We start from the raw sequence: 57,671 nt of genomic DNA, 5'->3' as shown, positions 1-57,671 counted from the left end.
AGAATGCGTCCTTCTTGGCGCAGCGGCTCGAAGGCTTGCATTTGATTCACGCCCGGAAAACCCGCATCGAACACGGCAATGTGCATGCCCTCGCCGCGGTAGCCGGCGTTGTGCATGGCTATAGCGCCGATCATATCCGCTTGCCAGTAAGCCTGGCCGTAGGAAGCATTACGAGCCGCGGTGGGCGCGCTTGGTGTGCTGATGCGCGGTGGTACAACTGGCTGGGGCCGCGTGGCGGCTGCACGGTTTAGCGTAGCTGCCGAGCGCACAAATGGCAGAGCCTGCAAGCGGCCGAGCGCGGCCGAGTCACACTCTACCACGGCAGCATTAAACCAGCGCGAAGTGTATACCAGCTGCACCCCGGTAGTATTGCGCACCTGGGTGGTGTAAGTTGGCGACACCGGCAAATCCCTGCCCGAAACGGCAATTCCCTGCCGCTGCCTCCGCTGCACCGAGCGGGCCGAAAGAAAGGCCTGAGGCTGAGTGGCGGTGTAAGGCGTACCGGCTTTGTCGCGGAAGTACACCAGGTGCCGCCGCACCGTGGCCGTCGGGCGCTGCGGTGGCGTGGCAGCCTCGGCTTCCGAACCGACCATCAAACCCAGCAAAAAACACAGGGAAGAAACGCGCATGGGGCAGAATAATGTTAACCCGGACAAGATACTGAATTGTACTTAGCCCTCAAGAGAGTAAACCCCGAGTACTAGTAACATACAGCAGGCTCCTTTGTCTGGGTTCCTTTTTCCGACGCGCATGCTGCACTTGCCTTCTACGCACAACGCCCTCCGGCAGCCAAGGCTACCGGAGGGCGTTGCATAGTGATTTACTGCGTCAGAAGATTATTGCACCAGCGTTTCGCGGCGCTCAGTACCCGTTTGGATGTAGCTGGTACCCACAGAACAGATGTTGGGATTCTGGCAGTAGTTCAGCTTGCGCCACTCCCGGTACACCGGTCCCACTCCCTTGGCGTACACCTGCCGCTGCACATCCAGGTAGATGGCATTGTTCTGGGCTTCATCCAGCGTGGAGGCGGTCGTCGGGTAAGTGCGGTTGCCGACTTCAAACGGCTCCCCCACGGTTTCGTAGCGCCGATTTACGGCCACAATGGTATCCCGGTCGTTGAAGGCGTTCTTGTTCCACTCCTCGCCGCTGCGCACCGGAAACACCAGTTCCACCGTACGCAGGTTGCTGCGGGTGAGCAGCAGGTTGCGCTCGTTCACGGTCAGGGTCTGGATGCTGTCGACGCGCCAGGACGCGGAGGCGTTGTCGCGCACGGAGCGCTCCACTTTATAGGTGAGCTTGCCGGCCGCGTCGCGATACGTTTCCGTCATTCGCTCGCGCAGCTGCGAGGTGGCAGTGGCCGTCACGCGGTTGTCGCGCCAGGTTTTCACCTCCACATTATAGATGCGCTCGGCACCCACCTTCAAGGGGTAGTAATCCTTGCCCATCTCCATGGGAGCTTCGGAAGTGTTTTCACATCCCATCAGCCCCAAGCCCATGGCCAGGCTTGCAGCTACTAATACGCGACGCAGCATAGAATAAAAATTGTTAAACCGTAGCCTGGGCCCCGATAACCGGCAGCGAAATGGGCGCGGCCAGATTACTCGGGCTTCGCTCAATCCAACCGCCCCCTATCACGTCCAGACCTTCGTAAAATACAGCGGCCTGGCCGGGTGCAATGGCGTGAACGGGCTCGGGGAAGTAAACGTACATCTTTCCGTCCTTCTCCTCCAAAAACGACGCCGCGCCCGGGTGATTGTACCGCACTTTCGTAACGGCCGGCACCAGCCCACGGCCTTCCAGCGACGGGTACTTGGCCATGTTCAGCCGCCCCACCACGGTAGCGGTGCGCGCCAGCTCATCGAAGTTGCCGAGTACCACTTCATTGGTTTCGGGTCGAATTTCGACCACGTACGCTGGGTAGCCTAGCGTCACGCCCAGGCCCTTGCGTTGCCCGATGGTGTAAAACGGGTAGCCCTCGTGGGTGCCCACGGCGGTGCCGTCGGTCAGCACGAACTTGCCGCCTTTCACGCGCTCTTCCAGGCCTTCCACGCGGCGCTTCAGGAAGCCGCGGTAGTCATTGTCGGGAATAAAGCAGATTTCGTAGCTCTCCGGCTTGTTCACCAGCTCCATGAAACCGCGGTCAGTGGCCATCTGCCGGATTTCCGATTTGCGCAGCTTGCCCAACGGGAAAATGGTGCGGGCCAGGCTTTCCTGTGACACGCCCCACAAGGCGTATGACTGGTCCTTGCTCTCGTCGAGGCCTTTGCTGATGACGTAGCGCCCATTTTCGTGGCGCACGTTGGCGTAGTGGCCTGTGGCTATGTACTGGCAACCAAGTTGGTCAGCACGGCGCAGCAGAGCATCCCACTTGATGTGGGTGTTGCAAAGCACGCAGGGGTTGGGCGTACGACCGGCCAGGTACTCGTTGGTAAAATCGTCGATGACGTGGTCCCCGAACTCGTTCCGGATATCGATAATGAAGTGCGGGAAGCCGAGTTGCACGGCCACGTCGCGGGCGTCGTTGATGGAATCAAGCGAGCAGCAGCCGGTTTCTTTTTTGGAACCGCCAGCGGTGGCGTAGTCCCAGGTTTTCATGGTCATGCCGACCACTTCGTAGCCCTGCTCGTGCAGCATCACGGCTGCCACGGAGGAATCGATGCCGCCGCTCATGGCGACGAGTACGCGGCCTTTAGCCGGCGCTGAGTTGGTATCTGTATTCATAAGGTAGCGCCCGCGAGGTCAAAGTTCGCGGCCGAAGTGGCAAAGGTAACACACGAAGGCCCGTCCGGGTTTCCTACCTTTGTTTTGGTTAGAGGTGACAGGTAACAAGTGACAGGCGCCCCGTACGCCCTGCTAGCGGTTGGTTACGTGTTACCTACTTCCTGTCACCTGTTACCTTCCTGCCTTGGCACTACTCACCTCCGTAATCGTTCGCGGCGTAAATAATCTTTCCGATGCGCGCTACTGCGCCGGCATGGGCGCCGACTACCTCACCTTCCGTCTCGACCCTACCCTGCCCGGCGCCGTCACGCCCGAACTGGTGCAGGAGCTCAGTAGCTGGGTGGCCGGCGTGCAGATCGTAGGGGAGTTCGACTCCCTGCCCGCTGAGCAAATTAACAGCCTTGCCCAACAGTGCGGCCTGCATGCCGTGCTGCTGCACAGCCTGCGTAGCCCCGAGGAAATGGCGGCCCTGATGCTACCAGCCATGGTGCTCGTCAAGTGGATTCCGGACATGCTGCCCGAAGACGTGGACAATCGGTTTCGTTCCATGGCACCGCATGCCGCGGGCCTGGTGCTAGCCGATTTGCCGCCCCAGCCACTCAGCAATATGCAGCTCGCTCACCTTACCGAACAGGCCCGCACCTACCCCATCTGGTTGGCGCCTGGCTTCGCCACGGCTTCCGTGCGCGAGTTGATAACGATGGTGAGCCCGAAAGGCTTGGTCCTAGAAGGCGGCGACGAAATCCGGCCTGGCCTGCGCGACTTCAGCGAGATGGAAGCCGTATTTGAAGAACTAGAAATAGAATAAGCTCTGCTGGCGGCTCAGGCCATTACGGCCGTCAGCTGCAGGATTTTCTCACCGAACCGCTGTTCACCGTGCACTTGCACGCGTTGGGCAGCGGTTTCGGCGTCTAGCTCCTTGCTAAGCAAGCGCCAGGCCACGGCGCCATCAATGGTGACGGTGGTCGTAGGCATTTCGGAGGGCGCATCTTCCTGCAGAACCCAGTGCTGGCCTTCTTGTCGTAGCCACCAGTGGTAATCGTGCTCCGCTTTTATCACTACTTGCAAGAGCGTACCCTCGGGCGCTGTTACGGCGCGGTAGTGGTGCGGCAGGGCCCGCATGGAAGTACGCAGGTACGGCTCGTACAGGTGGTGTTGCAGCAGTTCGGCCTCGCCGCGCCCCACTGCCTGCCTAATCTGTTGCTGGTGGTGCCACTTTTCGGTGTATTCTCGCGCCACGTGAAACCAGTTCTGGGATTGGCTTTCGCCCGCCCAAGCCACCGAAAACGCTGCCGGTGCCCACGGGTCCAGTGTTTCCAGGAAAGCGGTGTATTCTTTTCCCCACTGCTCCAGCAGTCCTATTACCACTGCCGGGCTTAGCCGGCGCGTGGCCGTAATCCAATCGGCGTTGAGCTGATTCAGAGAAGCCACCAGCCCGTTGTAGTTCGATAAGTCTCCCGAGGGCTGAATGCCTACGTAGCCGTCGCGCAGCATGGAAAGGGTACGCAGGTTGCCATCGAGCAGGTGCAGGGCCACGTCCATCACCTTCCAGCGCGGGGCCAGCGTCTGCCGCTCCCATTCAACGGCGCTCAGACTGCGCAAATAAGTGAGCAGTTGCTCATCAAGTTCCGGAAACAACGCCAGGGTATCGATGGGCAGCTGCTCACTCATGGCTTAGGATTTGGGCTCGAAGGAAAAATGCAGGTATTTGATGGGCACGCCTAGTTCGCGGTATTTCCGCTCGTAGGTGGTTTGAATATCGTAGGCGTGCGGCAATAACCCTGTGGTCTGATACAGATCTTTCGTGTACACCAGATTAGGGGCCTGCCGCTCCTGCAGCAGTTCCAGGCTGTAATCGAAAAGCAGTTCCGAATCAGTCTTGAGGTGTACCAAGCCGCCGGGCCGCAAGAGCTGTTGGTATAGTTCCTGAAAGCGCGGGGCGGTGAGGCGGCGTTTGGTGTCGCCGAGGCGCGGGCGCGGATCGGGAAAAGTAATCCAGATTTCGTCCAGCTCGCCGGGCGCGAAGTGTTCCAGCAGGGTTTCGGCCTGGGTACGCAGAAACCCGACATTCGTGAGGCCTTGCTCTTCGGCCAACTTACTGCCGCGGTGCATCCGCTCCCCTTTGATGTCCAGTCCCAGGAAATTGCGTTCGGGGTAGCGCGCAGCCAGCCCCACGGTGTATTCGCCTTTGCCGCAGCCTACTTCCAGGGTAATGGGATGATCGTTGCGAAAGAAGTCGCTGTGCCACCTGCCGCGCAGGGCGCCGAAGGTTTCTTTACCCGGCTCGATGATGTCGGCGCGTTGCGCATTTTCGGCAAAGCGCTTGAGTTTGATTCGACCCATGAAGGGAAATGTGTACCGGAGTACTAAGTAAGAAGAAGTGAGAAGTCGGTTTTAGGCCTGCAGCCGGAAGTAGTATCAAGCCTGGCCTGGGTACAGGTCGGGCACTTCCGCCACCACGAAGGTGCTTCCCCCCACGTAAATGACGTCCTGCGCAGAGGCCTGCTGCCGGGCCGCTGCCAGGGCTGCGGCTACCGAGCCCCAAGCCTGCCCTGCCAGCCCATGAGCAGCCGCTTGCACTGCCAGCTCGGTGGGCGGCAGCGCGCGAGGAATATTGGCGGCGCAAAAGTAATAAGTCGCGTCGGTTGGTAGTAGTTGGAGCACCTTGCCCAGCTCCTTGTCATTGACCATGCCCAACACCACGTGCAGCCGTTGGTAAGTCAGCCGGTTCAGTTGCTGCACTACCAGCCGAATGCCCGCCTCGTTGTGGGCCGTGTCGCACACCGTCAGTGGCGCCTGCCCAATTACCTGCCAGCGGCCACGCAGCCCCGTCAGCGCCTGCACATCGCGTAGGCCCGTCAAGATATGCTCGTCGCTAATGGCGAAGCCCTGCCGCCGTAACTCTTCCACCACCGCCAATACTCCAGCCAAGTTCAGGCGTTGATAATCGCCCACCAAGCCTAGTTCGGCATCGTGAAACCAGACTTCTCTACCACGCCACACGCGCAAATGTTGACTGGCCGCGGCGGGTTCATCGTGCAGCAGCTCGGCGCGGTATTGGGTATCGGCAAAGGTTAGCGGAGCGCCTTGCTGCTGCGCCACTTGTTGAAACACCGGGGCGGTTTCGGGTTGCGTCTGGCTGATGACGGCCGGGACACCGGGCTTGATAATACCCGCCTTTTCGGCAGCAATCTGCGGCAGCGTATCGCCCAAAATAGCTTGGTGGTCGTAGCTGATGTTGGTAATCAGCGAAACCAGCGGCGTAATGATGTTGGTGGAATCCAAGCGGCCGCCCAGCCCTACTTCTATCACCGCAATATCCACCTGCTCGGCCGCGAAGTAATCGTAGCACAGCGCCACGCACATCTCGAAAAACGACGGCTGGTTTTGTTCAAACAGGTCGCGCCACTTTTCCACCCAAGCCACTAAGTAGTCAGGCGCCAGCTCTTGCCCGTTTAGCCGGATGCGCTCCGTGAACTCGCGCAGGTGCGGCGAGGTGTACAAGCCGGTCTTGTACCCGGCGCTTTGCAGGATGGCCGCCAGCAAGTGTGAGCTGCTTCCCTTGCCGTTGGTGCCGGCCACGTGCACGCTGCGAAAGCGGCGCTCCGGGTGACCTAGCACCTCGCTCAGCCGCTGGATTCCCTGCAGGCCGTTTTTGAACCCGGCCGCGCCCACCCGCTGAAACATGGGCAGCCGGGTGTACAGGTACTCGAGGGTTTCGGCGTAAGTCATGGCGAGGAAAAGAATCAGGGCGCAAAAAAACGCCGCCGGCCGGAGAAAACCGACCGACGGCGCTGAATTCCCTACGGAAGCAGGCTATTCTACCCGGAAACGGTAAGTGTAAAAGCCAGTAGCTCCGCCTGTACCGCCCTTCACCCGGCGGAAGGTGGCTTTGTTGCTCACGGCATCAATGCATGCCTGCACCTGCCGCGAAGACATGTTGCTGGCCACCTTGGTTACCGAAATAATTTCGCCGTCTTCGTCGATGCGAATTTTCAGGCGGACGTAACCGCCTTCGTTATCGAGGGGCTCCACGCGGGGCGTAGTTTCGAAAGCCCAGCCGCTGTTGCCGAAACCGTCGCCCATGCCGTCGCCGCCCCCGCTACCGCCACCGCTGCCGGGGGTGCCGTAAAGGGCGCGGCCGTCAAGGGTGCCGTCGGGGCTGCCCTGGTCGCCCACGCTGCCGGGCCGGTCGCCGTTGTTGTTGCCGGCGGCTTGGCTGCTCGTGCCGCTGGTGCCGTTGCCGCCAGTGTTGGCCGTGGCGCCGCGGGGCGTAAACAAGGCCCGCTGGTTGACTTTGGGTTGCTCCGGTTCTGGCTGCTTAGCGGGTTCTTCGCGGGGCTTTGCCGGTGGGGCTTTGTCTACTGGTGGCACCTTTACGTCGGTTTCCTCCACGTCGCTGGTCACGATCTTTTCCTGCGGCGACTCTTGCACCGGTGTTACCGGCTGCCGGGCCTGCTGCGGCTCGGGGTCGGGCTGCTGGGCAGGCGGGCGGCTGTCTTCACGGTTGGGCGAGTCGTTGGCGGGCGCGGTGGTCTGGTTATCGCCGTAGCCGGCCTCATCCAGTCCGTAGTTCAGTTCCACGCCGCCACCGCCGGTGAGCACCACATCGTCGGGCGGGTTCTTGAACACAATCAGCAGAAACAACGCAGCCAGCAGCCCGTGCAGCACCACGGTCCCGATGAGGGCCTCGCGGCGGTGCTCCTGGCGAAATTCAACGGCCATGGTATGTGCGGTTTGAAAAGTTCTTCTAAAACAACGCCCCGGTGCGTCTGAGGTTCCAGGTCACCGGGGCAAGTTACGGGCCAAGCCCTGTGGTATAGTTGGCTTGGCCTTACCCACCCGCCTGCTCGGCGGCCGTGGCCATTACCATTTTAATCTTGAGGCGGTTGCCAATCTCCAATACATCTACCAGCTTCTGCACGTTCAATGCTTTGTCGACGCGCAGCACGACGGTGGTCTGATCGGCTTCGGTGGTGCGGCGGCGCAGGGCATCTTCCAGCCCGCCGGCCGCTACCGGCGTGCGGTCTAGGAAGTACTGCCCATCGGCCGTTACCGATACGTTGATCGTCTGCTTCATTACGGCCTTGCCCGAGCGGGCGTTGGGCAGCAGCAGCTTAATCACGTTGGGATTGACCATCGTCGAGACGATCAGGAAGAACAACATCAGGAAGAACATGATGTCGTTCATCGCTCCGGTCTCGACGTGCGAGGCAAGCTTACGACGACGGCTTAAATCCATGGGTGAATGGTTGAAATATCAAATGGTTAAACGGTTGATTGTTCTGCCAGAACGACCAGCCATTTAACCACCCGACCATTTTATCAATTAGTTATCCTGAAGAATGTCCATGAACTCGATGGCCGAGTTTTCCATACGGAACACCAGGCGCTCTACCATGATAGTCAGCCAATGGTAGCCGGTGTGGGCAATGATGCCTACGATCAGACCAGCAGCCGACGTCACCATCTTAGTGTACAGACCGCCCGAAATCTGGGCAATACCGAAGTCACCGGTGGTGCTGATGGCGTAGAAGATTTTGATAACCCCGATGATAGTACCCACGAAGCCGAGCATCGGGGCAATACCGGCGATGATGCCGAGAATGCTGATGTTCTTCTCGAGGCGGGCAATTTCTACTTTGCCTACGTTCTCAACGCTGGTTTCAATCTCTTTCAGCGGCAGGCCGATGCGGCGAATGCCTTTCTCAATCATGCGCGCCAGCGGCGAAGCCGTTTGGGCGGTGAGCATCTTAGCGCCCTGCAGGTCGCCTTTTACCATCAGGTTCCGAATTTGGTTCATGAACCCTTCGGGCAGCGCCGCGGCTTTCCGAATGGTGATGTACCGCTCGATGATGATGTAAATGGAGATGAATGACAGCACAAAAATCGGCAGCATAACCCAGCCTCCTTGGAAGACCAGATCAATAACCGACAAGGAATCAGGTTGGGCTCCGGGAGCGGCAGCGGCGGCCGCATCCGGGTTGGCGGTGGAGTCGGCTGCAGCGGTGGTTATCTGCAGCAGGAAGGGTGAAAACATGTTAATAGTTAAGTACCATGATGTCTTTGCCGTACTGCTGACGCAGGGCGGGCAGGCTTTTGTAGGCCGATGCCTGATCGGTGTAATCGGCGACGGAAAGGCGGAAGTAGCGGCTGCCTTTCACAAGCTTCGTACCCCGGCGGGGCATCAATACCTGGGCCGTTTTGCCCTTGGCAGCCATGTTCTTGCGGGCCTTCTCCACCGAGTTCCAGGTGTTGAAGCTGCCCACCACTACGTAGAAACGATTGGTGCTGCCGGAAATTGTGGTATTGCCGCTGCTAGCCGCCGGTGCCGCTACTGACGCAGTTGCCTTAGCCGGGGTTGCAACCTTCACGGGCGCGGTGGGCTTGGCAGCCTCCGCCGGAGCTGCCACTTCGGCGCTGCTAGCGGCCGGTTCAGTTGCCGGCCATCCGATTTCCGGTTGGGCTTCGGGCGTACCATCCGGCACTGCTGTTTCCGCCCATACGGGCGCGGCCAAGTTAGCGGCCTGTACGACTTTGGCGGGCCCGGGCTCCGGCTTAAAGAAGCTCAGGCGCCACTCGTCCGGCAGGTTTCCCAGCGACAAAGCCGCCTGGTAATTAGCCGCAAACGCTAAGCCTAAAGACAATACCACTAGGCTGGACGTAACCCACCGGCGCACACCGCTCCGTCGTCCGGCCGCCAGTAGTGGCTGAGCAGGCTGGTGGCTTCGCTCGCGGGCCATCAGCGCATCGGTTGCGCGCACGGGGCGCGAAGTCAGCTCGGGCAGGCCGTAGCTGGCGGGTAGCAGGTTTTGCTGGCCAGTGTATTCAAAATCGAGGCCGCTGCCGGGCAGGCGGCGAAACACGCCAATTCCCGGTAGTTCGGTGCGCTGCTGCTCATCAAGCTCCTGTTGCATGCGGACCACGGCATCACGCACTTGCTGGCGGGCCTGCGCGGCCCCCACGGCATTGGTGCGACTGATGGCATCCACCAGCAGGCCGTCGTTGCGGGTCAGGGCCTGGTTGAAAGCCACCCGTTTGGTCGGGGGAGCCAGCGTGTGGCGGACCGGGTGAAGGCGCGCGGGCTCATAATCCGCAATTAGGCCGCCAAAATCCGGGATAATGACACAGTCATGGTCCCGGAGCAGGTGCTGGATGTGGTCAGTTAGCTGCAAAGTGTGGTCAGTTAGCTGCACGAATGCTGGTTGATACTCAATCAGGCTCCTCTATCTGCCACCCGAGCCGCCCAACTCCTTGCTTACACAAGCAGCCGGCGGCTCGGCAACACAGAGGCTATCAGCCGCTTAGAACTGGTAGCCCGCGCCGGCAAGTACGTTGATGCCCTTGGACGGATAGTTCAAGAAACGCTCGTACTTGCGGCCCAGTAGGTTGTTGCCCAAAACAAAGAAAGACAGATTTTCTGAAAAGCGGTAATCGGCGCGCAGGTTCAGGTCGATAACGGCGTCGGTCTGACGGCGTATTTCGTTGAATTGAACGGGCAACGTTGCCGTACGCCGCAGCACTGAACCGTAGCTGGAGCTGAGCACGTACAGCTCGCTGCCTAGCATGAGCTTATCGTTCGTGTTGTACGAAGCAAAGAATACCCCCTGGAAGTTGGGCCGGTGGAAAGGCTCCTGCAGCGTACGCACGTTGTAGCGGTTGTAATCCAGCTTGGCGCCCACGCGTACCCGCTCGGCGGCGTTGTAAATCAGCTCGCCGTGCACGTTCAGGAACTGGGTGGCTTTGCGGTCATACACCAAATCAAACTTCGTGGAGTCGCGGCGCGAGTTGTTATAGAAGTACAGGTTCCGGTCGTTAGCCATGGTCACCTTCACCGAAGCCTGCAAGGCCCGAGCTGGCGCGGCATTGAAGCCGAAGAATACCGTGGGGCCGCGGCGGGTGTCGGCCACGCGCTGCTGGGAGTTTAGCCAGGCGTTTTCCTGGCTTAGCTCATACAGCGACACGCGCTGCATGCCGCCGCCCAGGCCGCCGAACAGCACAAATTTGTCTTCCACCACGGCGTAGCCCACGCGCACGGCCGGAAACACGTTCACCTGCTTGGCCCGGTTGATGGTGTCGCCGGTGTAGCCCAGCGTGGCCCCCACCGATACATCCAGCCGACCGGCAATGTTCTGCTCATAGGCCGCCACCACCTGCACAAACGGCCGGCTCACCGACAGCGCCGAGTCTTTCTGCGAGATAAATGACAGGTCGCCATCCAGCCGTACGCGGCCCTTTTCGGTCACGTAGTAGGCCGTCCGGAGCTGCGCATACGGGTCCGATTCCTTGGCTTGGAAGCGGTCCTGCCAATAGCGGTAGCCCGCGCCGAGGTCGTACTGGAATTTGGCGTTGGTGTCGCGGTTGCGCAGAAACACCTGCGCATCCACGCGGTAGAATACCTGCCGGATGTCGTTTGGGTCGGGCTTGGGCTCTATGTTTGGGCTGTAGCCGTAAAAGTTGGCCCGGTCACGGCCGAAGTTCACCTTCGCCCCGAGCGTCATCGGCCCGTTGTAGGTTTCGCCACGCAGGCCCAGCCGGCTCTGACTCACGGCCGAGTTGCGTCCGTCTACCGGCCCGCGGGCCGACGATAGGTGCCGCAGATCAAGGCCGAACGCGTGGTCCTGGTTGCGGGTGGTGTGCAGGTGCGCTTCGCCAAACAGCGAGGCGTAGTTGCCCACGCCCAGTCGGGCGTAATTGCCCTGCAGCGGCTCCAACTCGTCCTGCTTGATGGTCAGTACCCGTACCGAGGGGTTCAGGTTCTGGCTGGGCAGGCGGAAGTCAGGGAAGGTGTAGCGCACCGTGCGGTCGGCCTGAGCCGGCGCGGCTATCTCCACCTTATCGTAGTTGCGGGAAGCTTCGGGCAATTGGTTTTCCCGCTCCTTTACGATTTCAATTTCCGCTTCTTCAATTCGGCCGGTACGCGGCTTGGGTTTGGTGGGCTGCTGGGCCAAAGTTGGCACGGCGGCGGCGGTCAGCAGGGCCGCTAGGGTAAGGCGTTGGGAAGAACTAACGCTCATGAAAAGCTTGGGCTTGGGAGCTGACGCAGCTTCAGGTATTACTATACCTTGGCCGCATCAGCTCATTCAAGTTCAACTGATTATTTTCTAAACGACACGATTATTCCTCCTCCGACGCCGGAGCATCCTGCGTCGGAGCCGCCGTATCGGTATTGGTGGTATCGGAAGCCGGCACCAACGACTGCCGGGCGTTCTTGCCTGCGGCCGCCTTGACCGGCGCTTTGGCCCCGGGCTTGGTAGTGGTAGGCTTGGTGGTGCCTTTGCCGCTGCCCGCGGGCTGCGTGCCTGCGCCTTCCAAGGCCGCCAAGCGCTGCTTAGCGGCTTCCACCACTTCCGCCACCGGGAATTTGTTGTCGATGATGGAGTTCAGCGTGGCGCGGGCCTGGAAGGTTTCGCCCTGGTCCTTGTAGATGTCGGCGATGAGCAGAAAGGCGCGGCCTAGCCAGAGGTCAAACTGGTTGAAGCTGGAGTTGACTCTAAAGGCTGCGTCCAGTGCCGGTTCGTACTTCTTCTGCTGGTACAGCGCGTCGGCCAGCAAGTATTGGGCTTCGGCCCCGCTTACGTCGGTAGCCTTGGCCGCTTCTGCCAGGCTGGTTACGGCTTGGTCAAGGTTGCCGGCCTTGTGGTCGGCCTTACCGATGTACAGGCGGGCGGCGCTGATGATGGTGGGCGTAGCACTGCCTTCGGCGATGATTTCGCCGGCTACCCGCTTAGTGCCGGCAAAGTCGCCGGCCTCGTAGTAGCTGCGCGTCAGGCCCAGGCCAGCCGTGGCCCGCTCCCGGGCTACACGGGTGCTCTGCCGCAGCCGCTCGTAGTACTTGGCCGCCTCGGGGTAATTTTTGTTTTCGAACTCCAGCTCGGCCACGCGGGCCACTGCGCGGTTCACGAATTCGCTTTTGCCTTCGTCAACCACAGCGCGCAGGCGCGGCAGTGCTTCCTGCTTCTTACCCGTTTTCAAGTACGAATCGGCCAGGAAGAAGCGCGCATCTGCTGACAAGGCGCTGGTGTTATACTGCTTCAGGTAAGCCTCCAGACGGGGCAAGGCCTGCGCGTACTTCTCGGCCAGGTACAGCGACTTTGCGGCCTCAAATTCCACGTTCTCCACCGACTTGTCGTCGGGGTTGGTGGCTTTGAACTGCGCCAGGGCCTGATCGAATTCCTCGGTGCGGCCCAGAGCCGTGAGACTTTCCTGCAGGCTGTAAATAGCGTTGGAAGCCGACTTCGTGCGCGGGAACTGCTGCAGCACCTGCTTGAAATCGGTCACCGCTTTGTCGTGCTGCTGCAGGTTCTGGTAGGCCGTGCCGCGCTTGAGCAGGGCCTGCGGAATCAGCGGGGAGTTCGGGCGGTTGTTGATCAGGCGGGTAAAGCCTTCCACAGCCGGCTGAAAGTTTCCGCCCTCGTAGTCGAGCTGCGCCTGCTGGTACACGGCGTCATCAGCGTAGCGCGAGCTGGGCGAGGTGCGGATCAGCGTCTGCAGGGTTTTGGCGGCCTCGTCGCGGCGGCCCGACTGGCTTTGGGCTAGGCTCTTCTGGTAGTAAGCAAAGTCCTTGTCGGCTGCATTGGCCTGAATGACTTTGTCGTACAGTTCAATGGCCTGATTGTAGTTTTTGGCCACGTAGTACGTGTCGGCCAGGCGCAGCGTCACGTCGTAGTAATTCGGGTCGTTGGCGGGCTTAGCGGCGCCGTCGGCCAGATACTGCTGGAAGTACGGCCGGGCTTGGTCGTACTTCTTCGTGTTGTAGTACGCGTAGCCGAGGCCGTAACGGGCTTTCTGGTCGTAGTCGGACTTGGCGGCGGCGCCCGAGCGCGTGGTGCGCAGCGCGGCGGTGTAGCTCTGAATGGCCGGGTTGTACTCCTGCCCGATGCTGTATACCTCGCCGCGCAGCACTTCGGCAGCGGCGCGCAGCGTTTCGTCCTGCGGGTACTTCAAGCTTTTGTCCAGCAACGGCAGGGCTTGCTGGTACTGGCCGTTGTTGTAAAGCGTGGCGGCCTGGTAGTAGGCCACGCGCTGGTAGGTGGCATTCAGCTTGGGTGTGCGCTCGTCGAGGCCGTCGAGGTAGCGCAGGGCGCGGGCGTAGTCGGTGCTACCCAAGTAGGCATCGGAGAGCAGGTCGTCGGCAATGGCGCGGTTCTTCGAGCGCGGGTACTTCTTGCCGAAGTCTTCCAGGGCCGTCACGGCTTCGGCCGTATTGCCCAGCTCGTAGCTTACCTGCGCGTACTTGAGTGCTGCACTCTCTGCTACCTGTTTGTCGAAGGTGGCCTTACGAGCCGCGTCAAAAGAGTTTAGGGCTTGCTGCTTGGCGTTGGTTTGCAGGTAGCTCAGGCCAAGGTGATAGGCCGCATTCTGGCCCAGCGAGTCTCGACCCGCTGCAATGTTCTTAAACGAGCCGATGGCGCCCTTAAAGTCGCCCTGCTTGAAGTTGGCGTAGCCGATTTTGTACTGCACCAGCGGGTCGATTTTCTTCCGGCCGGCAGCGTACTTATCGAAGTACTCCGCCGATTTGGCCCAGTCCCCTTTCTGGTAAAAGGCGTCGCCTACGAGCAGCTGAATCTCGTCGGCCGACTGCGGCGGGGGCGTCTGGGCCAGCACCTTGGTGCCGTACTCGATGAGCCCGTTGGTGTTACCTTCCTTGTAGTAAATCTGGCTCATGATGGCCGGCACTACGGGGCGGTAGGCGTCGTTTTGCTCGGCCACGCTCAGGTCCTGCCGGGCCGCAGCGTAGTTGCCGTCGCGATACGCCAGGTAGCCGGCGTAGTACGAGGAGGCGTAGCGGTACTGGTGGTTGCCCTGCTTGTTGCGGTCGAAGATGATCCTAGCCTTGTCGAATTCCTTCAGCGAAAAGTGGCTGTAGGCCTGTTTGAACTCCGTCTCAGCGCGCTGATCGGCCGTCAGGTTATCGGGCGCCACGCGAGCGAAGTACTCCACGGCCCGCTTGTGGTCCTTTTTGGCGAAGTAGAACTTGCCGAGCTCGAAGTACGCCGACGCGGCGCGCGGGTGGGCCGGGTTGTTGCCGGCGAAGGCCAGGATGCGGCTTTCCGAATCAGGATGCAGCAGGTACAGCCCGCTTACGGCGTAGTAGTACTCGGCGTCGGCGGTTCGGTCGCGCAGGTCGCCGGTGCGGCGGGGCGTGGCTTCGAGGTACTGCTGAAAGGCCGTTTGGGCAGCACCGTACTGGGCGCGGTCAAACAGCTCTAAGCCCTCAAAGTAGAAACGTTCTTCGTTGGTAAACTTCTGGGTGTGCTGGGCCTGCAAGGCCAGCGGCGTCGCGGCGCTGAGCGAAGCCGCCAGCGCCAGGCGGGGAAATAACTTCATTGGCGGAGCGTAGCGAGAAGGCGGGCGCACCGGCCCGATTAGCTCAAAAGTAGGGAAAAATGCCCGCGGGTTGCGGCCGGGCGGCGTCTTTCAACGCTGAATAGGCAGAAAGTGATACAAGCGGGCCCGCCGAACCTTTAATCCGAACCTCATCCGTTCGTACCAATGACGACATCAGCCTGCTCCCGGCACCACCCAGCTCCCCTGTCTCCGGTGTCAGTCCACCCTTACGCAGTTCCCGGGTCGCCGGCTTTGATACGGGCATCGAAGCCAAACTCCTCCCGCGCCACGATGCGGATGCGCTTGAAGTCGGGGTGGCGGCTGTGCAGGATGTAGTTACTCTCCTGCGATACGATGGACGACGGCACCCGCAGCACGGCCGAGCGCCGGGCCTCGTACCAGGCGCTGCCCAGGGGCTGACACACGGCGTAGCGGCTGGCCTTTTCCCAGCCAGCCGGCAGGTCGCTCAGCTTGATTTCCTCCACCAGCAGGTCGTCGGGTACATCGATGACGAGCACTCGAAACTGGTCGTTTAGACCTTCGCCGCTCCGGTGCACCACGTTTTCGAGGCAGGCCAGCGCCCGGCTAGCGGCCGTGTAGATGACGAATTGATCCTTATAATTCCACCGCGCCCGGTAGCCCGAGGCAAACAGATCATCGGCGTACTTGGCCAGGCAGATACGGTATACCAGCATGGGCGGCTACGACAAGTCGCCGTGGGCAATGCGCTGCAGCTCCTCGGCCACCAGATCGATGCCGCCACTGGTTTCGAGCAGACGCAGGGGCACCTCCTGGTCGAGGCCGTGAGCGGGCTTGTCGAGCCAGCGCAGAAAGGCGGCGGCTTCGCCGAACACCTCCACGCCGAGGTTATAGAGGGCAATGATTTTAAGTGTCTTCTCGCTGGAGGCGGCGCTGAGCGGCTTTTTCTCCTGCGAGTAGTTGCGAAGCGTTTTGGTCGACAGCTCGTAAATGGCTTCCAACTCGTGGGCTTGCAGTTGAAAAGCCTCGGCTACTTCGAAAGCCGTGGCAGCGGGCACACCCTTGCGGGCTTCCAATACCAAGGCAAAAGAATCGCGCCCGGCGAGGCCCCAGGCCGCCCATTTCTTGCGCAGCGCCACAGGCAGGGCCGCCGGGTCTTTGTGTTTGGTGCTAGTGGCTGTCATAGGTGTGGGTGTTAGCGGGTCGAACTTATGGAAATTTTTCCTTGTAACGAGGAAATTTTTCTTTTGGGTTCCAAGCGCCTCTTCACACCATTGCCTTGATGCCCTCTTAATGGCCCGAAAACCGGAATTCAGCTGGAGTCAGGCCCGTTTTGCTTTTGAATAAGCGGTTGAAATACTGCGGGTATTCGAAGCCCAGCTGAAAGGCCGTTTCGTTGATCGACAGCGAAGTGGTCAGCAGCAGGCGCTTGGCTTTTTCGATCAGGCAGAGGTGAATGTGCTGCTGCGTATTCTGCCCCGTGAGCGTGCGCAACAGGTCGCTCAGGTAAGCTGGCGACACGTGCAATTCGTCGGCGAAGTATTGCACCGTGGGCAAGGGCTGCTCGCCATCGTGAGTAAAATAAGCTGTCAGTAGCTCCTCGAAACGGCTCAGCAGGTCGTGCGTGGCCGGGCGGCGCGTGAGGAACTGCCGGTGGTAAAAGCGGTTGGCGTAGCTGAGCAGCAACTCTAGCTGCGACACCAGCACGTCGTGACTGAAGCCATCGATAGTTTGTTCATGCTCGCGGCGGATGCTGTCGACCAACGCGGCCAGTGTTTTTTCTTCACTGTCCGAGAGATGCAGCGCCTCGTTTACTTGGTACGAAAAGAATCCGTAGCCCGCTATTTTTTTGCCCAAGGGGTACTTGTTCAGCAAGTCGGGCGCAAAAACCAACATCCAGCCGCTTATCTCGGAAATATCAATCGGCTCACTGGCGTCGCAGCGCTGGCCAGGAGCGTAAAATGCCAGTACTCCTTGGCTGAAATCGTAGGACCGGTGCCCGTACCGCAGTAAGCCCTTCAAGTTTTTCTTCAGCGAAATAATGTACAGCTGCCGCAGCGTAGCGCCTGCCGGCGGGGTTAGCTCCCGGGCTTTCTCCAAGTCAATAACCGCAAGGAGCGGGTGTGCGGGCGGCGGGAATCCGAAATGTTGAGTGAAATCCGAAACCGTATTCAGCACCCGAAATTCTTGGGCAGGCTGTTTCATAACACAGAGCAACAAACTATTCAACGAAATAAACCGTCCGGAGCGGGCAGGCCATGCGGCGTTCCCGCTCCGGATATGGTCCTACGAACTGCCTACAAGCTTTCAGGGTAAGCGGCACCTGCGGTACTACCAACCGGCATGATGGCATCCAGTTCAGCCAGTTCCTCCGCCGACAGCGTCAGGTCGGCAGCAGCCACGTTCTGTTCCAGGTAGCTGCGGCGCTTGGTGCCGGGAATGGCTACTACGCCCTGCGCCAGCACCCAAGCCAGGGCCAGTTGCGCGGCTGTTACGCCCTTGGCGGTGGCCAACGCCTGCAGCTTCTCCACGAGAACGATGTTTTTGTAGAAATTCTCGCCTTGATAACGCGGGAAGAAGCGGCGCGAATCGTTGGGCTCGAAATCATCCGGCGTTTTGATATCGCCCGATAAAAAGCCGCGCCCCAACGGCGAGTAGGCGACAAAGCCAATGCCCAGTTGCTGTGCGGCCAGCAGAACTCCCTCTTCTTCCACGTGGCGGTCAAACAGTGAGTATTCCGTTTGTAGGGCCGTAATCGGGTGGACTGCGTGCCCACGGTGCAGCAGCTCAGCCGACACTTCCGATAGGCCTAGGCAACGCACCTTGCCTTCTTTCACCAGCTCGGCCATGGCACCCACGCTTTCCTCGATGGGCACATCCGGGTCGACGCGGTGCAGGTAGTAAAGGTCAACGTAATCGGTTTTCAGATTGCGCAGGGAGCGTTCAATCGACTTGCGCACATATTCGGGCCGGCCGTTATACTTGCCGGTCCAGTTCTCGTTATCGTCGATTTCGAAACCGAATTTGGTGGCGAGGATAACCTCCTGCCGACGGCCCTTAATGGCTTGGCCGACCAGTCGCTCGTTGAGCATGGGGCCGTACAGATCGGCCGTATCGAGCAAATTAATGCCTAGCTCCAGGGCCCGATGCAGAGTGGCCAGACTCTCAGCTTCGTCGGCCGCGCCGTACACGCTCATGCCGTTGATGCCACCGGTCATGCCCATGCAGCCCAGACCTTCTACGGGTACTTCCAGGCCTTGCTTGCCCAAGGCAATGCGTTTGATTGTGCTCATGCAGTGCTGTAAGGAAATGGTGTTGAAAATTTTTCCTTACAAAGGTCCAAGCACCTTGCCGGGCTGGCATTATACAAACCGGCGCTTCTGCAACACAAAACGCCGCTCCGACCTACCCCAGCACCGCCACCGGCACCTGCGGGTGCAGTATCATAAACACCAGTTCCTGCAGGATATCCGCCTCCGACATCGAACCCGACTCCACGCCCTTGCTCTGCAGATCGGCCCGACGAATCAGGCGAATGATGTCGCGCACGCGCTGGTACGGAAACACCTTAAGGGCCTGCTGGTACTCCTTCTGGGCGAAGCTGTTGGCCACCCCGATCTTCTTCCAGTCGGCCGGCGAAGGATTTGGGATAGTGTGCAGCTGCAACAGGCGCAGGAAGAAGTTGAAGAGTAGGGTCAGATTGGGGATAAGCGGGTTGTCCTTGGGGTTCAGCGCAAAGTGCTGAATGATGCGGTTGGCCTTGAGCACATCGCGCATAATCAGCGCCTTCTGCAGCTCGAAGATGTTGTAGTCCTTGCTGATGCCCACCATGCGCTGCACCGTGGCCGCGTCGATGGGCTGGCCCGGCTGCAGGTTCAGCTCGATCTTCTGAATTTCGCCCAGCAGACGGCCCAGGTCGGCGCCGATGTACTCGCTGAGCAGCTGCACGGCCTCGTCGTGAATGGGGCGCTGGCGGCTTTTCATCGTGGCCTGCAGCCACTGCGGCACCTGGTAGTCGCGCAGCTTATCGGAGGTGAGCAGCGTGGCGTGCTCGGTCATGAGTTTGCCGAGCTTTTTGCGGCCATCGAGGCACTTGTGCTTGTGCGCGAAGACGAGCACCGTGCTTGGCAGCGGATTTTTCAGGTAGGCTTCCAGCATGGTCTGGCCGGCCTCTCCTTCTAGCCCCGGCAGGTTCTGGGCTTCCTTCACAATAACGACGGTACGCTCGGCCATCATCGGAAAGCGCCGCGCCTGGCCTAGCACCGTCGGAATGTCGGAGTCCTTGCCGTAGAGCACCACTTGGTTGAAGCCCTTGTCAGCCTCGCTGAGCGCGTTTTTCTCTATAAAGTCCGACACCAGGTCGATATAGTACGGCTCCTCCCCTTGCAGAAAATACACCGGTGCAAACTGCCGCTTTTGCAGCTGCTGCATGATCTGATCGGCGCTAAGTGCGGGCATGAAAAGTTAGGCTAAAGGTTGAAGCAAGATGCTACCCCGCCGATGAGGCGGCAGCAACATTTGCAAAGGTAACGCAGGCCTGTACCTTTCGTGGCACATTTCACGCTGCGCTATGCTCGTTTCGGCCCCTGTTCTGACCACCCGCACCATGCGGGTAAGTCTCTGGCTTTTTGTGCTGGCTACCGGCAAGTTTCTGCTACAGTTGCTGCTCTCGGGCCGCTACGGCCTGCACCGCGACGAGTACCTCTACCTCGATATGGGCCACCACTTGGCTTGGGGCTACAAGGAAATTCCGCCGCTGCTGGCGCCCTTTGCGTGGCTAGCGCAGGCGGGACTGGGGCACAACGTATGGGCGGTAAAATTCTTCCCGGCTCTCTTCGGCGGGGTCACGGTGTTGCTGGCCGGCCTGATAGCCCGCGAAGCTGGCGGAGGCCGCTGGGCGCAGCTAGCCACTGGGCTGGCCGTGGCGCTGTCGCCGGTGTACTTGGCCATGCACGGGCTGTTTCAGCCCAACTTTCTGGATGTGTTTTTCTGGACGCTGTACGGCTTCCTGATTGTTCGCTTCGTGCGCCGCCACGAGCCGCTGCTGCTGCTCTGGCTGGGCTTGGCCGTTGGGTTGGGGCTGCTGGCGAAGTACACCACGGCGTTTTACGTAGCGGCCCTGTTGCTAGCCTTGCTGCTCACGCCGGCCGAACGTCCTTGGCTGGCTACGCGCTGGTTTTGGCTAGCCGTGGGCTTGGCCGGGTTAGTTTTTCTCCCGAACCTCATCTGGCAGGCCACGCACCACTGGCCGGTGCTGGGTCACATGAACAAGCTGCAGGAAACCCAGCTCACGCACGTTTCGCCGGTTGACTTTCTGGTCGAGCAGCTGCTCATGACACTGACCGGCGCGGTGCTGTGGCTGGCCGGGCTGTGGTTCGGCTTCACCCGTGCGGGCCGCCCTTACCGGCCGCTGGCTTTGGCCTATTTAGTTGTTATCGGCTTGCTCTTGCTTAGCCGGGGCAAAAACTACTACGCCGCCGCCGTGTACCCGCCGCTGATGGCGCTGGGTGCGGTGTCTCTCGAACAGAAAAGCCGCCCGGCGCTGGTCGGTGCATTGGTCGCAGGCGTGCTACTGTCGGCTCCCATCATACCGGCCATTTTGCCCGTGTTTTCCATTGAAGGCCTGAGCAACTATATAAACAAGGTATCATTTCTGCGGGCCCTTACCCGCTGGGAAGACGGACGGCAGCACAGCCTTCCGCAGGATGTGGCCGACATGCACGGCTGGAACGAATACGCGCCGCTGGTGCAGCAGGCGCTGCAGCGCCTTACGCCCGCAGAACGCGCCCACTGCATCATCTACGGCGACAACTACGGCCAGGCTGGCGCCATGAACTGGCACGGCCCAGCGCTGGGCTTGCCACGCTGCTACACCCTCAACGGCTCCAATTCTTACTGGATGCCCGCACCCGACAACGTTAGTGCCTTCATCTACCTCAACGAAGGAGACGGTCCCAAAGACCTGCAGCAAGCTTTCGGCAGGATGGAAATCGTTGGACGGGTGCAGAGCCCATACGCCCGCATTCGGGGCAGCGAAGTGCTGCTCTTCCGCCAGCCCAAGGACGACTTGCGGCCCTTCGTCAGAAAGCGCATACGTGAAGCTCAGCAAGGCTTTGAATGATGCAGCAGCGTTTAGCCCACGTTTGACCAAACACTTCCGACCAGCCATTTGCCTGCTACCCAGCCCCCGAATGCGGACTGAAGCCTACGTTACATGGCTCGGCCGTTTTGCTGCTTACCTTTGCAGCATCTTGAGACTTTTCGTTTGTGGTTCGCCGCTAGCAGCTACTCGCAGCAGCACAGCTAGCCGAGAATGGACCTAAAAAACGAGAAGCCGACAACGAAAACGACTAACCTAATGTCCTTGATTGAAGAACTGCGCTGGCGCGGCATGTTTCACGACATGATGCCAGGCACCGACGAGCACCTGCAGAACAACGCGCCCATCACCGGCTACATCGGCTTCGACCCCACGGCGTCTTCCCTGCACATCGGTAACCTGGCCACCATCATGCTGCTGGTGCACCTGCAGCGCGCCGGCCACCGCCCCGTAGCCCTGGTAGGTGGCGCCACCGGCATGATCGGCGACCCCTCAGGCAAGTCGGCCGAGCGCAACCTGCTCGATGAAGACGCGCTGCGCCGCAACCAGGCCGGCATCAAGGCCCAGTTGGAGAAGTTTCTGGACTTCTCGGAAGGCCCCACCGGTGCCTTGGTGGTCAACAACTACGAATGGTTCAAGGACTTCGGCTTTCTGCAGTTCCTGCGCGAGGTGGGCAAGCACCTTACCGTCAATTACATGATGGCCAAGGACTCGGTAAAGCGCCGTATCAGCGGCAACGAGGAAAGTGGCGCCGAAGGCCTGAGCTACACTGAATTCACCTACCAGCTGCTGCAGGGCTACGACTTCTACCACCTCTACAAAACCCTCGGCATTACGCTGCAGATGGGTGCTTCTGACCAGTGGGGCAACATCACCACCGGCACCGAGCTTATCCGTCGCATGAGCGGCGGCGAGGGCAAGGCCTACGCCCTCACCGGTCAGCTCATCACCAAAGCCGACGGCACGAAATACGGCAAGAGCGAAACCGGCACCGTGTGGCTTGATGCCTCCATGACCTCGCCCTACCAGTTCTACCAGTTCTTCCTGAACGCCGCCGATGCCGACGTGCCGCGCCTCATCCGCGTGTTCACGCTGCTCAGCCAAGAAGAAATCGAAGCCCTGGAAGCCGAGCACGCCCAGGCCCCGCACCTGCGCACTCTGCAGAAAGCCTTGGCCAAGGACGTAACCATACGCGTGCACGGCGAGGCAGCCTTCGAAGGCGCCCTGGCAGCCTCGCAGGTGCTTTTCGGGGGCGGCGACCTGGCCAGCCTCGACGAAGCCACTTTGCTCGATGTGTTTGCCGGCGTTCCTCATGTTGAGGTGCCGCGCACGGCACTGGCCGAGCAAGGTGTCATCAGCTTGCTGAGCGAAACCACCGGCAACGTCATCTTCCCCTCCAAAGGCGAAGCCCGCAAGATGATTCAGGGCGGCGGCGTGAGCCTGAACCGCGAAAAAACCACTGCGGAACAACAAGCTACCGACGTGCCGCTGCTGCTGAACAAGTACATCGTGGCGCAGAAGGGCAAGAAGAACTACTACTTGCTGAAGGTAGTCGACTAGCTTGACACGCCCCTGCTTAAAGTATGTCATCCTGACGAAGGAAGGACCTTATCACGCTAAAACGAGTTATTAGACTTTCGTTCAGACGTGATGAGGCCCTTCTTTGGTCAGGATGACAGGCCGGATGCTAAAGCATGAAAAACAACGGTTCACGCCGTAAACAAAAAGGCCCCGCCAGTTGGCGGGGCCTTTTTGTTTAGACCAACGAATCGTACACACAATCCGTGATATTCGTCAAATCCGAAATAATCCGTGATTATTTCTTTTTAGCAGGAGCAGCCTTTTTAGCACCACCAGCAGCGCCAGCAGCTTTCTTAGGAGCGGCAGCAGCACCGTTGGAGCCTTCACCGCCTGCGCTGTTCTTCATGTTCTGAACTTCCGAGCGGATTTCCTGAGCCATGTTCTTCAGCTCCTGCATGCCTTTGCGCACGCGGGTGCCAGCAGCAGAGTTGTTCTTGTCGTAGAACTTCTCGAAGTCAGCTTCCAGCGACATTACGAGGTCACGCAGTTTGCCAAAATTATTCATGATTAAAGGGAGGGTTAGTGGTGTGGAACAAGAGTTTGACCGGGCCTAATATACGAGCATTTCAAATACAAGCAATTTTTGAAGTTTTTTTTTCAACCCCTTTTCTAGGCAGTATGGGCCCATTTTAGCACCCAAAAACTGCATTTTAAGTTTTTACTATACTTGAAAATGTCACAATAAAATACAAAAAATTAGCCACCGACTCTATTATGAGCCGGTGGCTAAAAAATTGAGCGAACTGAGCGGCTTAAGCCGTGGCCGGCTGCTTCGAATAGAGGCCTTTGTCGAGCTTCGCGGCTACCGATTCGAAAGCGGCGATGGTTTGGTTCACGTCGTCGAGCGTGTGCACGGCCGTGGGGATAAGACGGAGCATGATTACGCCTTTCGGCACCACCGGATACACCACGATGGAGCAGAAAATACCGTAATTCTCACGCAAATCGAACGTTAGCTGCGTGGCATCGGGGATTTGACCGTTCAGCAGCACCGGGGTAACCGGCGTGGTGGTGGTACCGATGTTGAACCCTTTCTCGCGTAGGCCATTCTGTAGGGCGTGTACGATGGTCCAGAGGTTTTCCTTTAGCTCAGGTTTGGTGCGCAGTAGCTCCAAACGCTTCAGCGCCCCTACCACCAGCGGCATGGGCAGCGACTTAGCGAAGATTTGGCTACGCATGTTGTAGCGCAAATATTCAATTACCGGCTCAGGACCGCCTACGAAGGCGCCAATGCTGGCCATAGACTTCGCAAACGTCGAAAAATAAAGGTCGATGCCGTCCTGCACACCCTGTTCTTCGCCGGTTCCAGCGCCCGTAGCGCCCATGGTACCGAATCCGTGCGCGTCGTCGACGAACAAGCGGAAGTTAAATTTCTCCTTCAGGGCCACAATGTCCTTCAGGTTGCCCTGGTTGCCGGACATGCCAAAGGCACCTTCGGTAATCACCAGAATGCCGCCCCCGGTTTCCTGCACCATTTTGGTAGCGCGCTCCAGTTGTTTTTCCAGGCCGGCCATGTCGTTGTGCGGAAACACAAAGCGCTTGCCCTGGTGCAGGCGTACCCCGTCGATGATGCAGGCGTGCGACTCGCCGTCGTACACGATTACGTCGTGACGGTTCACCAGCGCGTCAATGATGCTCACTACGCCTTGGTAGCCGTAGTTCAGCAGCAGTACGTCGGGCTTCTTGATGAAGTCGGCCAGCTCGGCTTCCAGTTGCTCGTGGTAATTGGAGTTGCCGCTCATGATGCGGGCCCCCATGGGCAGGGCCATGCCAAACTCGGCAGCTGCATCGGCGTCAGCCTTACGCACCTCGGGGTGGTTGGCCAGGCCGAGGTAATTGTTCAGGCTCCAGGTCAGTACTTCTTTGCCGCGAAAAATCATGCGCGGCTTAATTTCACCTTCTAGTTTAGGGAAAGTAAAATAGCCGTGAGCGTAATGCGAGTGGCTGCCGAGCGGGCCGCGGTTGGCGGCAATTCTCTCAAAAATGTCCACGCGGGGATACTTTGGGGTGAGGTTTCGGAAAAAGTATGGTCCATTCCGGAATGGAATAAGCCCAATACGGCGCAAGTTACAAAACGACGTGCTGCCAACACTCGTCAGGCCGTGGGATATTAGACGTGGCTAATGGGCAACAAAGTGATGAGGTAAAAGGTGACACGAGACAAGAAGCGCACAACTGGCTTTTATGTTCAGCGTCTGCATCAACCTTACTACGCTTTGCCTACCACCATCCGGGCTTACCTATTACTTTCGGGCTTCCAACACTGCTCCCTCCCTTCGCTCCTTTTGGCATGAAGAAAATTACCAAGCTGCTCGTCGCCAACCGCGGCGAAATTGCGCTGCGCGTCCTCCGTTCCGCCAAGGAAATGGGCCTTCAGACCGTGGCCATCTACTCTGAAGCCGACCGCAACGCCCTACACGTACGCTACGCCGACGAGGCCGTGTGCGTAGGCGGTCCGCAGTCCAACCAAAGCTACCTGCGCGGCGACAAGATCATCGAGGTCTGCAAACAGCTCGGCGTCGATGCCATCCACCCCGGCTACGGCTTCCTCTCCGAAAACGCCGAATTTGCCCGCATGGTAAAGGCTGCCGGCATCATCTTCGTCGGCCCCTCTCCTGAGGCCATGAATATCATGGGCGACAAGCTTTCGGCCAAGCAGGCCGTGAAGGCCTATGACATTCCGCTGGTACCTGGCACCGACCAGGCCATTTCGGACGTGGAAGAAGCCAAGCGCATCGCCCGCGCCGTGGGCTTCCCTATTCTTATCAAGGCCTCGGCCGGCGGCGGCGGCAAAGGCATGCGCCTGGTGTACCACGAGGAAGAGTTTGAGGAGCAGATGAAGCTGGCGGTATCGGAAGCCACCTCGGCCTTCGGCGACGGCTCGGTGTTTATCGAAAAGTTCGTGACGGGCCCGCGCCACATCGAAATTCAGGTATTGGGCGACGAGCACGGCAACATCGTACACCTGTTTGAGCGCGAATGCTCCATTCAGCGCCGCCACCAGAAGGTGATTGAGGAAGCACCCTCCTCGGTGCTCACCCCCGAGTTGCGCGCCGAAATGGGCCGCTGCGCTGTGGACGTAGCCCGCGCCTGCGACTACACCGGCGCCGGCACCGTGGAGTTTTTGCTTGACGACCAGCGCAACTTTTACTTCCTCGAGATGAACACCCGCCTGCAGGTGGAGCACCCCGTCACGGAGTGCATCACCGGGCTGGACCTCGTGAAGGAGCAAATCCGCGTGGCCCAGGGCCTGCCGCTGCCCTTCCGCCAGGAAGACCTCAGCATCACCGGCCACGCTCTGGAGTTGCGCGTGTACGCCGAAGATCCGCAAAACAACTTCCTGCCCGACATCGGCCGCCTCCAGACCTACGTGCGCCCCCAGGGCCCCGGCGTCCGCGTCGACGACGGTTTCGAACAGGGCATGGACATCCCGATCTACTACGACCCGATGATTGCCAAGCTCGTCACCTTCGGCAAGGACCGCCAGGAGGCCATCGAGCGGATGCTGCGCGCCATCGAGGAATACCAGATTACCGGCATCGAGACCACGCTGCCCTTCGGCCGCTACGTACTTACCCACCCCGCCTTCGTAAGCGGCGACTTCGACACGAACTTTATCAAAGACCATTTCCAGCCCAGCGTACTGGCCAACCAACCCACCGCTGAAATGGCCCAGCTAGCTGCCGTACTGGCCGCCAAGCTGCTGACGGAGCAGAAAGGCGCTGTAACTGCGACGAATGGTAGTGTGAACAGCGGCCCGGCAGTGCAGACTTCTAACTGGAAGAAGAATCGGTTGAACGTGCGCTAGACTTCTATTGCTATAAACATAAAGGCCCGACTATAACCAGTCGGGCCTTTATGTTTATGCTCCGATTTGCTTTGATCAGCATCGTTGAAAACCCATAAGCATTTACGGCCAAACTCTTTCTGGATGCTGAATAAGATACCTAACTGGCAGGTACTTTCCCCTGTTGATAACAGGAAGACATTTTTTCACGACAATTAGAGAGCTGCTATCTAATAGGTACGAAACCCCGTTAAGAGAAATTACACCTGACTTCCATAAGCACACAGTATCGCTTCCAGATATTAACGCTGTCGTAACGTGGATAGCAGCCTTATCTGATTGCACCAGCTTATTGTTAAGGGCGTTATTTTTGATGGCTGAAACAGCTTTATAAACTCGCCTATTCCTCCGGTGATATGCATTATTTAAACTATAAAAATTGTTTAAAAGTGGTTTCAATTTCATTGGATATATATAATAACGCACATAATATATTGCGTATATATCTCCTTTATTTGAGTCGCTTTGCGCAAGTAAAGAGCAATTTCCGACACATAATAACATAAACAGAAGCACAGAAGCACGGTTGAATATCCGCATAACTTAAAAGATTTGATTCTAAAATAATTCCATTAAATCTAGTACCCCAATCAGCCGCTTCACGGTAAATGCTTCGCCAAACTACGCTCCTACCATATGTCTTACTTCTAGTTCACAGCCTCCGAGAAAGCACTAAAACCGGGCGAGGAAATGTGGACGTGCGACTGCCACTGGGATGAACCATACCCTCTCAAAAACACAAAAAGTGGCTTGCGCCACTTTTTGAAGCTATCTAGAACTAATGAGCATGGCGCAACGTGCACACGCTACCAGTCATGATTTGCTGGATACCTACCGAACGACGAAGCCTTTGGCTTCCCAGGCTTTTACATTCTGGGTGCGCACAAAGCGCGTCTCGATGTGGCCCCAGGCATCTTGTTTATACATAACTGTCTTGCCCGCCTCACGGCTGTTGAGCGCCTGCATATGGTCGCCGTGGGTGGCGTAGGTTGGAGCAGTGGGTTCGGCTTCCTTGCGCGAGCCGCGTTTACTTGGAGTTTTCATACTGAGCCAACGCAAAAGGGTGACAAAAGAATCATTAACGTTTCTTGGTTTCGATAATTTTTGCTGGATGTAACCCACCGCGACGCTGGTCGAAATGGCCTTTACACCGCGGTAAGCAGTGATTACTGCTCAAAACCACCGGCCAAGACACGATCAAAAAAGCACTGGCCTACGCCTTTCCGACCCGCTAAGGTACAATTAAAAGCTTGGGCCAAAGCTTTTATTATTGAGCGACGGAGACTTGGCCTTATAACAGCTCCGCTAAATCCCGTACCCCGATGGGTCGTTCCACGGTAAAGCCTTCCCCAAACTCCACCCCGATGAGGTGCCCCATTTCGCGGGCGCGGGCTTCAAGGAAGTGCCAAAACTCCGGCGACGAGATGTAGGTGTGCGGTTGGCCATCGGTGCCCACGTTGAACTGAGAGGCGAAGGCGGCAATGGCTTCCAGCTTCTGCCTCCAGTGAGGCGTGATATCCACGATGAAGTCCGGCTTGATGTACCGATCCTGGATAAAGTGATACACCTGCTTTGGCCGCCAGGCCGCCTGCGGCTGGCCGTCAGCGCCGATAGTTTCGATCATTTTCAACCCCGCCAGAAAGCACGCTTCTGAAGCCAATTGCGAGCCACGGCCGTGGTCAGGATGCCGGTCGTGAATGGCATTCATGAGTACAATATCGGGCTGATAGCGGCGCACCGCGGCGATGATGGGCAGCTGATGCTCCCGGTCATTGCGGAAAAAGCCGTCGGGCAGGCCCAGGTTTTCGCGGGCGTGCAGCCCTAGTACCTTGGTGGCGGCGGCGGCTTCCTGAGCCCGGATTTCGGGAGTACCGCGGGAGCCTAGCTCTCCCCGCGTCAAATCCACAATCCCTACTTTCTTGCCCTGCGCAATAGCCGCCAGCAACGTCCCCGAGCAGCCCAGTTCGGCATCGTCGGGGTGCGCCGACAGCACCAGAATATCAAGTTTCATGTGATTCGCTATTAAATGGTTGGTTGGTCGAATGGCTGCTTATTCTGAATGCAGAACAAGCAACCATTCGACCAACCAACCATTTGACCATTTACTTTACCCGCAGCGTACGGCCCGGGCGCAAGGTGGTTTTGCCGGTAATACCGTTCAGCTTCCGAATCTGGGCCTGCGACACACCATATTTGTCCGCTATTTCTGATAGCGTATCGCCTGGCCGGATGCGGTGCGACACCGTACGCCGTGCCGCCGAGGGCTGGTGGCTGGCCGCCCGCGCCCGCGCCGCAGCCTTCATGCGAGCCGCTTGGCCAGCGTAATTGAAGAGCGCGGCCGTCACCCGCAGATTTTCCTCGCGCAGTTGGTACTCTGGAAAGTCGTACACCTGCTCCGGGTCGATGGGGTTGCCTTCATAGCGCACTTCGTAGTGCAGGTGCGAACCGGTACTACGGCCGGTGCTTCCGCCCTTACCAATCAGTTGTCCGGCTTTGACGAATGTCCCGGGCTTTACCAGCTGCTTGCTCAAGTGCCCGTAGAGGGTTTCCAAGCCGTTGTAATGACGCACCACCAGGTAATAGCCGTAACCACCACCATCGTAATTGGCCACGCGCACCACGCCATCGAAAGCGGCCTTCACCGAGTCGCCGGTTTCCAGGTCAAGGTCCACGCCGTAGTGCCACCGGTAGCCGCGCCAGCCGAAGTCCGAGGTCATGGGCGTGGTGTTAAGCGGCATGCGGGCATAGCGTTGCCGGGGCTCATCGGTGAGGCGCAGCGTGAGCGTGTCGCGCAGGCGACCTGGGTCGCGGCGGTACGGGTTGATGGAGCGCGTATCCCAGATGGCGTAATAACCCGCTACCTTGATCCACGAGGAGTCGATCAGCACCTCCTCCGACATCTCCACGATGCTTTGCTGGCCCAGGTTCAGCGTGCTGGTGTCTTCGCTGACGATGCTCAGCGGCTTGGCCGGCCGGAAAATCGACTTAGCCGCGTCCGAGTTGTCATCAGGCAGCTCTTCGGTTTCGATGAGGACGGTAGTGTCGGGCCGCACGTAGCGGATTTTAGGCGCCTTGATGCGGAAGAAATCCTTCGGCGTGCCCGCTTTGGCTTTGGTAGGCGTCGAGCGTTTCCGCTGGGCCATGGCCGCATCCGGGGCCAACCACAGCAGCGTGGCCAACAAGCCCAGCAACCAGAATTTGAATGTGTTTGACAAGTGTAATAGGACTGGGTGGAGTCCCGGGGGCCACGCCGCGTGGCGCAGCCCCCGGGAGGTGCAAAGGTACGGAAGCCGAAACAAAACGGGCCGCTACACAGCGAGTGCAGCGGCCCGTTCGAACGGTAAAAATCCAACTTTAAGTATGCCGTCCTACTTCGCCTTTGCTTAGTGCACGCCTAAAGCGGCTAGGTAACGCTCGGCGTCCAACGCAGCCATGCAGCCCGTGCCGGCTGCTGTTACGGCTTGGCGATACACATAGTCCTGCACGTCGCCGCAGGCAAACACTCCGTCCACGTTGGTCTTGCTGGTACCTGGAATAGTCTTCAGATACCCTTGCTCGTCGTGGTGCAGATATTCGCGGAAAATGGCCGAGTTGGGCTCGTGGCCGATAGCTACGAAGAAGCCCTCAATGGCAATTTCGCGCGTTTCATGCGTCAAAATGTTCTTCACCCGTACGCCTTCCACGGCGTGCTGACCCAGGATTTCATCGGTCACCGTGTCAAAGAGCACTTCAATCTTCGGATTTTCGAGCACACGCTTCTGCATGATCTTCGAAGCCCGCATCTCCCCTTTCCGCACCAGCATGTACACTTTCTTGCAGAGGTTGGCTAGGTACGTAGCTTCCTCAGCCGCCGTGTCGCCGGCGCCCACAATGGCCACGTCCTTGCCTCGGTAGAAAAACCCGTCGCACACAGCGCAAGCCGATACGCCCGAGCCATTCAGCCGCGCTTCCGACTCGATGCCGAGCCACTTGGCCGAAGCCCCCGTAGCAATAATGACGGCATCGGCCGTGAGGGTGTGCTTTTCGTCGATAGTTACCCGGTGCGGGTGTCCCGAAAAATCAACCGCCGTAGCAATGCCGTAGCGGATATCGGTGCCGAACCGCTCGGCCTGCTTTTTGAGGTCTTCCATCATCTGCGGCCCCATCACCCCATCGGGGTAGCCGGGAAAGTTCTCCACGTCGTTGGTGATAGTCAGCTGGCCGCCTGGCTGCAGACCTTGGTACATGACGGGATGCATGTTGGCTCGAGCAGCGTAGATGGCAGCCGTAAAGCCAGCCGGGCCCGAGCCAATTATCAGACACTTGACGTGTTCTGCGACAGTATTCTCCATGAGTTGAAAATGCGAATTCCGTAAGGAGCAGCAAAGGTAAGATAACAGGCCGTCTGCACGGTAGTTCAGACATGGTCTCTCCCTACCAAACAAAAACCCCGACCATAGGGCCGGGGTTTCCATAACTTGAAAGTAAAATGGTCTAGCCCAAGTAAGGCTTCAGTGCCTTGGAGCGCGACGTGTGGCGCAGGCGGCGAATGGCTTTTTCCTTGATCTGGCGTACCCGCTCGCGGGTCAGGTTGAACTTCTCGCCGATTTCCTCAAGCGTGAGCGAATGCTCGCCGTTCAAGCCAAAGTACAGCGTAATCACGTCGGCCTCGCGCTTAGTCAGCGTCGACAACGCCCGCTGCACTTCCTTGCGCAACGAGTCCGTCATCAAGCCGCTATCAGGCGTTTCTTCGTCTTCGTTCTCGAGCACGTCGAGCAGGCGGTTTTCTTCTCCTTGCACAAACGGTGCATCTACCGATACGTGACGGCCCGAAATCTTGAGTGTGTCAACCACTTCCGAAGTCGTCAGCTCAAGTACTTCGGCAATTTCTTCCGGCGAGGGTTCCCGCTCGAATTTCTGCTCCAGCTCCGAGAACGACTTGCTGATCTTGTTCAGCGAGCCTACGCGGTTCAGGGGCAGACGCACGATGCGAGACTGCTCGGCCAGTGCCTGCAGGATGGACTGACGAATCCACCATACGGCATACGAGATGAATTTAAAACCACGGGTTTCGTCAAAGCGCTTAGCGGCTTTGATAAGGCCCAGGTTGCCTTCGTTGATCAAGTCGCCCAGCGACAGACCCTGGTTCTGGTATTGCTTGGCCACCGATACCACAAAGCGGAGGTTGGCCTTGGTGAGCTTTTCCAGTGCCTGCTGGTCGCCTTCCTTGATGCGCTGTGCCAGCGTCACTTCCTCATCGGGAGTCAGCAGATCTACCTTACCAATCTCCTGGAGGTACTTATCCAGTGACTGGCTTTCACGGTTGGTAATCTGCTTGCTGATTTTTAACTGTCTCATTTTAGACGGGCGCGGAAGCGTGTAAAAAGGTGCAGGTTGGTTTTATGACGTTTGCGGCAGGAACCGCGGTCAGATGGGGTAAACGCCCCCATCTGACCGAAAGTTCGCCGAGTTTAAAATGGATGTGTTTCCTGTTCTACCGGTTGCCCTGGAAACGCTCGGGACGCTCGCCCCGCTCGGGGCGCGGACCGCGGTCAGGGCGTGGGCCCCGATCCGGACGGTCGCCGCGCTCGGGGCGCTCCGGGCGCTCAGTCGGCTCCACGTAGCCCTCCGGCTTTGGCATGAGGCTCTTCATCGACAAGCGGAATTTACCCGTCTTCTTGTCCACTTCCACCAGTTGCACCTTCACTTCCTGGCCCACCGTCAGCACGCCTTCCAGCGAGGGCAGACGGTCGTAGCTTACTTCCGAGATGTGCAGCAGGCCGTCTTTGCCCGGCATGAACTCCACGAAAGCACCGTAAGCCTGGATGGAGCGCACCGTACCACCGTAAGTTTCGCCTACTTCCGGCGTGGCCGCAATACCGCGAATGCGGCCTACTGCGGCGGCCATATCGTCAGCATTCGACGTGTAGATGTACACGTGACCCTTCTCGTCCTTCTCCTCGATGGTGATGGTCGCGTTGGTATCCTTCTGGATCTGCTGAACCACTTTGCCACCCGGGCCGATAATGGCACCGATGTACTCCTTGTCCACCAGAATTTTGGTCGAACGCGGGGTATGCGGCTTCAGGTCGGCAGCCGGAGCGCTGATGGTTTTGTTCATCTCGCCCAAGATGTGCAGGCGGCCCTCACGAGCTTGATGCAGCGCCGCGGTCAGGATTTCGTGCGACAAGCCCTGGATCTTGATGTCCATCTGGCAAGCCACGATGCCTTTCTCCGTGCCGGTTACTTTGAAGTCCATGTCGCCAAGGTGGTCCTCATCACCTAGGATATCCGACAGCACAGCGTATTCGCCGGTTTCTTTGTCCTGCACGAGGCCCATGGCAATGCCCGAAACGGCGGCCTTCAGCTTAATGCCGGCATCCATCAGGGCCATAGAGGAGGCGCATACAGTAGCCATCGACGAGGAGCCGTTCGACTCCAGAATGTCCGATACTACGCGGATGGTGTAAGGATTCTCGTCCTCGCCCGGCAGCACCTTTTTGATAGAGCGCATGGCCAGGTTGCCGTGGCCTACTTCGCGACGACCAGGGCCGCGGTTGGGCTTCACCTCACCGGTCGAGAAAGCAGGGAAGTTGTAGTGCAGCAGAAACTTGTTGTAGCCCGACACCATAGCCGAGTCCACAATCTGCTCGTCGAGTTTGGTGCCGAGAGCTACCGAAGTCAGCGACTGAGTTTCGCCGCGCGTAAACAGAGCCGAGCCGTGTGCACCGGGCAGGTAGTTTACCTCCGACCAGATCGGGCGGATTTCCGTCAACTGACGACCGTCGAGGCGCGTGCGCTCCTTAATCATCATATCGCGGATGGCTTTTTTCTCAGCCGAACCGTAGTAGCGGCCGAACATTTTCTGATCCAGCTCGGGATTTTCAGCCAGCAGCTCTTCGAGCAGCGGCTTCTTGATGGCACCAAAGCCTTCCTTGCGGCCGGCTTTGCTGGTGTTGCCCGATTTAGCTACCTCGTAAGCCTTCTGGTAGACGGCTTCCGTGATACGCTGCTTCAGCTCTTCATTTTCGTCGTACTTGGGGTACTCGCGCTTCACGTGGGACTTTTCCACGGCCTGTGCCAGTTCCTGTTGTACCCGCACTTGTTCTTTGATGGCTTCGTGAGCAAAGGCAATGGCTTCTACCATTTCTTCCTCGCTTACTTCGTCCATTTCGCCTTCCACCATCGCCACCGAATCGATGGTAGCACCCACGATCAAATCGATGTCGGCCCGCTCGATGTCAGCAGTTTTGGGGTTGATTTGCAGTTGGCCGTCGATGCGCGCCACGCGCACTTCGGAAATCGGGCCAGCGAAGGGAATATCGGAAACCGACAGGGCAGCCGAAGCGGCCAAAGCGGCCAGGGCATCGGGCTGAACGTCCTTATCGGCCGAAATCAGCGAAATCATTACCTGCACCTCGTAGTGATAATCCTTGGGGAACATCGGGCGGAGGATGCGGTCGACGAGGCGCGATACCAGCACTTCGTAATCGGACAGACGGCCTTCACGGCGCTGGAACGAACCGGGAATCTTACCGGCACCGCCGAACTTCTCCTGGTAATCCACCGACAGCGGCAAGAAATCCACGCCTTCGCGCTGCGAAGGTTGCGAAACGACCGTAGCGAGCAGCATCGCGTCGCCCAGGCGAACTACGACGGCGCCGTCGGCGAATTTGGCCAGCTTGCCGGTTTCGATGGAGATCTGCCGACCGTCTGGCAGCGAAATGTGTTTGGTAACCGCGTTGTAAGGAGGCATTCCTTCAGGGTAGCTTTTGATGATGAACAGCTTGGGGCAGCGAAGCCGCGCCTGCAGTCAGGCGCGGAAATTCCGGCTCTGGTTTAAAGCAACGCGCCCGGCCAACAAAGTGTGCCGGGCAGCGCAAAAAAAGCAGGGAACCCGGCCGGCGGGCTCCCTGCTTTCTGGAGTGGGTTACTTACGGATGCCCAGCTCCTTAATGATGGCGCGGTAGCGGTTGATTTCGCGCTGCTGCAAGTAGTTCAGCAGACGACGACGCTTACCTACCAGCTTGAGCAGGCCCAGACGGGTCGAGAAGTCTTTCTTGTTGACTTTCAAGTGCTCCGTCAGGTGGTTAATCCGGGTGGTGAACAGCGCGATTTGCGATTCGGCCGAACCGGTGTCGGTTTTGGTCTTGGCAACGCCGTGCTGTTCGAAGATAGCCTGCTTGGCTTCGGTAGTGAGTTTCATCGGCAGATAGGGAGAAAGCCCCGTCTTGGATTAAAAGTGTGAAAAAGAGAATACGCCGGCAACATAGCAAGGCGTGGAGCAAAGGTAAGAATTTTCAGGTAACATTCCCCCATCGCCGTACGCTTCGCACCACTGCAGGCAGCAAAAAACAAAGCGGAAAGCCGTAATTGGCTTTCCGCTTTGGACTTAGTCGGGCTGAAGCCTTGCCAAGCGATGCAAAACTTGATTCGGAGTCAGCCTGCTACTGGCGTAGGGCGCCGTACCAGCCACTTGGGCAACCGGCGCGACAGGCGGAGCCAAAAATCAACTTCGAACAAGCTGGAGTCGCGGCGGGCTTGGTACAGGAAAAATAACCCGGCTGGCAACAGCATAACATTGGACATCCACATACCTATCCCAACGGGCATTACTCCTTCGCGCCCGTATTTCTCCCCAATGATGGATACCACGTAAAAAACAATGAAAAACAGAATCGACACCAATACTGGCACCCCCAGCCCTCCTTTTTTAATAATGGAACCCAACGGGGCTCCTATTAGGAACATGACCAAGATGGCCACAGATTGGGTGTACTTACGAAATACCTCAATGCGGTAATTCCCCGCTTCCCGGGCAGTGCTAGCCAGCCGCTCTGAGTAGCTACTCAGAAAAGAACGGATGTTACGGGCGCGGTTGTTGGCCGTTTGTACCATTCCAATGTTTACTTCCGCCATCTTAGTTGCCGGGACATCTAGCTGAGCCATCCGCTTATTAAAAGCTTGTCCGGTAGTATCGAAGCGCTGGTAAAGGAAATAGGGGTTTAGTTGCGAGCCGCTCAACTGCCGCTCCTTGTTTAGTTGCCGATGCAACGAATCAACGTAGGCGTGCAGTTGGGGAATATTTTTCATCATTTTGTTTTCCGTGAACAGCTGCACATCGGTCCTGTCCAAGCCAAAAGAGGCTAAGGAAAACAGGATATCGGTGCGTGAAAAACTTTGCTGCACGAAACCAGCCCCCGACCGGTCGCGGGCGGTTGGTTGGTCCACGTATTTGCGACCGTTGAATAGCTCCAAGCCTAGGTACTGCCCATCCATGCGCGTGGCCATGCGACCCGAATCAGCCAAGACCATGGATATGTTGCCGCTGTTGCCGCTGTGGTCGTAGATCATTACCCCGTAGAGCTTCTCGCCGTTTTCGCCCCCCTTCCGGTCTACTTTAATGGTATAACCCGGAATTCCATTATAGAACACGCCCTCGCGGATATCCAAGGCTAGCTTCTGCTGGCGCACGTCCCAGAGCAGGCTATAAGCTTGCAAATTGGCTTTGGGAACAATGCTATTGTTGAACCAAAACGCTATACCGGCTAGCAGCGCACTAAACAGCATCACGGGCCGCAGAATACGCACCAAGGATACGCCTGACGTCTTAATAGCCGTCAGTTCGTGGTGCTCCCCGAGGTTGCCATACGTCATCAGCGACGACAGCAATACTGCCAACGGCAACGAAATCGGAACGATGAGTACGCTGAAGTACATCAGCAGCTGCGCTATTACGCCAGCACCTAAATCTTTACCGAGCAGGTCGTCCAAGTATTTCATCATCGTTTGGGTGAGAAACACAAATTCAACCACCGCAAACGTGAGCAAGAAGGGGCCTATAAAGGCCTTCAAAATCAATTTATCCAGTTTCTTCATGCCGAATCGGGCCGTTTGGAACGCCAACGCGCAAACACCCGCAAAGGTATATTAAGCCGGCACCGCATCCTTCGGGCCAGCAAAAAAGGAGGGCTGGCTACTCCAATACGGGGCAGCTTCCCTCCTGTTCTAACAATGAAACCGAACAAATCAGCTCAGCCGCCGACCAGTTCGCGTAAGTTTTGAATCAAATTATCCCACATTTCCTGTAGCTCTACATCATCGGTTTCCTCCGAGTAATCGGCAATGCGCAGGTAAACTTCTTGCGTCAACTCCGATGATTCAATTGTGAAATCAAGATAATTGGCATCGGGCATGTGCCGCCGGTCTGAGCTTAGAAACACATAACGTACCGAGCGGTTGGTTCGCTGAGACGTTAACTCAGCCAAGTGCGTTTGGTTGTCCCACACAAAACTGAAGGTGTGATTGTCAATCATCTGCACATCCTGACAGAACCATTGTCGGAGCCCGGAGGCAGTAGCCAAATAAGGATAGAGGATTTTTGCAGAGGCGTTGATGGGGTACTCCTGCACAAATCGGTGCTTGGAGCGGATGGCGGAGAGAGGCATATGCAAGCGGAGAAATCAATAAAAATGTGCCGCTGGGTATCAGCTACATCAGCGACTTGCGGCAAGATACACGGCTTTTTTTTCCGGCAAAGGTTGCACAACGTTAAATCTTCGCTTTACCTTTGCGCCATCATTCTGCGGCGGGGTAGCTCAGTTGGTTAGAGCACAGGATTCATAACCCTGAGGCCACGAGTTCAAATCTCGTCCCCGCTACAAGGCAAACCGCTTCCATTTTCATGGAAGCGGTTTTTTGTTTTACGGCCATTCACCCACCGGGCCTTCATACACCGGTAGCGAAAAACCCACTTAGACCAAGCTCTGTCCTAGTTGGGAACATGTCCTCACGGGCAGTTCTCGCCTGCTACACAAAAGGGCTTGTAGAGCTTTGTAGCGGGACTGTTAATTATAGGGTAAGCAGCCTAAGATTTGGTTTCTGAAAGATTCAGTCAGTGTTAATATTATCTGCTTGCTTAAGCTTATTCATAACGCCGCCTAGACTTATCAAATGCAGCATTACAGACACATGCCTGCGACGGCTGCTTCAATGTGAATTAGACAACAGATCCTGCAGGCCTTAAGGCACACATACCCCGATAAACAAGCAAAGCCCGACTCAATTGAGTCGGGCTTTGCAGAGCTAGGCAAAAGCGAAGGCTAAGGCTAAGCCTTTACTTTCTCAATGATGCCTTTGAAAGCTTCGGGGTGGTTCAGGGCGAGGTCGGCGAGAACTTTACGGTTCAGGTCGATGCCAGCCTTCTTCAGACCGCCCATGAACTGCGAGTACGACAGACCGTACTGACGGGCACCAGCGTTAATACGCTGAATCCACAGGGCACGGAATTCGCGCTTCTTAACCTTACGGTCCCGGTAAGCATACAGGAGACCTTTCTCAACGGCGTTTTTGGCAACCGTCCAGACATTCTTGCGACGGCCGAAGTAACCTTTGGCCAGACGCATTACCTTTTTGCGACGGTGGCGCGAGGCCACGTTATTGACGCTTCTTGGCATAACCTACTTGTTTTTGGCGGCCGGTGCCTGCTTAACACAAAGCGGCTTGGCGATAACCGGACGCCGGGTGAAAAAATGAGTTCAGCGGGAGAACAAGCCGCCGCTTAGAGGACCAACATGTCCTTTACACGACCCATGTCAGCGGAGCTAACAAGGGTAGAGTGAGTCAGATTGCGCTTACGCTTCGTGCTCTTCTTGGTCAGAATGTGCGATTTGAAAGCGTGCTTGCGCTTCACTTTGCCCGTGCCGGTGAGCGTAAAACGCTTCTTGGCGCCGGACTTGGTTTTCATTTTCGGCATTTCGAAAAGGTTAAGAAGTAAAACAACAACGGCGGACGGCTGCCTAGGGCCGGCTCGCCTGAAAGTCATAGCGGCTCGCGCCGCGGAATATTCTATTCAGTCGCTTCGTTGGAAGCAGATGCCTTGGGAGCAGCTTCTTTGACGCCCTCCTTTGATGCTGCAGGAGCACTAGCGGCTGGCTTAGCGGCGGCAGGCTTTACTACTACAGCTTTGGGCGCGAGGTAGAGAAACATCCGCTTGCCTTCAAGCTTAGGCAGTTGCTCCACTTTAGCCAAGTCTTCTAGGGCCTGGGCAAATTTCAGCAACAGGATTTCGCCACGCTCTTTGAAGACAATGGAACGACCGACAAAGTGAACGTACGCCTTGATCTTGGCACCCTCACGCAGGAATTCCTGAGCGTGCTTGAGCTTGAAAGCGAAGTCGTGGTCGTCGGTATTGGGCCCGAAACGAATTTCTTTGACCACCACCTTCGTCTGCTTGGCCTTCATCTCGCGGGTGCGCTTCTTCTGCTCGTACTTGAATTTCGAGTAGTCGATAACGCGGCACACAGGAGGAACAGCCGTGGGAGATATCTCCACGAGGTCCAGACCTTGCTGCTCGGCCATACGGCGGGCTTGGTCGGTGGAATAAATGCCCTGCTCCACGTTATCGCCTACAAGGCGAATCTCGCGGGCCGTAATCTTGCCATTGATTTTGAACGGCTCCTCCACTTGACGTGGAGGGAGGCGGCGGTTAGGGGTTCTGATAAGTCGAAATGTTTAAGGTGAGACTTGGTTGGGCGAACAGCCGAAAGCACCTGACAATCAGGCCCGCCAACTATTTCAGCGGGCGAATATCCGGCAATTTTCCCGAAACGCAAAATTCAGCCCGCCGGAAAAGCTCGTTTCCGGCGGGCTGAACAGGTTTGCTATTGGTGTAACGGCTAGTGGGCCACTACGGTTCCGCCGTTCATCATCTCCATCACTTGCTCCTGAAAATTACGCACAAAAGCGTCAATGGGCATGGAGCCTAGGTCGCCTTCTCCGTGGCGGCGCACCGATACGATACCGTTGTCGGCTTCCTTCTCGCCCACCACTAGCAGGTAAGGAATCTTTTGCATCTCGGCGTCGCGGATCTTGCGGCCGATGCGTTCGTCGCGCTCGTCCACGTTGCCGCGCAGATCAGCCTGCTGGAGCTGCTCCTGTACCCGGCGGGCATACTCGTGGTACTTCTCCGAAATCGGAAGAACGATGAACTGCTCCGGGGCTAGCCACAGCGGGAAGTTACCGGCGCAGTGCTCGATCAGCACGGCCACAAAGCGCTCCAGCGAGCCAAACGGCGCACGGTGCAGCATCACAGGGCGCTGGCGCGAGTTATCGGGGGCTACATACTCCAGCTCGAAGCGCTCGGGCAGGTTGTAATCGACCTGAATGGTACCCAGCTGCCACTTGCGGCCCAAAGCGTCGCGGACCATAAAATCGAGCTTGGGACCGTAGAAGGCCGCTTCACCAAGCTCCGTTACGGTACGCAGGCCGCGTTCCACGGCTGCTTCTTGGATGGCGCGTTCGGCAGCTGCCCAGTTCTCATCGGAGCCGATGTACTTCTGCTTGTTTTCCGGGTCACGAAGCGAAATCTGAGCGGTGTAGTCTTCGAAGCCCAGGGCCCGGAATACGTACAGCACCAGATCAATCACCTTGATGAACTCATCCTTTACCTGATCCTGGCGGCAGAAGATATGTGCATCGTCCTGCGTGAAGCCCCGGACGCGGGTGAGACCGTGCAGCTCGCCCGACTGCTCGTAACGGTACACCGTGCCGAATTCGGCCAGACGCAAGGGTAGGTCGCGGTAAGAGCGCGGTTTGGTCTTGTAAATCTCGCAGTGGTGCGGGCAGTTCATCGGCTTGAGGAAGAATTCCTCGCCGGGGTTAGGAGTCTTGATCGGCTGGAACGAATCGGCCCCGTACTTCTCGTAGTGACCGGAAGTCACGTACAGTTCCTTGGCGCCGATGTGCGGCGTCACAACGGGCAGATAGCCTGCTTTTACCTGGGCCCGACGCATAAACTGCTCCAGCCGCTCGCGCAGGGCGGTGCCTTTTGGCAACCACAACGGCAAGCCCGCTCCTACCCGCTCCGAGAAGGCAAACAGCTCTAGTTCCTTGCCCAGCTTCCGGTGGTCACGCTTACGCGCTTCCTCCAGCTTGTGCAGGTATTCCTTGAGCTCCTTATCCTTGGGAAAAGTAATGGCGTAGATGCGCGTCAGCTGCTTGTTCTTCTCGTCGCCACGCCAGTACGCGCCGGCTACGTTCAGGACTTTAGCGGCTTTGATGTTGCCAGTGTCTGGCAAATGGGGGCCACGGCACAGGTCAGTGAAGTTGCCTTGGTGGTAGAAAGTGATGCTGCCGTCTTCGAGCCCCTCGAGCAAATCGAGCTTGTAAGGGTCACCTTTTTCGGTGAAGTAGGCAATGGCATCGGCTTTCGAAACGGCGCGGCGCTCGTAGCGGCTTTTGTTCTTGGCCAACTCGAGCATTTTTTGCTCGATCTTCCCGTAATCATCAGGGCCGATGCTGCGGCCTTCACCGAGGTCAACATCGTAATAGAAGCCGTTCTCTATGGGCGGACCAATGCCGAACTTAACGCCGGGATACAGCGCCTCTAGGGCTTCGGCGAGCAAGTGAGCCGAGGAGTGCCAGAATGTATTCTTCCCCGCTTCGTCGTTCCACGTGAGAATCTCCACGTTGGCAGAGTCGGAAATGGGGCGGTGCAGGTCGCGGACTTCGCCGTTGACGCGCACGGCCAAGGCATTGCGGGCCAGGCCTTCGCTGATGCTAGCGGCTACGTCGTAACCACTGGCGCCAGCCTCGAACTGACGCACTGAGCCGTCGGGGAGCGTGATGTTAATCATAACAAAAAAACGTGCAAAAACAGCAGTAGCCCGCAAGTTAGCAGCTTCGGGCGCAGAATCCACTTAGCGGAGGAAATTGGTCGTCGAGGGCTTGCAGTGAGCTGCGAACTGGCAGCTCTAGTTGCTGAAACCGCCGCTTTACGGCAAAGCAGCCCTATAGCCCTCAGCTTTTAGCTAGCGGGGCGTAATCAGCGATGGGGTACGTACAGGCAAGGAATCGTAGAAACCTGGCTCGGCCGAGGGCGCCCGGCGCGGCACTGGAGGGGCACCGTACACTTTTTTCAGCGAATCGAGCTGCGGCAGCGGAAGCCGCTGACCGATTTTCCAGGTCTTGAAGGTATAGTGCCGGTTTGCCGGAAACTGCTTAACCAGCTGTCGGTATGCAACCCAGGCAGCTTGGTTTTGACCGGTTTGCTCATAGCTATCGGCTAGCATGAGGCCTACATTAGGCAGAAACTGGCTACGACGCTGGGCGCGGCGTAGCGGCGTAATGGCTTGCTTGTAGCGTTTTGCTTTGTAGTGGTATTGCCCTAGGCGGTAATCGGCCCGGTACAGGGTGCTATCCAGGCGAACGGCCCGGGCGTATTGCCGGGCGGCACTGTCGGGCTGAGCGGCAAAATCAAACACGCGGCCCCGATCGTACCACAAGGGTGCGTACGTACGGTCGGCTTGCAAGCCACGCTCTACATAAGGGGCGGCTACTGTTGGTTGCCGATTGGCGTTGAGCAGAAAAGCCAGCTGGTGCATTACTTCGGGTTGGCGCGGCGCACGAATAGCACTGGCCCGTAAGTAATCCAATGCCTGCGCTGTGTCGCGCAAAGCGGAATATACGAGCCCCTTGTAGAACAAGGCGGACGCATGATTCGGGTCCTCGCGCAGTACGCGGTCTAGATAATCCAGGGAAGTGCGGTAGCGGCGGGCAGCAAGGTTCGTTTCACCTAACAGTAGGTGCAGTTCCGGCGGGTTGTACCCCCGTTTCTGGGCCTCTGCGGCAGCATCAAGGGCGGCTTGCAACTGGCCCTGCGCCCGAAGGGCACGGGCACGAACCAGGTAAAAATCCCCGGGGCTATCATCCAGGTCAATGGCCCGATTGATGTCCCGGAGCGCGGCATCGAGCTTGCCGTCATCGAGATGAAAGCTAGCCCGACGGGCGTAAAGCAAAGGGTTGCGGGGCTGGCGGGCAATAGCACCGTTGAGTTCAGCGGCCTGGATAGCCGGGCCGCTACGCACGGTGCGCAAGTTGACCATGGTTTCACTCTGGCTTCCTGATGCTGCTTGTTCACAGCTCAACAGCAGCGGGCTGAATGCCAAAGGCAGCAATACACGAGCAAAACGGAGCACTGGCACACGGACAATTTGAAGCACAAAGGTACGCTTCTGGTAGCCGCATTGCCACGCCCTCGATTTAGCGACCAGTGTTTACCGTCAGCAGTTCGCTTTGTGAATTGAATAACGCGTCTTCCAGAGCCGCGTCGCGGCCGTACACATCAGGCAAGCTGCGTAGTTGGTTGCCATCGGTGTCGCAGGTTTGGTAGCGAACCAAGATGGGCATGGAGTAGCGCAGGGAGAATACCTTCGGCGTGCTGCTTTCGATGCTGTTTTGCAGCTTCTCCACGCGGTTCTGGTTATCTTTGCCTCCATCACGCTGCAACAGGAAAGCAGCAAGGTCGGCGGGGCGCTGGAGGCGGATGCAGCCGTGGCTGAGCAACCGGGCCGACTGCTCGAACAGCTTGCGCTTGGGGGTATCGTGGAGGTAAACGTCGTGGTCGTTGGCGAAACGGAACACAATATTTCCCAACGCATTATCATTGCTCGGCATCTGCCGGATCTGGAACGGAAAGTTTTCGGCCGTGATAGTGCTCCACTTAACGCGCTTAGCATCTACTTGCTTACCAGCCAAATCGTACAGACGCAAATCGTTTTCAGCCAAGTAGTTAGCATTCCGACGCAGGCGGGGTAGCATTTCTTTGGTCGCAATGCTGTTGGGCACGCGCCACTCGGGTGCCGTCTGGAAATAATGGATACGGCTGGCCAGTTCAGGCGTGGGCGTTTCGGGACGTCCGACCACGATGCGGTGGCTGCTGACTACTGAAGCTCCGCGCACCACCTGCAGGGTTTGATTCGGGATGTTGGCCACGATGTAAATGGAGTCGGATTCTGGCTCCCAACGCAGGCGTTCCAAGTTGACAGCTACTTTGCGCGTCAAGGAAGCCGCCTTCAGGCTGTCGGTCTGCATGAGCTTTTGCCAAGCCCACTGCAAGCGAACATAGCTGCGGCTGCGGGGCTGAACGGCCAAGATGGCCTTTGTCAGCGACGTATTGCTGCGGAGCGCCCGTGTCAGCGTATTAACGGCATCGAAACCAGGAGTGACAGCCCACGAGGCCGGCTGAGTGGTATAGGGTACAAGACGGCCGCTGTGCAGGTGCGTAACGAAACGCAACACAGCTACGGTCAGGCGCAACTCCAACTCGATGCGACGCTGCAGGGCAGGCCCATCTAGTTCGCGAGGCTGCAGGGTGTCAACAAGGGCCTGCAAGTTGGGCGTGAGATACTCACCAGGAACGAGGCCAAATTCAGCGGCCCGAGCCAGGAGCTGAAGCACGGCTTTGCCTTTGGGACGGCAGCCCAGGCTATCGGTCCAAACGGGCTGGTACTGAAGAGCAGTATAAAAACGTGCGACAGGCTCAGTGGCCACTTGCGCACGTAGCATTGCGCTATCGGCCTGAATGGCCTGCCGTAGTGAAGTAGCGAAAAACGAATTCGCTTGCACCTTAGCCGCAGCCAACAAATTGGCAGCGATGAAAGACAAGAAGAAGATTATCCGGGTAGCTCGCATTCCAACGGGGAAGGCAGTTTCGCTAAGCCTGACTGAGTAGCTTGCTGCTGCACTTCTCCACGAAGTGACTAAAACCGGAGGGCATTTACAGGGTTAAATCGCCCAATAGGAGCTTGTGCTTGCTGAACGGAGGCTTTTGCTAAGCGAATAATTTCGACCCGCCTCGGGCATTATTCGCTCGTGGGCAGCGACAACACATTTTCCGCCTGAGCCGCTGTAAGCTGCTGGCCCTGTTGCTGCAAAGCCCGAATCAGCTCCCCGTCGCGTTCGTAGATGTCGGGCAGGGTAATAAGCTGAGTGCCGGAGTCGGCGTGGCAAGTGAGGTACCGGATGTAAATGGGCATGGGCTGACGCAGGGGGAAATACTTGCTATAGCCCCCGTACACACTGTCCCACATGCGTACGATGCGATTCTGCGCCTTTTCCGAATCACGTCGCAGAAAAAATACAGCTAGTTGCAAAGGCTGCTCGACCCGAATGCACCCGTGGCTCAGCGCCCGCATCTGTTGTTGAAAAAGCTTACGGACCGGCGTATCGTGCAGAAAAATATCGTGCGGGTTAGAAAACCGGAATACTACATTGCCCAGGGCGTTTCCCCGGTAAGCGGTTTGGCGCACCGAGTAAGGGAATGATTCAGCGGACACCTTTTTCCAGTCGATACTGCTAGGCGATACCCGCTGGCCCTGCCGGTTGTAAAGCACGTAGTTGTGCCGCTCCAAGTACCCGGGATTCCGGCGAGCGGCTGGCATAATCTCGCTCATCACGATGCTCTGTGGCACCTTCCACTGTGGCGAAGTCTCGAAAAAACTGATGCGGCTATAGACCTCGGGCGTAGGTGTTTTGGGGCCGCCCACAATTACGCGGTGCGTTCTAATAATGGCAGCACCGCGAATGATATGCAGCTGATAGGCAGGAATGTTAACGACCAGGTACACCGAATCATTGGCTGGCTCCCAGCGCAGGCGCTCCAGATTTGCAGCCACTTTCCAATTCAAGCGCCTAGCCGCGGCCGAATCGGCCTTAAGCACCCGTTGCCAGGCCCAAGCCAAGCGCACGTAGCTGCGCGTCTGCGGTTGCACTGCCAATAGCTCCTGGGAGAACTTTCCGCTTCGGCGGGCGGCATGTAGCCGGGTAACCGGATCAAAGACAGAATCAGGAGCAACGGAAGCCGGTAGCAACGTTTCGGGCTGCAAGCGCCCACGCCGCAAATGAGAGCAGAACTGAATAAGCGCCTCCGTCAGCCTTATTTCGGCTTCGGTACGCCGCCGTAGCTGGATAACAGGCGCGGCTTCGGTAGCTAATGAATCATACAGTGCGCTAATGGCCGGGGCGCTGTAGTCTTGGGGCCAAAGCCCAAATTCAGGAGCCCGTTGCAGTAACTTCAGGCCGGCCAGGGCTGCCGGCGTAACGCCTTTTGGCGTTGTCCAGACTGGTGCATACCCCACGGAATGATAAAAGCGGTTGGTCTGCGCCTGAAGCTGCGTTTGGCCACTAGCCTCCTTATCAGCAGGCCCCTTATCAGCTCCGCAGTATTGGCGTAGTAGCGCTGTCAACTCACCATCGGACTGCGCTGATGCTGGGAACGAGGCAACCACCAGAATGATCAACCATACCCACGGTTGCGGCCTTGCCAAAACATGCCATCGAACCATAGCACAGCAGCGGCTCGGCTTGATCCGGCCCACTGATTATAAGGTAACACACTAGCGGCAAAAGAACTTGCTGAACAGACCAAAAGATCAGGCCGTTAAGTCTCTCTCACTTAGGTCTGTGAACGTCGATGCGGCAGATGCAGTTACGTGCTTTGCAGTTGCTGGAGCAGCTTACGGCATCGGCGGCTCATTTCCAGCTCTTCACTAGTAACAGGCTCCAGTTGCACGGCTTCCTCCAGCACCGTCACGGCCGACTCCCGCAACCCTTGGTTTTGGTACACCCGGGCCAAGTCGTAGCAGAACTGAATGCGGCAAGGGTCCAGATTACGCGCTCTGCGCAAGGCGTCCATTGCGGCCGTATTGGAAGCGCCGCTAGGCACCCCACCCAGGAAAAAACGATAGTAAGCACGCTCAATCAAGTTCAGGTGAGCCAGCCGGTAATGCCAGCGCCCCAGCACTTGCCAAGCGTCGGGGAGCTGCTCATTTAGCTGTACGGCACGTTGGGCGTAGCTTTTCATGCTCTTGTACAAGCTCAATCGGTGCCGTGCGCTTTGCATGGTGGCTTGCTGAGCCAGCGTCAAAGCCACTACATAATTGGCCTCGGCCCCCTGTGGATTCACCGCATACGCCCGATCGGCGTATTGGCGGGCTGCTGTGTAATAGGCGCCGCGCCGACTTTCATCGGTATATCGCTGCCCAATGCGGACGCTGATGACAGCAGCTTGCCACAATGCTTCGTAGGTACGCGGAAACTGCTTTATAATTTGCTCGTAGCGAGCCAAAGCAGCCGACTCCTTATGCTGCTGCTGAAGCTGCTGAGCTTCGAGCAGCATTGCCTGCACATCTTTACTTACTGACACCGGCAGGTCCGGATCATCAGCAGCAGCTGGAATTGCTCCGCACAGCAAAGCCACTCCCAGCATAAAGCGGGAAACTGAGGCAGCGCAAAAATTACGGATAAGCATTGACAGCCAAGATAATTGGTAGAGTAAGATACGGATTCTGACGCTAAAAGCTGCCTACAAAGCGGCCCGACACCATTGCTTGCCGAAGCAAGACAATGATGCCGGGCCGAGTAGACTACCCGCTTAATACTTGCCTAAAAAAGCGTCATCTGGGTTTTGGGGCGGCGCTGGAGCAGGGCCTGCGACTGCGCAACTTCCTCAGGCGAAATGTCCACTGGGCCGTCGAGTTCGGGCAGGGGCTCTTCCTCTGCCACGGGAGCAGTAGCGGGGCGCGGAATAGTGGCCGGCCCCTTCTTCTTCACCTGTGACTTACGCTCCGGCTCGGGACCCTCGTCGGTGAGTAGTTCCACGCTCAGCACTTTGAAGTAGTTGAGCTTGTTGCCCATCGCCTTCCAGCCTTTCACGTCGATGAACTCGTGCAGGTGAATGCGCTCAGTAAGCTTCTCCCCTTTCTTTTCCTTCTGCACCTTCACTTCTATTTCGGGCACCACGCCACAGGTAGCGCACACGAGATGCGTACCCTTGGTTTCGGGAATGAACAGGAAGGGCTTGTCGACGGTGCTGGTTTCGACACGGAAGCGCTTGACGTAGTAGGTCTTCGTCTCGCCTTCCACATAAACCGCGTTGATGACCAGATCCGGCTCAAACTTGCGCATCAATACAATGTTGCGCAGGTCGTAATGGTTGGTCAGCTCAAACGATGTTAGCTTGTAGCTGCCGTCTTTGTTTACCTGCAGGATGGTGTCGTCGGTGTCGAAATAACCGAGGAAACGACCATGACCGGCGTTGTTGAGACGGCCTACCACTTCGTCGAAGAAGATTTCCCGGCCGCCCAGCGTGGAATCGCCGCGCGACTTGAGCGTAATTTTCTTCACGGGCTGCTTGGTCACGATGTTGCCCATCGAGCCCTTGCCCTTAATGGCCAGTTCAGAGAAGTCGAAGTCAAACTGCTTGACCCGGGCCGGCGCTTTGTCGGAAAGCTGTATCGAAACAATTTCCGACTCGGAGTTGGGGTTGGCCGTCAGGTACAGCACCTTGGAGCCTTTGCCGCCCTTGGTCAGGTCGTAAGCTTTGTCGCGGGTGATGCCGGTTACGAGGAAGCGCTTGGCGTAGCTGATCTGCGACGGGCCGTCCTGGTAGATCATGTTGTACACCAGGCGGTCGTCGTTCTTGTTGTACACGCCGGCGTACAGAATGTCTTTGCCCACGAAGGTCTTCTCCGCAATCTTGGTTACCACGAACGAGCCGTCACGCTTGATGGCAATGATGTCGTCGAGGTCGGAGCAAGCACAAACTTCTTTCACCAACTCATCACCGCCCTTCTTCAGGCCGTAGCCCACGAAGCCATCCTGGTAATTCACGTACAGCTTCTGGTTGGCCACGGCTACTTTCTGGGCTGTCACCACGTCGAACGTGCGCAGTTCGGTTTTGCGCTCTTTGCCGTCGCCGTATTTCTTCAGCAGGCCTTCGAAATAGCGGATGGCGTAGCGGGTGAGGTTGGCCAGGTTGTCGGCCACTTCCTCCAGCTCGGTTTCCAGCTTCTGGATGTACTCATCGGCCTTGAAGCCGTCGTACTTTGAAATGCGCTTGATGCGAATTTCCGTCAGGCGCGTCAGGTCGTCCTCGGTAATGGCGCGGCGCAGCACGATGCGCGTGTCGTTGGCCTTTTCCTTTTCGCCCTGAATGCGCACGTACTTTTTCAGGCCCGCATCAATGGTTTCGAGAATCTGCTCCCAGGTCTCGCACTCCTCGATTCGGCGGTAGATGCGGTTTTCGATGAAGATTTTCTCCAGCGAAGCCGAGTGCCACTTTTCCTGCAGCTCTTCCTGCCGAATTTCTAGCTCGCGCTCCAGCAGGCGCAGCGTCTTCTGCGTGCTCAGGCGCAGCATGTCCTCCACCGCCACGAAGCGCGGCTTTTCGTCGATGATGACGCAGGTATTGGGCGACAGGCTGATTTCGCAGTCGGTGAAGGCGTAGAGCGCGTCCATGGTCAGGTCCGGCGACACGCCCGCGGGCAGGTGCACCTGGATTTCAACCACGGCAGCCGTGTTGTCCACTACCTTCTTGATTTTGATCTTGTTGGCTTCCGAGGCCTTTACAATGCTCTCCATCACGCCCGTGGTAGTGGTACCATAGGGCACGTCACGGATGACGAGCATCGTTTTGTCGAACTTCTCGATGGTAGCGCGCAGGCGTAGCTTGGAGCCGCGCAGGCCGCCGTTGTAGTTCGATATGTCGCAAAGGCCGCCGGTGGGAAAGTCCGGGTACAGCACAATGTCGCGGCCCTTGAGCACGTCGATGCTGGCCTTGCACAACTCGCGGAAGTTGTGGGGCATGATCTTAGTGCTGAGGCCAACGGCAATGCCTTCAATCCCTTGGGCCAGCAGCAGCGGGAATTTGACGGGCAGCGTCACCGGCTCGCGCTTGCGGCCGTCGTAGCTGGCCTGCCACTCAGTGGTGTCAGGGTTGAAAACCACGTCGAGGGCAAACTTCGACAGGCGGGCCTCGATGTAACGCGGGGCGGCAGCGCCGTCGCCGGTGCGCACGTCGCCCCAGTTGCCCTGCGTTTCGATCAGCAGGTCCTTCTGGCCCAGGTTCACGATGGCGTCGCCGATGGACGCATCACCGTGCGGGTGGTACTGCATGGTCTGCCCGATAACGTTGGCCACTTTGTTAAAGCGACCATCGTCCATTTCCTTCATGGCGTGCAGAATGCGGCGCTGCACGGGCTTCAGGCCGTCTTCGATGGCGGGCACAGCACGCTCCAGAATTACGTACGAGGCATAGTCCAGAAACCAGTTCTGGTACATGCCGCCGATGGAGCTGATGTCGTGCACGGTTTCGCCGGGCTTGAAGTCGGCTTCTTCGGGCAAGGCTTCGGCTACCTCCTCAGTTTCCACCAGGTCGGTATCAGTCAGCAACTCGCCATCAGGCAGCTCAGCGGCTTCTGCATCGTCGGCCGTGCTAGCGGCATTTGTAAGGTCGGCCGCGGCGGGTGCGGCCCCAAAATCAATGGTGTCGCCGACGCCAAACAACTCGGGGTCTTGGCCGTTCAGGTTCAGGTCGTCGGGGATGTGGTTGTCGTTTGACACTCGAAGGGGTGTGGTCTGACCACGGTTATGTTCTTGTACCTCTCTTCGGGGCGTGCCGCTCCCAAAGGCTCCTCAAAACAAGCCTTGCGCCGGAATGGTGCGAAGGCGAAAAACGTACTGGTTAACTCATCAGTAAGACCCAAAAGCTACGGAGAAAAAAGCAACTGCGCGTTTTAGGGACGTGCTAAGTCCTATATATGGTATTCAAAAGTACCGCATACTGCCCAGAATGCATTAATTTGAACGGTAGCACCGGCGAATAAAGTTCCTAATTTTTTTAGCATTAGCCGCATCTCAACCGGCTTTTCTGCACGAAATTACTAATCAATTTTGCCCTCAGTTTATGGCTGCAGGTCATACATAAACTGGCCCTAAGCTTGTATTGCTTAGCCAAGGTCTGCCATGGTGGCTAACCGACGCAGACTGCACAGGTTGCAGTTCCTGCTTTCCTGATTCAGGAATAAATAAAAAGGCCGCTGCTGCCGACCAAGGTCGGCAGCAGCGGCAAAGGTGCTTAGCTAGCGCTACTACTTTGTTAGGTAGAGTTCCTTGAAATGCTGATCCAATACTCCTTGGAGCTTTTCCTGAGTCAGGGGCTTATTCAGGAAGCCACCGATATTAAGCTGTTGCATTCGCTCGACATCAAGTGGGTGCAGCGAGGTGGTAAGCATCACGATGACGATGGCATTCTGCTGGGCGAGCGGCAACTGGGAATAGGCAGCCAAGAACTCAAAGCCGTCCATCACCGGCATCTTTACATCCAGCAACACCAACACGGGCGGCACATCCACGACGTCCTGGTAGCGCGCCATCAGCACGTCAAGGGCCTCTTGGCCATTGACGGCTACCAATACCTGCTCGGCCACATCCAGTCGCTTCAGCAGGAGCTGGTTGAGGAAATTGGTGGTTTGGTCGTCATCGACCAGAAGAATGCAATCAAGCTTGGGCATAAATGGGTGGGGTTCCTCAATCTGGGGCGAAGGAGAGTAACAACAGTACTCGTACGAACTATTGTCGGAAATAAACAGAAAAGGTGGATCCGACGCCCACCTGACTTTGCACCTCGATGCGGCCGCCAGCGTTTTCAACGATTTTTTTTACCATGTACAAGCCAATTCCTGACCCTTCGACGTGGTCGTGAAAGCGCTGAAACATAGAGAAAAGCTTTTGGCTGCTGGCTAGGTTCAGCCCGAGGCCATTGTCCTGCACCACCAGCACTACGAACTCGGCCTCTCGGCGGCAGTGCATTCGAATAAGCGCCGTGCGGTCGGGGTTCCGGTATTTGAGCGCGTTGCTGAGCAGGTTGTACACCACGGAGCGCAGGTTTTTTTCCGAGAACGAGATGCGCGGGCAAGCCCGCAGGTCCACGTCAAGCTCGGCTCCGGCTTCCTGGATCAAGGGAGCCAAGTCCAGCGTGACTTCATGAATAACCACGGCCAGGTCGACCAAATCGGTGGATGGTTCGTGCTCCTTCTGCAGCTTCGTGACCTCCGTCAGGTGCTCGATGGTGCGCTTGAAACGGTCCACTGAGTTTTGCATCATGCTCAGCAGCGGGCGTACCGTCTCCCCTTCCCCGATGGCCTGCGGCAGCTCGATCAGCAAGGCCTGTAATAGGCCTTCTATATTGTTGATCGGCGCTTTCAGGTCGTGCGAAGCGGTATAGATGAAATTGTCCAGATCGACATTGGCCCGGCGCAACTGCTCGTTGTTTTCCCGCAGCTGCAGTTGGGCCGCATCAATGCGCTGCTGCGCCAGCTTGTGCTCGTGAATGTCGGTGTAGGCACCTATCCACTGCATGATTTCGCCCCGCTCGTTGCGGGATGGCAGCGCCCGGCCCAGCATCCAGCGGTATTCCCCGGCGTGGTTACGGATGCGGCACTCAATATCTAATGCCTCGCCGGTGCACAGGCTGTGCTGCCAGCTAGCTACCGCGGCCGGCAGGTCGTCGGGATGTAGCAAGTCCCTGAACAAGGTATTGTCGGGAGGCCGCTGGCTTTTGCCGGCGAAATCGTACCACCGCTGATTCAGGTAAGTATTCTTCCCCTCGGAGTTAGCCGTCCAGGCAATATGCGGAATGCCTTCCAGCACCCGGGAGACCTCAGCAGCCGTGTGTGAGGCCGCCATCCGGGCCGCCTCTTCGCGCTTCAGTTCCTCGTTGGTGCGCTGGATCAGCTCGTTTTGCTCGGTTACGCGGGCCTGGATGTTGCTGATTTCGCGCTGGGCCGATAAGTCAGTGACGATGACGGCCAAAACAGGCGTTTTGTGGAACATCAACACATTCATCGACAGCAGGAAGGGCAACAACAAGCCGTTCTGAGCCTGCAGCGGCATTTCACCTTTGGCTTTACCAGCCCAGCCTTGTGCTAGCAGATTAGCCCAATACGCTTTGAAGTCATCGGGGACATACGCGGTAAACGAGCCGCCAATAACTTCTTCTAGTCTCAACTGCAGCCACCCGGCCAGGCAAGCATTGCAGTACAAGATGGTGGCGTCTTCGCTCAGCAGCAAAGCGCCCTCGTTCATCTGCTCGATGAGGGTGCGGTAGCCTTGGTCGGCGCCTTCCAGCGTAAAAATACGGGCTCCGTCGGGGCCCTGCACGGCCAAGGCATCCACGGCCCCGGAACGGATGGCCGTAATCAGCTCTTCGGCTTCCTGAAGCTGATAACGCAGCTCCTCATTTTGGCGGGCCAGCTCGTCGGCAGTAAGTAACTGGGCGTTAGGCATGGTCGCTTGCTTCACTGGCTTCGTTGGCCTCCTCGTACAAGCCCAGGGCGTGCAGCACCCGGCGCCGGTTGGATAAATCCCCTACTAGCCAACGCACGAGGCCCGGCTGTCTTTTGACGAGCGTGGGAGCCGCAATGATTTGGTCCTGCTGGGCCAGCTCCGGTTGCTGATAGATATCCATGATCAGCAGCTCATAGCGCCCTTTCAGGTACTGCTCACAGATTTCCTTGATGTTGCGCACGGCCCGCGTCGAATTGGGCGTGGCACCGGTGATATACAGGTGCAGCACATATTCGGGGCCGGTCCCGTCTGGTTGTTCAGCTTCCATCGTGCGGCGCTATTTGCTCTCGACCGCCCGGATATCTAGCCCGACCAACACGCGTTCCTGATTTGATAAGTCACCGATGATTTTGCGGATAGGCTTGGGCACCTTCCGCACCAACGTAGGGATGGCCAGAATCTGGTCGCCTTCTGCCAGTTGCGGGTGCAGCAATAAATCAATGACCTCGATCTGGTACCGGCCTTTCAAGTGCTGCTCGCAGTACTTTTTCAGGTTGGCCAGCGCGGTAACTGATTTTATGGTCTGACCGGCGACGTACAGGCGCAATTCCCAGATTTCCTCGTCCATCGGTGTAAGTGTAGTGGCCTGTGCCTGCATTAGGTGTGTGTACGAATGTGGGGATAGAACGGGCGGCTAGGAAGCCGGGGTGTTGGTGGCAGGACCGGCAATTCGCCGGCGGCCGGAGTCAAGCGCGTGCTGACGCTCCTGCTCGGCATGGTTGATCTGGCGCAGTTCCTCTTCTACCGTCTCAAACTCGGTGCGCAGGTTGGCAATGGTTGCCTCCAGTACGCGCCGCTTGCGTTCCAGCTCCCGGTCTTTGCGCTCGGCTTCGGCTTGCTGGGCCATGGCTTCGGCCTGGGCCTGCAGCTGCTGCGTGAGGCGGCTGGCCCCCGTAACGATACCCGCCGGCCCGATAACCACATCCAGCAACTGAATGCCTTGTTCGGTAACGATAAACTCCCGCACCTGATTGGAGTGCGCCATGCCGCGCGCCTTCAGAATGCTGATGCCCCGATTTCGCTCGCCCACGCCTTCCAAGTCGCGCACGCTGATCCATGCATCCACCAACGAAGACACGCCCTCCTCGGTCATCTCCTGCTGCACATTGCGTCCACTGATGAGCGAGGTAAACAAGGCCGTGATGTTGTTGACTTTCAAGTAATCGATGAGCCGCGTGAGCATGCTGCGTACTTCGGCAATGTTGCCGACGGTAATCAAATTGCTGATCGGATCAATAACCACGACTTCCGGCTTGAACTCGCCGATTAACTTATGCAGCGTCACCAAGTGTTTTTCCAGCCCGTTGAGCGTAGGCCGCGAAGCTTCTATGCGCAACAAGCCCTGCTCCAAGCATGGGGCAAGGTCGATGCCGACGGAACGCATGTTACGAGTCAGCTGCTGCGGCGATTCTTCGAAAGCAAAAAACAAGCACCGCAGCCCCTGCTTGCAGCATTCGTGCGCAAAGCCGGCAGCCAGCGTAGTTTTGGCCGTACCGGCCGTACCCGTAATCAGTACGCTGCTGCCCTTATAGAAGCCCTGTAGGCCAAACATCTCGTCCAGGCTGGGAATACCCGTGGATACAATCTCATCGGACACTTCGTGGGCCAGTTGCAAAGACGTAACCGGCAGCACCGAAATCCCATCTTCCGTAATCAGGTAAGGATATTCGTTGGTGCCGTGCGTGCTGCCGCGGTACTTCACGATGCGCAAACGGCGGGTTGTAATCTGTTCGATTACGCGGTTGTCGAGCAGAATCACACAATCCGATACGTATTCCTCCAGGCCCTGCCGCGTGAGCGAGCCTTCACCGCGCTCCGCAGTAATAATGGTGGTTACGCCTTTGTTCTTGAGCCAACGAAACAAGCGCCGAATCTCGGAGCGCAATACTCCTTGATTGGGAAAGCCCGAAAAAAGCGCCTCGATGGTGTCCAGCACCACACGCTTGGCGCCGATGGAATCGATGGCGTGCCCCAAACGAATAAACAGGCCTTCCAAGTCGTACTCCCCCGTCTCTTCTATTTCGGAACGGTCGACGTGTACGTGGTCGATTTTGAGCTTGTTGGCGGCCTGCAACGCATTCAGGTCAAAGCCCAAGGAAGTAACGTTGGCGGTCAACTCGTCAGCCGTTTCTTCGAAGGCCATTAGTACGCCCGGCTCGTCAAAGCTCATGATGCCGCGCACCAGGAACTCCACTCCCATCAAGGTTTTGCCGCAGCCGGCACTGCCGCAAACCAGCGTAGGACGACCTTTGGGCAAGCCGCCTTCCGTAATTTCATCGAGTCCATCGATGCCGGTCGGGGCCTTTGGCAGTTGGGGCAAAGCAGGTACGGCAAGGGGCATAATAGCTTGCTGAAAAGAATGTTGGAATGATGCCGCACCCCTACTGATTTCAGTCAGCAGCTAGCGCAGAACGACAAGATAGACAACGAAGACAAGCCCGGTAACAAGTAAAATGCGCGGGCATGGAAATGGGAGGGAGCATCTGAAAATGCCCCAAACAATTCCCTAAGATAGGCAAACCGGCATTGGCGCAGCCCTCAACAAGCTTTACAGAGGCTTTGTCCTACCCACAATGCGACCAAAGAGGCAGGCTTAGCAGTAGCTTATACTGGCCCAAGGGCGTTGCGTCAGCCTACTCAAACCAGTATACCGTGAAGGTCGTTCCTTCATTCACTTTACTATCGATTTCAACGTGCCCGCCGTGGCTATGCACGATGCGCTGCACCAGATACAACCCTACGCCAGCCCCCGCAATGTGCGGATGCTGCCGCTCGAACAGCTGAAAAATAGGATCCGTGGTTTCCTGGGCATCCATGCCCAAGCCATTATCCCGAACCATTAGCACCGGATTGCCCGTCGCGGATTGGCTGCTGGCTACTTTTACCTGCGGCGGTCGGTCGGGATGCGCAAATTTCAGTGCATTGCTGATCAGGTTGTGAAGTACGCTACGCAGATTGGCGCGGCCGTACAGCAGCGTGGGCATGGCCGCAAAATCCAGCTCGATTACGGCCTCTATTTCCTCCATCTGCGGGCGCAGGCCAAGCAATACTTCTTTGACCACGCTGCGCAGGTCCACTACTTCGGCAGGGGCCGTCAGTTGGCGCTTATCCTGCACGGTGGCGGCCAACTCCTGTAGAGTAGTGTCCAGCTGACGCAGGGCGCCGTCCACCATGCCCAGCAGCAATTCCTGTTCGTCATCCTGAAAAGTAGCCGTGCGGCGCAATTCATCAAACAAGCCACGCAGGTTATGCAAGGGCTGCTTCAAATCGTGCGAGGCAGCGTACACGAAGGTATCCAGGTCGCGGTTGGTGCGGGCCAGCTCGTCGTACTGAGCCTGCAGCACTTCGCGCAGGCGGTACTGATCGTCCACGTCGGTGCAGGCCCCAAACCAGCGGGGGCCGCGCATATCGGCCAGTTGCCGCGCCCGGATGATGTGCCAGCGGTAGTGCCCATCGTGGCGGCACATCCGGAACAAGCCCTCGTAACTTTCGCCGGTAGCCACGCTGTGTACCCAGCGCCGGGCCGCCGTTGCTTGCTCCGATGGTTCCAGCAGAGCGACCCAACCAGTGGGGCCCAGTTCATCGGCGGTAAGGCCGGTGTATTCGGCAGTATGCTGATTGTAGTAATCGATAAAGCCCTCGGCCGTGGCCGTCCAGATAAGCTGCGGAATGCTATCGGCCAAGAAGCGCAGCTCGGCCTCGCCGCGGCGGAGCACATCAGCCAGTTCGCGCTGGTCATGCACTTCGGTTACTGCTCCGTGCCAATACACCGGTTTATCAGGGGCATGCAGCTCCGGCAGGGCGCGACTCAGCAGCCAGCGGTACTGCCCGTCGTGGCGGCGCAGGCGGTATTCAAAACTCCACCCAATCCCGGCCGCACGCGCCGCCTGGGATTGATAAAGCACGCGCAGCCGGTCATCGGGATGGATGAGCAATGGCCAGATAGCGTCCAGATCGGCCGTGGGTGGCTGCCCGGTAAAGTAGTACCACTGCGGGCTGACGTATTCGATATGCCCGCCGGCATCCACCGTGAACGTAATCTGGGGAGCGGTTTCGGTGAGCACCCGCAGGCGGGCATCAAGCCGACGGGTTTCGAGGGCAAGCTCGTGGGCGCGTTGCCGCGACTCTTCCTGCGTGGTGACGTCAACCGCAAACACAAGCAGGCCCTGCACCGCTTCGTCATCGTCTTTTAGTGGCTCCAGCGCGATGTCGTAGTACCGTTGCCTTGGTTCGCCTCCTTCGGGGCAAGCCAAAGGCATGCCGTGGGCCTTCGCCACAAATGGCCGGCCCGACTGGTATACCTGCTGCATTACTTCCAGCAAGTCGGCGGGCAGCACCTCCGGATGTTCGGTCAGCGCTTTGCCTTCCGGCGTTTCGCCTCCCAGCAATGCCTGCATGGCCTCATTTACGAATCCGTAGCGCAACTCTGGCCCCAGCAGCGTGGCAATGCCCGCCGGCACGTGACGGAGGATGTGTTGGAGCTGCTGATCGTGCATACTTGGAAAGCCGATGTGTAATAGACGTAATAAGGGCAGCATCAAGCAGGCCGGGCCTGCTCGAATCGGAGCTTGGTAAAAACAAATGGGGAAGCAACGACGCTGCACTGGCGTCGCCTTCCATGCTTAGTTGTTAGACAGCTTTCAGGGAGCCACTGTTTCAGCTGTGGCGGCGGCCGTACTACCAGCCCCGAAAACAGCTTGCCGGATCAAGTCCACAATGAGGGCATCGGCGATGGAAAGCGTAGTGGGCGTTTCGGGCACGTGATCAGGCAACAGAAAGTCAGTTAATTCCTGAAAGCCATCCGCTTCTAAGGGATGGAACGCCATTGACCAACCTTTAAAGCTGCGGCCGGTAATTGGCTTGTCCGTTAGTTTGATGACGTTGGAATGACGCCCGTCGCAGGAAATTTTGTCAAACAACGGCCGAATAATATCGGCTTCGCCTTCGATCAGCTGGGCGATTTTGCCGTGGCTGTAAAACAGAATTCCGGTGACGTTGTGGCGGGCGTTGTCGCGGCGGCATTGCTCCAGCAACTCCTGCAGGTCCTGATCAGACAAAGGCCTTACGGCCTGACTCATATAAATAATGTGGTTCATTCAAAGCGGCAACTAAGCCTCATGCTCTCATGAGGAAAGAACTAATTACGAAAGAACGGTGTGGTTGGCTTTG

Annotated in this window: 46 protein-coding genes, 1 tRNA gene and 2 pseudogenes (1 of these 49 running past the window's edge); 5 read left to right on the top strand and 44 right to left on the bottom strand. The window is 57.8% G+C overall.

The window, feature by feature from the left end:
* From AC5FXY_RS10690 to mnmA, 3 genes are all read right to left on the bottom strand, one after another.
* Positions 1–629, bottom strand: the 5' portion of a protein-coding gene (locus tag AC5FXY_RS10690; RefSeq protein WP_493556658.1) for a S8 family peptidase. The gene continues 1,060 nt to the left of window position 1, outside the view; the window shows 629 of its 1,689 coding nt (coding positions 1–629); the start codon lies at positions 627–629; its stop codon lies off the left edge, out of view.
* Positions 630–836: 207 nt separating this feature from the next.
* On the bottom strand, positions 837–1,532 hold the full coding sequence (locus tag AC5FXY_RS10685) for a hypothetical protein (RefSeq protein WP_493556657.1): 696 nt from the start codon (positions 1,530–1,532) through the stop codon (positions 837–839).
* A gap of 13 nt (positions 1,533–1,545) precedes the next feature.
* Entirely contained in the window at positions 1,546–2,721 is a 1,176-nt protein-coding gene (gene mnmA, locus AC5FXY_RS10680; RefSeq protein WP_493556656.1) for a tRNA 2-thiouridine(34) synthase MnmA, read from the bottom strand.
* Positions 2,722–2,905: 184 nt separating this feature from the next.
* Here mnmA and trpF point away from each other — a divergent pair, with 184 nt between their 5' ends.
* On the top strand, positions 2,906–3,529 hold the full coding sequence (gene trpF / locus AC5FXY_RS10675; protein ID WP_493556655.1) for a phosphoribosylanthranilate isomerase: 624 nt from the start codon (positions 2,906–2,908) through the stop codon (positions 3,527–3,529).
* A gap of 14 nt (positions 3,530–3,543) precedes the next feature.
* On the opposite strand, the gene AC5FXY_RS10670 is transcribed toward trpF, so the two are convergent.
* From AC5FXY_RS10670 to holA, 14 genes are all read right to left on the bottom strand, one after another.
* Positions 3,544–4,392: a maleylpyruvate isomerase N-terminal domain-containing protein gene (locus AC5FXY_RS10670; RefSeq protein WP_493556654.1), complete on the bottom strand. Its 849-nt coding sequence runs from the start codon at positions 4,390–4,392 to the stop codon at positions 3,544–3,546.
* 3 nt (positions 4,393–4,395) lie between these two features.
* Positions 4,396–5,064, bottom strand: a complete 669-nt coding sequence (gene trmB, locus AC5FXY_RS10665; RefSeq protein ID WP_493556653.1) for a tRNA (guanosine(46)-N7)-methyltransferase TrmB — start codon at positions 5,062–5,064, stop codon at positions 4,396–4,398.
* A gap of 75 nt (positions 5,065–5,139) precedes the next feature.
* Positions 5,140–6,453: a bifunctional folylpolyglutamate synthase/dihydrofolate synthase gene (locus AC5FXY_RS10660; RefSeq protein WP_493556652.1), complete on the bottom strand. Its 1,314-nt coding sequence runs from the start codon at positions 6,451–6,453 to the stop codon at positions 5,140–5,142.
* Positions 6,454–6,537: 84 nt separating this feature from the next.
* Positions 6,538–7,446 (bottom strand): hypothetical protein, encoded by a 909-nt coding sequence (locus tag AC5FXY_RS10655; RefSeq protein ID WP_493556651.1) that lies wholly within the window; start codon positions 7,444–7,446, stop codon positions 6,538–6,540.
* Positions 7,447–7,555: 109 nt separating this feature from the next.
* Positions 7,556–7,963 carry an ExbD/TolR family protein gene (locus AC5FXY_RS10650; protein ID WP_493556650.1) on the bottom strand — a complete coding sequence of 136 codons (408 nt, stop codon included), beginning with the start codon at positions 7,961–7,963 and terminating at the stop codon, positions 7,556–7,558.
* A gap of 87 nt (positions 7,964–8,050) precedes the next feature.
* Positions 8,051–8,761 (bottom strand): MotA/TolQ/ExbB proton channel family protein, encoded by a 711-nt coding sequence (locus tag AC5FXY_RS10645; RefSeq protein ID WP_493556649.1) that lies wholly within the window; start codon positions 8,759–8,761, stop codon positions 8,051–8,053.
* Position 8,762: 1 nt separating this feature from the next.
* On the bottom strand, positions 8,763–9,896 hold the full coding sequence (locus tag AC5FXY_RS10640) for an HU domain-containing protein (RefSeq protein ID WP_493556648.1): 1,134 nt from the start codon (positions 9,894–9,896) through the stop codon (positions 8,763–8,765).
* Positions 9,897–10,025: 129 nt separating this feature from the next.
* The gene (locus tag AC5FXY_RS10635) at positions 10,026–11,738 is read right to left on the bottom strand and encodes a TonB-dependent receptor (protein WP_493556647.1); all 1,713 of its coding nucleotides are present in this window, start codon (positions 11,736–11,738) and stop codon (positions 10,026–10,028) included.
* A 100-nt stretch (positions 11,739–11,838) separates the two neighbouring features.
* Positions 11,839–15,051, bottom strand: a complete 3,213-nt coding sequence (locus AC5FXY_RS10630) for a tetratricopeptide repeat protein (protein WP_493556646.1) — start codon at positions 15,049–15,051, stop codon at positions 11,839–11,841.
* A gap of 227 nt (positions 15,052–15,278) precedes the next feature.
* Positions 15,279–15,746 (bottom strand): RES family NAD+ phosphorylase, encoded by a 468-nt coding sequence (locus AC5FXY_RS10625; protein WP_493556645.1) that lies wholly within the window; start codon positions 15,744–15,746, stop codon positions 15,279–15,281.
* 6 nt (positions 15,747–15,752) lie between these two features.
* Positions 15,753–16,214, bottom strand: a complete 462-nt coding sequence (locus AC5FXY_RS10620) for an Xre family toxin-antitoxin system antitoxin (protein WP_493556644.1) — start codon at positions 16,212–16,214, stop codon at positions 15,753–15,755.
* Positions 16,215–16,320: 106 nt separating this feature from the next.
* Positions 16,321–17,235: a helix-turn-helix domain-containing protein gene (locus tag AC5FXY_RS10615; RefSeq protein ID WP_493556643.1), complete on the bottom strand. Its 915-nt coding sequence runs from the start codon at positions 17,233–17,235 to the stop codon at positions 16,321–16,323.
* Between the two features lie 92 nt (positions 17,236–17,327).
* A complete protein-coding gene (locus AC5FXY_RS10610; protein ID WP_493556642.1) occupies positions 17,328–18,323 on the bottom strand; it encodes an aldo/keto reductase in 996 nt (331 codons plus the stop codon).
* 112 nt (positions 18,324–18,435) lie between these two features.
* The gene (gene holA / locus AC5FXY_RS10605) at positions 18,436–19,488 is read right to left on the bottom strand and encodes a DNA polymerase III subunit delta (protein ID WP_493556641.1); all 1,053 of its coding nucleotides are present in this window, start codon (positions 19,486–19,488) and stop codon (positions 18,436–18,438) included.
* A 112-nt stretch (positions 19,489–19,600) separates the two neighbouring features.
* Here holA and AC5FXY_RS10600 point away from each other — a divergent pair, with 112 nt between their 5' ends.
* Positions 19,601–21,151, top strand: coding sequence for a glycosyltransferase family 39 protein (locus AC5FXY_RS10600; protein ID WP_493556640.1), 1,551 nt, complete (start codon positions 19,601–19,603; stop codon positions 21,149–21,151).
* A 237-nt stretch (positions 21,152–21,388) separates the two neighbouring features.
* Positions 21,389–22,690, top strand: coding sequence for a tyrosine--tRNA ligase (tyrS, locus tag AC5FXY_RS10595; RefSeq protein WP_493556639.1), 1,302 nt, complete (start codon positions 21,389–21,391; stop codon positions 22,688–22,690).
* A gap of 355 nt (positions 22,691–23,045) precedes the next feature.
* Here the strand turns inward: tyrS and AC5FXY_RS10590 are convergent.
* Together AC5FXY_RS10590 and AC5FXY_RS10585 are read right to left on the bottom strand one after the other, a co-directional pair.
* A pseudogene (locus AC5FXY_RS10590) lies at positions 23,046–23,216 on the bottom strand (BF3379 family histone-like protein); the annotation flags it as partial.
* Positions 23,217–23,463: 247 nt separating this feature from the next.
* On the bottom strand, positions 23,464–24,702 hold the full coding sequence (locus tag AC5FXY_RS10585; RefSeq protein ID WP_493556638.1) for an aminotransferase class I/II-fold pyridoxal phosphate-dependent enzyme: 1,239 nt from the start codon (positions 24,700–24,702) through the stop codon (positions 23,464–23,466).
* Positions 24,703–25,001: 299 nt separating this feature from the next.
* Here AC5FXY_RS10585 and accC point away from each other — a divergent pair, with 299 nt between their 5' ends.
* Positions 25,002–26,519: an acetyl-CoA carboxylase biotin carboxylase subunit gene (accC, locus tag AC5FXY_RS10580; RefSeq protein ID WP_493556637.1), complete on the top strand. Its 1,518-nt coding sequence runs from the start codon at positions 25,002–25,004 to the stop codon at positions 26,517–26,519.
* 870 nt (positions 26,520–27,389) lie between these two features.
* On the opposite strand, the gene AC5FXY_RS10575 is transcribed toward accC, so the two are convergent.
* The 9 genes from AC5FXY_RS10575 to AC5FXY_RS10535 form a co-directional block, all read right to left on the bottom strand.
* Positions 27,390–27,602 (bottom strand): hypothetical protein, encoded by a 213-nt coding sequence (locus AC5FXY_RS10575; protein WP_493556636.1) that lies wholly within the window; start codon positions 27,600–27,602, stop codon positions 27,390–27,392.
* Positions 27,603–27,849: 247 nt separating this feature from the next.
* The gene (bshB1, locus tag AC5FXY_RS10570) at positions 27,850–28,569 is read right to left on the bottom strand and encodes a bacillithiol biosynthesis deacetylase BshB1 (protein WP_493556635.1); all 720 of its coding nucleotides are present in this window, start codon (positions 28,567–28,569) and stop codon (positions 27,850–27,852) included.
* 91 nt (positions 28,570–28,660) lie between these two features.
* A complete protein-coding gene (locus tag AC5FXY_RS10565) occupies positions 28,661–29,773 on the bottom strand; it encodes a peptidoglycan DD-metalloendopeptidase family protein (RefSeq protein ID WP_493556634.1) in 1,113 nt (370 codons plus the stop codon).
* A 168-nt stretch (positions 29,774–29,941) separates the two neighbouring features.
* Complete coding sequence (trxB, locus tag AC5FXY_RS10560) at positions 29,942–30,889, bottom strand: thioredoxin-disulfide reductase (RefSeq protein WP_493556633.1); 948 nt, start codon at positions 30,887–30,889, stop codon at positions 29,942–29,944.
* 142 nt (positions 30,890–31,031) lie between these two features.
* Positions 31,032–31,895 (bottom strand): sigma-70 family RNA polymerase sigma factor, encoded by an 864-nt coding sequence (locus AC5FXY_RS10555; RefSeq protein WP_059071387.1) that lies wholly within the window; start codon positions 31,893–31,895, stop codon positions 31,032–31,034.
* 136 nt (positions 31,896–32,031) lie between these two features.
* A complete protein-coding gene (gene pnp / locus AC5FXY_RS10550; RefSeq protein ID WP_493556632.1) occupies positions 32,032–34,293 on the bottom strand; it encodes a polyribonucleotide nucleotidyltransferase in 2,262 nt (753 codons plus the stop codon).
* Between the two features lie 174 nt (positions 34,294–34,467).
* Positions 34,468–34,743, bottom strand: coding sequence for a 30S ribosomal protein S15 (gene rpsO, locus AC5FXY_RS10545; protein ID WP_493556631.1), 276 nt, complete (start codon positions 34,741–34,743; stop codon positions 34,468–34,470).
* A 233-nt stretch (positions 34,744–34,976) separates the two neighbouring features.
* A complete protein-coding gene (locus tag AC5FXY_RS10540; protein ID WP_493556630.1) occupies positions 34,977–36,416 on the bottom strand; it encodes an LptF/LptG family permease in 1,440 nt (479 codons plus the stop codon).
* A gap of 155 nt (positions 36,417–36,571) precedes the next feature.
* Positions 36,572–36,985: an START-like domain-containing protein gene (locus AC5FXY_RS10535; RefSeq protein ID WP_493556629.1), complete on the bottom strand. Its 414-nt coding sequence runs from the start codon at positions 36,983–36,985 to the stop codon at positions 36,572–36,574.
* A gap of 139 nt (positions 36,986–37,124) precedes the next feature.
* Between AC5FXY_RS10535 and AC5FXY_RS10530 the strand changes: the two genes are divergently transcribed.
* A tRNA-Met gene (locus AC5FXY_RS10530) sits at positions 37,125–37,198 on the top strand.
* Positions 37,199–37,645: 447 nt separating this feature from the next.
* On the opposite strand, the gene rplT is transcribed toward AC5FXY_RS10530, so the two are convergent.
* The 16 genes and pseudogenes from rplT to AC5FXY_RS10450 form a co-directional block, all read right to left on the bottom strand.
* On the bottom strand, positions 37,646–37,993 hold the full coding sequence (gene rplT / locus AC5FXY_RS10525; protein ID WP_400190956.1) for a 50S ribosomal protein L20: 348 nt from the start codon (positions 37,991–37,993) through the stop codon (positions 37,646–37,648).
* A gap of 104 nt (positions 37,994–38,097) precedes the next feature.
* Positions 38,098–38,292, bottom strand: coding sequence for a 50S ribosomal protein L35 (gene rpmI / locus AC5FXY_RS10520; protein WP_493556628.1), 195 nt, complete (start codon positions 38,290–38,292; stop codon positions 38,098–38,100).
* Positions 38,293–38,483: 191 nt separating this feature from the next.
* Positions 38,484–39,038: pseudogene (gene infC / locus AC5FXY_RS10515) on the bottom strand (translation initiation factor IF-3); the annotation flags it as partial.
* Positions 39,039–39,214: 176 nt separating this feature from the next.
* Positions 39,215–41,173, bottom strand: coding sequence for a threonine--tRNA ligase (gene thrS / locus AC5FXY_RS10510; protein ID WP_493556627.1), 1,959 nt, complete (start codon positions 41,171–41,173; stop codon positions 39,215–39,217).
* Positions 41,174–41,347: 174 nt separating this feature from the next.
* Positions 41,348–42,421 carry a tetratricopeptide repeat protein gene (locus AC5FXY_RS10505; RefSeq protein ID WP_493556626.1) on the bottom strand — a complete coding sequence of 358 codons (1,074 nt, stop codon included), beginning with the start codon at positions 42,419–42,421 and terminating at the stop codon, positions 41,348–41,350.
* Between the two features lie 157 nt (positions 42,422–42,578).
* Positions 42,579–43,982, bottom strand: a complete 1,404-nt coding sequence (locus AC5FXY_RS10500; RefSeq protein WP_493556625.1) for a L,D-transpeptidase scaffold domain-containing protein — start codon at positions 43,980–43,982, stop codon at positions 42,579–42,581.
* A 197-nt stretch (positions 43,983–44,179) separates the two neighbouring features.
* Positions 44,180–45,661: a L,D-transpeptidase family protein gene (locus AC5FXY_RS10495; RefSeq protein ID WP_493556624.1), complete on the bottom strand. Its 1,482-nt coding sequence runs from the start codon at positions 45,659–45,661 to the stop codon at positions 44,180–44,182.
* 143 nt (positions 45,662–45,804) lie between these two features.
* Complete coding sequence (locus tag AC5FXY_RS10490) at positions 45,805–46,584, bottom strand: hypothetical protein (protein WP_493556623.1); 780 nt, start codon at positions 46,582–46,584, stop codon at positions 45,805–45,807.
* Positions 46,585–46,760: 176 nt separating this feature from the next.
* Complete coding sequence (locus tag AC5FXY_RS10485) at positions 46,761–49,499, bottom strand: DNA gyrase/topoisomerase IV subunit A (protein ID WP_493556754.1); 2,739 nt, start codon at positions 49,497–49,499, stop codon at positions 46,761–46,763.
* A 746-nt stretch (positions 49,500–50,245) separates the two neighbouring features.
* Positions 50,246–50,668: a response regulator gene (locus tag AC5FXY_RS10480; protein ID WP_493556622.1), complete on the bottom strand. Its 423-nt coding sequence runs from the start codon at positions 50,666–50,668 to the stop codon at positions 50,246–50,248.
* Positions 50,669–50,726: 58 nt separating this feature from the next.
* Entirely contained in the window at positions 50,727–52,442 is a 1,716-nt protein-coding gene (locus AC5FXY_RS10475; RefSeq protein ID WP_493556621.1) for an ATP-binding protein, read from the bottom strand.
* A complete protein-coding gene (locus AC5FXY_RS10470; RefSeq protein WP_493556620.1) occupies positions 52,435–52,770 on the bottom strand; it encodes a circadian clock KaiB family protein in 336 nt (111 codons plus the stop codon). The genes AC5FXY_RS10475 and AC5FXY_RS10470 overlap by 8 nt, the downstream gene beginning before the upstream one ends.
* A gap of 9 nt (positions 52,771–52,779) precedes the next feature.
* Positions 52,780–53,100 (bottom strand): circadian clock KaiB family protein, encoded by a 321-nt coding sequence (locus tag AC5FXY_RS10465; RefSeq protein WP_493556619.1) that lies wholly within the window; start codon positions 53,098–53,100, stop codon positions 52,780–52,782.
* 36 nt (positions 53,101–53,136) lie between these two features.
* Complete coding sequence (kaiC, locus tag AC5FXY_RS10460) at positions 53,137–54,843, bottom strand: circadian clock protein KaiC (protein WP_493556618.1); 1,707 nt, start codon at positions 54,841–54,843, stop codon at positions 53,137–53,139.
* A gap of 292 nt (positions 54,844–55,135) precedes the next feature.
* A complete protein-coding gene (locus AC5FXY_RS10455) occupies positions 55,136–56,998 on the bottom strand; it encodes a sensor histidine kinase (protein WP_493556617.1) in 1,863 nt (620 codons plus the stop codon).
* 144 nt (positions 56,999–57,142) lie between these two features.
* Positions 57,143–57,598, bottom strand: a complete 456-nt coding sequence (locus AC5FXY_RS10450; RefSeq protein WP_493556616.1) for a BLUF domain-containing protein — start codon at positions 57,596–57,598, stop codon at positions 57,143–57,145.
* Positions 57,599–57,671 lie beyond the last annotated feature (73 nt).

This window comes from Hymenobacter sp. FMD4, from assembly GCF_058932745.1.
The sequence above is the reverse complement of the archived record's forward strand: the minus strand, read 5'-3'. Positions and strand labels throughout refer to the sequence as shown.

What these genes read in the sequence shown, in the direction of transcription:
- AC5FXY_RS10685 (WP_493556657.1), bottom strand. Translation starts at nt 1,532, where the DNA reads ATGCTGCGTCGCGTATTAGTAGCTGCAAGCCTGGCCATGGGCTTGGGG.
- mnmA (WP_493556656.1), bottom strand. Translation starts at nt 2,721, where the DNA reads ATGAATACAGATACCAACTCAGCGCCGGCTAAAGGCCGCGTACTCGTC.
- AC5FXY_RS10670 (WP_493556654.1), bottom strand. Translation starts at nt 4,392, where the DNA reads ATGAGTGAGCAGCTGCCCATCGATACCCTGGCGTTGTTTCCGGAACTT.
- trmB (WP_493556653.1), bottom strand. Translation starts at nt 5,064, where the DNA reads ATGGGTCGAATCAAACTCAAGCGCTTTGCCGAAAATGCGCAACGCGCC.
- AC5FXY_RS10660 (WP_493556652.1), bottom strand. Translation starts at nt 6,453, where the DNA reads ATGACTTACGCCGAAACCCTCGAGTACCTGTACACCCGGCTGCCCATG.
- AC5FXY_RS10655 (WP_493556651.1), bottom strand. Translation starts at nt 7,446, where the DNA reads ATGGCCGTTGAATTTCGCCAGGAGCACCGCCGCGAGGCCCTCATCGGG.
- AC5FXY_RS10650 (WP_493556650.1), bottom strand. Translation starts at nt 7,963, where the DNA reads ATGGATTTAAGCCGTCGTCGTAAGCTTGCCTCGCACGTCGAGACCGGA.
- AC5FXY_RS10645 (WP_493556649.1), bottom strand. Translation starts at nt 8,761, where the DNA reads ATGTTTTCACCCTTCCTGCTGCAGATAACCACCGCTGCAGCCGACTCC.
- AC5FXY_RS10635 (WP_493556647.1), bottom strand. Translation starts at nt 11,738, where the DNA reads ATGAGCGTTAGTTCTTCCCAACGCCTTACCCTAGCGGCCCTGCTGACC.
- AC5FXY_RS10630 (WP_493556646.1), bottom strand. Translation starts at nt 15,051, where the DNA reads ATGAAGTTATTTCCCCGCCTGGCGCTGGCGGCTTCGCTCAGCGCCGCG.
- AC5FXY_RS10625 (WP_493556645.1), bottom strand. Translation starts at nt 15,746, where the DNA reads ATGCTGGTATACCGTATCTGCCTGGCCAAGTACGCCGATGATCTGTTT.
- AC5FXY_RS10620 (WP_493556644.1), bottom strand. Translation starts at nt 16,214, where the DNA reads ATGACAGCCACTAGCACCAAACACAAAGACCCGGCGGCCCTGCCTGTG.
- AC5FXY_RS10615 (WP_493556643.1), bottom strand. Translation starts at nt 17,235, where the DNA reads ATGAAACAGCCTGCCCAAGAATTTCGGGTGCTGAATACGGTTTCGGAT.
- AC5FXY_RS10610 (WP_493556642.1), bottom strand. Translation starts at nt 18,323, where the DNA reads ATGAGCACAATCAAACGCATTGCCTTGGGCAAGCAAGGCCTGGAAGTA.
- holA (WP_493556641.1), bottom strand. Translation starts at nt 19,488, where the DNA reads ATGCCCGCACTTAGCGCCGATCAGATCATGCAGCAGCTGCAAAAGCGG.
- AC5FXY_RS10600 (WP_493556640.1), top strand. Translation starts at nt 19,601, where the DNA reads ATGCTCGTTTCGGCCCCTGTTCTGACCACCCGCACCATGCGGGTAAGT.
- tyrS (WP_493556639.1), top strand. Translation starts at nt 21,389, where the DNA reads ATGTCCTTGATTGAAGAACTGCGCTGGCGCGGCATGTTTCACGACATG.
- accC (WP_493556637.1), top strand. Translation starts at nt 25,002, where the DNA reads ATGAAGAAAATTACCAAGCTGCTCGTCGCCAACCGCGGCGAAATTGCG.
- AC5FXY_RS10575 (WP_493556636.1), bottom strand. Translation starts at nt 27,602, where the DNA reads ATGAAAACTCCAAGTAAACGCGGCTCGCGCAAGGAAGCCGAACCCACT.
- bshB1 (WP_493556635.1), bottom strand. Translation starts at nt 28,569, where the DNA reads ATGAAACTTGATATTCTGGTGCTGTCGGCGCACCCCGACGATGCCGAA.
- trxB (WP_493556633.1), bottom strand. Translation starts at nt 30,889, where the DNA reads ATGGAGAATACTGTCGCAGAACACGTCAAGTGTCTGATAATTGGCTCG.
- AC5FXY_RS10555 (WP_059071387.1), bottom strand. Translation starts at nt 31,895, where the DNA reads ATGAGACAGTTAAAAATCAGCAAGCAGATTACCAACCGTGAAAGCCAG.
- pnp (WP_493556632.1), bottom strand. Translation starts at nt 34,293, where the DNA reads ATGCCTCCTTACAACGCGGTTACCAAACACATTTCGCTGCCAGACGGT.
- rpsO (WP_493556631.1), bottom strand. Translation starts at nt 34,743, where the DNA reads ATGAAACTCACTACCGAAGCCAAGCAGGCTATCTTCGAACAGCACGGC.
- AC5FXY_RS10540 (WP_493556630.1), bottom strand. Translation starts at nt 36,416, where the DNA reads ATGAAGAAACTGGATAAATTGATTTTGAAGGCCTTTATAGGCCCCTTC.
- AC5FXY_RS10535 (WP_493556629.1), bottom strand. Translation starts at nt 36,985, where the DNA reads ATGCCTCTCTCCGCCATCCGCTCCAAGCACCGATTTGTGCAGGAGTAC.
- rplT (WP_400190956.1), bottom strand. Translation starts at nt 37,993, where the DNA reads ATGCCAAGAAGCGTCAATAACGTGGCCTCGCGCCACCGTCGCAAAAAG.
- rpmI (WP_493556628.1), bottom strand. Translation starts at nt 38,292, where the DNA reads ATGCCGAAAATGAAAACCAAGTCCGGCGCCAAGAAGCGTTTTACGCTC.
- thrS (WP_493556627.1), bottom strand. Translation starts at nt 41,173, where the DNA reads ATGATTAACATCACGCTCCCCGACGGCTCAGTGCGTCAGTTCGAGGCT.
- AC5FXY_RS10505 (WP_493556626.1), bottom strand. Translation starts at nt 42,421, where the DNA reads ATGGTCAACTTGCGCACCGTGCGTAGCGGCCCGGCTATCCAGGCCGCT.
- AC5FXY_RS10495 (WP_493556624.1), bottom strand. Translation starts at nt 45,661, where the DNA reads ATGGTTCGATGGCATGTTTTGGCAAGGCCGCAACCGTGGGTATGGTTG.
- AC5FXY_RS10490 (WP_493556623.1), bottom strand. Translation starts at nt 46,584, where the DNA reads ATGCTGGGAGTGGCTTTGCTGTGCGGAGCAATTCCAGCTGCTGCTGAT.
- AC5FXY_RS10480 (WP_493556622.1), bottom strand. Translation starts at nt 50,668, where the DNA reads ATGCCCAAGCTTGATTGCATTCTTCTGGTCGATGACGACCAAACCACC.
- AC5FXY_RS10475 (WP_493556621.1), bottom strand. Translation starts at nt 52,442, where the DNA reads ATGCCTAACGCCCAGTTACTTACTGCCGACGAGCTGGCCCGCCAAAAT.
- AC5FXY_RS10470 (WP_493556620.1), bottom strand. Translation starts at nt 52,770, where the DNA reads ATGGAAGCTGAACAACCAGACGGGACCGGCCCCGAATATGTGCTGCAC.
- AC5FXY_RS10465 (WP_493556619.1), bottom strand. Translation starts at nt 53,100, where the DNA reads ATGCAGGCACAGGCCACTACACTTACACCGATGGACGAGGAAATCTGG.
- kaiC (WP_493556618.1), bottom strand. Translation starts at nt 54,843, where the DNA reads ATGCCCCTTGCCGTACCTGCTTTGCCCCAACTGCCAAAGGCCCCGACC.
- AC5FXY_RS10455 (WP_493556617.1), bottom strand. Translation starts at nt 56,998, where the DNA reads ATGCACGATCAGCAGCTCCAACACATCCTCCGTCACGTGCCGGCGGGC.
- AC5FXY_RS10450 (WP_493556616.1), bottom strand. Translation starts at nt 57,598, where the DNA reads ATGAACCACATTATTTATATGAGTCAGGCCGTAAGGCCTTTGTCTGAT.